The sequence below is a fragment of the Niastella populi genome (assembly GCF_002078015.1).
In the GTDB taxonomy this organism is placed as follows: Bacteria; Bacteroidota; Bacteroidia; order Chitinophagales; family Chitinophagaceae; genus Niastella; species Niastella populi.
This window is the reverse complement of the sequence record NZ_LWBP01000024.1, coordinates 57,672-115,342: the sequence shown is the minus strand read 5'-3', so window position 1 is coordinate 115,342 and position 57,671 is coordinate 57,672. Positions and strand designations below refer to the sequence as shown.

The window sequence follows — 57,671 nt, the reverse complement described above, 5'->3', positions numbered from 1 at the left end:
AGACTGGAAAAAGTAAAAGAACTGCTTGTACAGAATAAACCGCTAAAAGCTATAGCAAAGGAAAGCGGTTTTAAAAGTGAAAGTGGTTTATCAAAAACTTTCAAAAAAGTGGTTGGTGTAACGCCTGGTGAGTGGAAGACAAGATATGAGCAGTTAGACAGGGTTATATGATAGGTCTGAATGTTAAGAAAGTAGCACCGATTGGAACAAAGATGGCACTGAATGGAAAACTAAATGGTGCTAACTTAGAGATAACATTAAAATAATAACGCCGCATAAGGTCATGCAGGTTTCAGTAGCAACGCTCATCCATTGTTAGCTGTTGTTGCTATTGATCGATATAGTATTTGCCTGATCCTGTCTCCGGTATACGTCGGGAAAACATTACCGGGGATGGGTCATGGCAAACAACATTACCATTCGTCAACATTAAACCTATCTTAATATGAAAAAGAAGCCTTTTTTGTAACGATACTATCCTTACATAACATTTCCCCGGCACAGGAAGGATCCGGCAATAAAAATCACAATAATTACAGGAAGTTCACTGCGATGGTTAAGAGCCATTGGGGGATGCTATCGCTGTACCCCGATCTAATTTCCAATCAACAAATCGGATTAGTATGATTAATGAGGCAATAGAACGATTTCAACAAATTGATAAGCTTATTCAGAAGCAAAAAACTGGTACTACTGCAGAGCTTGCTGAAAAAAAAGTGTTTACGTAAGAACTAAAATAAATCAAATTCAATAGATAGAAACAGGGAAACTCCCCTAAAATATTCATGAACGTAATATTCAATAGGGACCAGCATTGAACAAAACAATGAAATGGTTTATTCATTCGAATTAACTAAACAATAATAAACTTTAATCTGAGGTATGTTTTGTCAAAAAACTATTCAACATATAAGACAACTTGATCGCCTTCTCAGAAATAAGGTAACGGGGAAAGCATCTGATTTAGCAAAAGAATTGGGTGTTGGCCGAACCACAGTTTTCGAATACCTGAAGCTAATGAAAGAACTGGGCGCACCAATTAAATACTGTAAACTTCGCCAAACCTTTTATTATGAAGAAGAAGGAAGGTTCATAATACAGTTTTCAACTACTATAGAAGAAAATAGCGAATTCCAGCATCTGCATATTTTCCAAACTCCCAACAAATGGAAATACTAAAACGAGAGCACATGGAGCAAATAAAAAACGAGAAATTGATTACTGAAGTAGATACGATGAATGTTTCTACAGATGACGGCATAAAGGGTAAAGCCGAGAAAAAAGCGGGCAAACGAATAGGGTACAATTATATTATTATAAAAAGTTTAAAGAAAAGTCAAAAGAATGATGTGGTTAAATGCCTGTATATTAAAAGCCTCACCGATTTTGGCTTTTGCGTGATCAAAGAAGGAACGTATGGGGATACGAAAGACAAATATGGGCGTGATATTACCGACAGGCTCATTTGGCAACAACAATTGCATGGAGCACTGCACGATAAAGTACGTCTGCCCCGTCTATTGGGACATTTTGAAGAGAATGGCAACTATTACCTGGTAATTGAGCGTATTAAAGGGCAGCCATTGTACAAGGCCATAAGAGAAAAAAATGGCGAGCTGCGAGAAGGGCTTATCAATGGCACTAAAGCCGGGTTGACGTTCATGAATTATTTAGTGCAGATAGTTAACCTTGTGGACACACTGCATTTGAATGGGGTGGTGCATCGGGATGCAACAGCCAATAATTTTATCATTACACCAAATGGAAAGGTAGCAGTGATAGATATGGAACTGAGCTATAACCTGAAGCAAAAATCACCAGCCCCGCCGTTTCAACTGGGAACTTACGGGTATATGTCGCCAGAACAACTAAAAACAGCTATTCCTACTATCAAGGAAGATGTATTCGCCGTAGGTGCCGTCGTAATGCAAGTATGGACAGGCATCTCGCCAAGTAAGATAACCGATGTTCCTATAGAAGATTTATGTAAGAAAGTGCATTTCTTTGTTCCTGATGAAATCATTGCCGATACCATTGTAAGATGCCTGCACCCCGAAGCAAAGCAACGTCCGTCCTTAAAAGAGGTACATGACCTCCTGACACAATATACAAGAGATCTTCATGTAAAAAAGCAACGACCGCCCTCAAGGATTGTAATATACTCGAAAAATCAGATCAAAGAAACTGTTCAGAGCGCGCTTGATACGCTGTCATCTTCATTGTTAGCAGATGAAGAAAAAGGCTGGTTCTCAGAAGATACTCACTCAGAACTGAATCGGGATAAAAGTAAAATAAACAAAGCCTGGTATGCCAGTTTTAGCCGTGGCGCCACTGGTGTAATGTACCTGATGAACCAAGCGCAAAACAGAGGTTTCGACGTAAAGGCAGCTGATCCGCATATACAGAAAGCGCTATCTTTAATAGAAACAAAATATATAAACCGTATCGAACAGGTTTCACCAAGTCTTCACTTTGGTGCACCTGGTATTGCCGCTACACTCTTTCATGCCTTTCGAGATGGACTAATTCAGCCACAAACCCATTATTTCGATTGGATTAACCTTTTACTGCATAGAGAAAATAAAGCTTTTGGCTTCACTCATGGTATAACGGGCCAGGGAATTGCCCATTTGTTATGCCAGGATTTTTTACAAGAGAGTGCCCTACAACAACGACTACAGGAATATGTTAGCTGTTTGTTGCAACATCAGCAAAAAGATGGCTCCTGGACGAATATGAAACTAAAGAAAACGAACAAAGAAAAAAAGCATTTGGGATTTGCGACCGGCGTAGCCGGCATTGTATACTTTTTACTGGAATATGCGCAACATTATCAGGATGCCCACGTCTTTGAGGCAGCCAGGCACGGTTTACAATGGCTGGTAAAACGATCAGCAAAAAAAGGAAATCTGATACTGTGGCGTACAGATAAAAACAAGGAATTAATGCACTGGTGGGGTGAAGGTAAGGCGGGAATCGCCCTTGCTTTTATGAAGGCCTATTCATATTTGAATGACGAAACATTTAAGCATTATGCAACATCCACATTACTAAATAATCCACCTCAGGTCATTGACAACAACCTCAGCCAGCTTGCAGGCCTCAGTGGGCTGGGAGAAATTTACCTCGAAGGGCATAGAACTTTTGGGGATGCTGAATGGATGAAACGTGCTGATTGGATCGCTCAGGTGATAATGCATTTAAAAAAAGAAGACCCGCAACATGGCCCCTACTGGCTGGTACAGCACGAGAGGCAGCCCACACCTGATTTTATGACAGGAAACAGCGGGGTAGTGCATTTTTTACTGCGGTACTGTTACCCAGATATGGTTCGACTTCCATTGTTGCCTTAAGCCATTCCACGAAACAAAAAAATCGATTCAACGCTATTATTTGAAAACTATTAAAGATGAACTATGAGTTCGTTTAGACTGCAGTAACGCGTACTAATTTAGTATTGTAAATGTCTTGGCCGAGACAATCATTAACCATTTTAAATTTTTATTTTATGCAAAAGACTTCATTAAGAAAACTGTCCATTTTAGGTCTGGTACTTATGGCAGCTTCTGCCGTAACCGCCGCTATCCTTCCTGCTAACAACAAGGAAGTAAAAGACTATACACCTGGCAGCTTAACTAATTCAAGCGGCGGCGGTCTTACCTGCGAAGTAGATTCAGCAGGTGGAATTGATGCATCTTGCAATATCACTACCGAAAGCGGCACCACCGCTAATTTTGACTCCAGCGATGAAGGAGGCAATTCTACTGCCGGTGCCAACGATGTAGATAGCTAATCCGCGACAACTAAGCAGTCTTTTCATCTGAAAAGGCTGTTTAGTTGTTAATTATATCCGGACATTTAAGAAGCTCATACGTAATAAATTGTTTGAATCGCGTCAAATGGCTTAATATATAAATCATGAACAATTGCCGTCGATTGCGTATAAAATCCGTTTGTTTGTTATTTATTGTTATAACCAGTTGTGTGGCGCAAATAAATGACAATGAATCTTCTTATCACTATTTTCCTCCGTTATATGACCAGGTTAAAATAATCGAAACATCTGATACAATTCACTTTGGCCTGGAAACTGATATGTATAACCAGATTGAGTCTTCAAGCCTGTTTATCCAGGGATCCAGCAGATATGTTTCCTTCTATGACGAAACTTCTTTGTCGTTAGGCATTTTTAATTTTGACAGTCAACGTTTATCGAAACGAATTTACCTTCAAGATATCTTTCCAGGTAAAAGTTTTTATAAGTTGTCTGCTTATATGATAAACTTTGACTCGATATTAATAAGTAATAAAAGCAAAATATATCTAATTGACAGCTCTGGAAAAATAAAAAAAGTAATTAAAACAGGCTTATCAAACCTTTTCCAGTTCGACAATACGACCCCGCCAGTTATTGCCAATAATAAATTATACGCTTCAGTACGTATGTCAGTTAGAGAAACATCTTTAAAGAAAATAAAAAACTGGCGCATATTGTATGAATATGACCTGGTGGATAATTCCGGCACCCTCAAGTATATGCTACCTCGCTATTACGGAAAAGCTTATTATGGCCGTCGATTGATGCAGCAGTATTATTGCCTGAACAGGAAGGGTCACTTCGTAATCAGTTTTGCTGCCGACTCCCTGGCTTATGAAACAAATCTTTTGGATTATAACAACTCTTATTTCGCAAAAAGTAAATATCAGGACGGCGCCATTCCACCAATAAAAAAAGATGACTTACTGAACGATCAAGGTTATAAGCAATCAGTTCTTAGAGATGCCTACGGACCTATCTATTATGACAGCTACAAGAACCGATACCTTAGGATATTTAAGCGAAAACTGACTGTTAAGGATTTTGAATTAAAGAAAACAATACGAGAGCAAAGCATCATTGTTATGAACCATAAATTTCAAATAGTTGGAGAGAATCTGATAAGTGGCGGAATTGACGCAAATTCTCTAATGATCGATGAGAAAGGGAATATTTTTGCAAGAGTAAAAACAGGTGATGAATATGCCATTCACCTGGTTCGCCTGGACGAAAGACAGATTGATCAATCCAATCAATTAGTTAAACAATGAGAAAAATCCTATCAATTGTTATTTCAGGCTTTTGCCTTCTGGCAGGATCGTGTGACAACATGCAGGAAAGGCCGAAAAACATCCATCCGATACTTGACTCCCAGGAACAGGATTCTGTTTTTAATAAATTGATGCAGGTAACTCATAACTTAGTACCTGCTTACTTGAGAAATGATTCTTTATCATTTTTAATATTGCCTCTCCATGCGAGTTGCCCAAGTTGCCGAAAAAAAACGATTGACAGCATAGTTGAGAACAGCAACAGATTACTGCCTCAACAGCTTATTGTAATTGCTGCCAGGGGGGGAATCAAGACCATTACCAGATATTTTAAAGAGCAGCATTCAGTGATCCCGTCTGCCAGAACCCTGTTCCTGGATAGTACAGACCGGTCGGGTGAGCTAGGTCTTTATGATGACAAGCCAACAATATACTATACGTTTAACGGTAAGGCTTACACCAGGGTCGCTGTGATACCGGCAACGATCAAAGAGGATTTATCTTCATTCTTTTCAACTTCTAAAGTTATAAATAAAACCACCAGCTCTATTAACGATAAATTGATCAGCAATGAGGAGCCTGACAACCAAAATCTCCGTCAACTTTCCCGATGACTATAAAAAGGGGCGATACTTTTCGTTCAAACTAAAAAACAGTATTTTAATCGAACGGTGTGAGTACAATCAACCCACACAGATGCTAGTAGTAAGTGATATCGAAGACGCTTTTCCTGCCTTCTGTAAAATTCTGATCAGAAAAAAGGTGATAAGCCGGCATTTTCGCTGGATATACAATGATGGACATTTAGTTATCCTGGGTAATAACAGAAGGGAAGGTCTACCCAAGCCGGAATTCTTGTGGTTCATATATTCCCTGGAAGAGCAGGCACGGCAAAATGGCGGACATGTTCATTTTGTCTTGGGCAAACAGGAGCTTTATTGTATGGGGCAAAGCTGGAATGATCACCCTAAGTATGCCATTAAACCTGACCATTCAAGGAGTCCTTCAACCGCCATTTTTAATGGGAATATTGAACTATTAAACTGGCTTCGCTCAAAAAATGTTGCTGAAAAAATCGGAAGTTTCCTTTTTGTACACAAAAGTGTTTTACCTTTCATTCAACACTCACCTTGTTCCCTGATTGAGATCAATCAAAGCATTCGGTCAACTCTTAAAAACAATGTTGGTTCCGCCGCTAGCATTATTCCTATGGAATTAAGGACTGATATCATGATCACCTTCGGTATAAACGTTCTCCTGGGACATTTTAATGTGACTCACATCATTACAGGCAACAACATAATCTGCTCAGCCGGGCTTATAGATACTTCTTTAAAACATGCCTCCGGAGAGCGACGGGGCTACCTTATTGGCAAAAAAGGCATTGACATGATTTCCAGCGAGGGCAAAGAAAAATTGTTATTGAGTGATATCGCGTTGACTCCACAATCTGGTATTTCTTCTGGTACATAATAATACCCGCTCTCCTTTTTGATTTGTACGAAAGAACTCATCGCCTTCAATCAGCAGTCCTTCGGAATGCCCCTCGGCATGACGTGTATCTGTATTAAATACCCGGCCCTGGTAGTGCACAGAAATAGTATCTGCTACGATCGTATGTCCGGTAATTATGCTCAATGCACCATACTTTCTTAAGGTAAGATCAACGAGTTGCATAGAGGGCTTATAAAGCGTGTCTGTTGGATAATATTTGACGCTTTCCTTTTGGTAGTACAGGCGGTACCAGAAGGGAGAAACCTTTGAATCAAATAGCCGACGTAAAGCGACGTCTTTTGATTTTCTTGCTAAACTTTCCTTATCATAATGAGACCGGGCAAGGTGATTAATATCTTTCAGGCTTAAGTTCAATTCCAGTATTTCCTTACTAATTCCTCCATGCAAAAACAGATGGTCTCCAATCTTTTCAATAATATTCTTAGTTCTCAACCATCTTCCCAGTTCTGTATCTTTTCCATATAGACTAATATACGGAAGGTTCATCAAGGCCGCATTGTTATTGTACTTATCTTGCACATACTTTGCTTTACCGTTAAGGTTCATGATTTCATGATTGCCTAAAATAAAATGGACATATCCGCCGGCCTTTTTTGCTTTTTCTTCCAGCGAGTAAATGAGCCAAAGGCATTCTGTTACCTGTTGTCCCCTGTCAAACATGTCCCCTGCAAATACCAGATGCCCATCACCAAATATCCAGTTGTAATTCTCATCTATGATCTTATTAGCTTGCAATAATTTCCTAAAAGCATCAAAATTTCCTTCTATATCAGAAAGCGTGAACATTTTTGATGGATTAGGAAATACGGACGGTTCAAATTTATTAAGTGGATGAAGCGAGAAAGCCAGTTTTTGGGCATATTCGTTAGTTTGCATATATAGTAAGCTGCCCCTGCCATTTTGAGTTGTACTAGAAAGTTGTGTACCATTTATAACGTTAACCTTGTATCCTTTATCAGCAAAGAATACATATGGCCCGTCATGGAGTAAAGTCAGTTGTTTTTCAATTAATTTACTTAAACTTTCAAAACCTTCGGGATGTCTTGGATCAGGCAAAGGATTCTCAACAATATGCCCTGTTCCGTCCAATACAAACAGCGCCGGATAGGCGGAAATATTATAGGTTTCAATGACCGAGTGATCGCCGCCCAGCCCCCCAGTGTACAGATTAATTGCCCCATCCGTGCTATACAACTGCTTTTTAATACTGCTCAACCATTGATCCTTTTCTTTATCAATGGAAATACTCACAAAAACGATATTCGAATCGCTATTAAATTTCCTCTTTAATTTCTCGAGAGCCGGCGTTATCTGAAGGCACCCTTTACAACCTGTAAACCAAAAATCAATAACGGCAATTTTGCCCTTCAATTTTTTCTTCGTAAAAATTTCGCCATTGATGTCGACTAACGAAAATTCTGGAGCTAAACTTCCTCCCTTCAAGGTCCTTGCCTTCACCTCATATGCCTTGACAAACCGTTTAAATTCAGGATTACCTTGTTCCACATAATACCTTTTAATTAGCTTTTCAGTTTGCGGCGTAAACCCGATTTCGTACATGGTTTCGTCGGTAATAAGAGACAATAGGAACTGATCAAGCGCCAGACCCTTATACGTCCGCTTGCCCTGATCATAATACAAAAATTTGCGTAGCTCACGGGACTTAAGGCTGTCCAAACTGTAGTTATAATTATATTTCCTGGCGACTTCTGCTCTAATAAAAGCATACCATCCAGGAGCATAATCGGGTAAATTCAGTACCCATCGCCAGTTTTCAGAATAAAAGCAGGTATCAAATATTTTTGAAACGGTTTTAACATCAATCAATCCTTTTTGATACAACTTTATCAATCCAGTAAACTTGTCCAGTCGCTGTTCGTGTATGCTGGAAATAACGCTCACTTTAACTTTCTTAAACGCAAAATCACTGAGTTGATGTTTGTAAGTTTCAATGAGCGAAAGAACCGAATATAACTGACTATTTAAGTAAGCATTCGTTTGAAGGAAGTCCTCGACTGATTCTGTACGATAAAAATTAATGTTTTCAGGTTTAGGGACTTGTTGCTTCCGGATTTCGATTTCATAGAGTAATCGATATTTGTCTGCGCCAGCACCGGTAAAAGAAAGTCCATGATCGCCCTCAATAATTATTAAACTGTCGCCGGGTTCGGCTATCCAGGTCTTATGATGTTTGAAAAATCTGCTGGTATTGACCAAGACAGGCGTTTTGCTGTTTATCCTCCAACTATATCCGCTCGTCCCCTTCGGACTTTTGAGACTTGTATACTCTTTAGAAACAGACCGAGCATCGATTGACAAGTAATAAATCTCCGCCGAATCATCCGTTGTGCTTTTTTTCCGAACCTCGATGTATATATCTTTTGTATTAGAAATAGCATCGGAACAACTATCAATCAGAGTATTCAACTGTGAAAAGGCCTGTTGAGAAAAAAGAATAAAAAATACAGCGAATAATGTTTGACGACTTTTCATATCCTACTTGTTACTTGAAAAACTTTAATATGTAATTCCAGTCCCCCCGACTAACTACAGGCACCACACTAACCACAGCGCCTCATGATTCCATAAATTTTTTATTTTTTGAATGTTAATAGCCATCATTTTGCTGTAGGCCATTTATATTCACGTCTTGAATCGGTATGGGTGCAATCGCTTTTTTGCTCGGATAAGGTAGAGTTTTAGAACCGGGATCACTCTCGTCTAACCGGGTGATTGGTCGTTTCCATCTTAGAAGGTCATATAGCCTTTGCCCTTCAAAAGCCAATTCTTTTCTTCGTTCTGTATAAATAGAATCAAGTAATGCCGGACCGGTTGCAGTTGAAGAAGAAGTAGAAGGAACAGCCCTTTTTCGTATCGCATCTAAATAGAATCTGGCACTGTCTTCGTAGATACCTCCAAGTTTTGCATAGGCTTCTGACGCATTTAAACATATTTCGGATGAGCGAAGTAGTGTTTGATAGTAAGAAGTAGCTGGAGCTGCAAAGCCCGGTACGACATTCGTAGGATACTTGGTGATTTTGAATCCACCACCACTTCCTGCTCCTATCCAAATCTTTCTAACGTCCGTCGTATTTAAGGACAATAAATCTGCTATATCCTTACTAGCCAAATACCGGGAGGTAGAATAGAACTGGCCTGCAAAACCGAGACTAACAGATTGACCGGCCGAAGTACTGGCCGGTGTAAGCTGAAACAGGGCTTCGGTTTCTTGATTCGTGAACAGTTTTAAAGGATACCCATTAGCGCCGTTCATGATAGGGCGTTTTGCCAATACTTCAATCGCCAAGTTCTTGGCAGTTTCATGGTCTCCTTTGAAGAGATATACTCGGGAAAGTAGCCCCTTTGCCGCCAGCCAATTCAATGATGTCGGATTTATCGATTCGGTAGCCGTAAATAGTGATTCAGCCGTATGCAAATCCGATATAACGTTTTCATATACTTTCGCTACTGTTTCTCTACGAGCAGGTTGGCGCCAATCTGAAATTGTTACGTAGGGAACACCAAGATGTGATCCGCTTTCGGAAAAATTGTAAGACTGGGCGAACATATTTACTAACATAAAGTGCGTTAATGCTCTCAAGGTAAACGCCTGGGCTTTCAAATCATTTGCCTGTTCTTCATTTTCTGATCTATATTGATCGATATTTTCGATCAAAAAACTACAGTCCCTGACAATTTTATAACCAGCCCGCCAGATATAATTTAGGTTAACAGTAGCGTTGGAAAAACTTCCAATCTCAGTATTTGCCTGCAATGACCACTTATAATGAGGAACGAGGATTGGATATGTTGTGGGTCGTATATTATCTGCGGCCAAGTCCCCGTAAATCATCAGCCACTGGGAATTGAACTCCCCAGCAAAAGTTAGGTATACGCCTCGTAAATATTGTTCGGCCGTTGGCAAATCGTTAATATAAGCCTGTCTTAACAAAACACTTTTATCCGGAACCTCCAGAAAATCTTTTTTACAGGAAACCCAAGTTGAAAAAAGAAAGAAAATGACTATATATTGAATAGTTCGCATCATTTATGATTTTGAGGAAAGAAAATTTATTCTAAAAATTCACATTTACACCTACGGAAAAAGATTTCTGATTTGGATAAGCAAACTCTGCATTTCCATCTGCATTGATATTAGCAGGATCGTTACCATCATACTTTGACCATAAAGCAATGTTATTTCCCTGAACGTAAATCCTAACAAAGTTTAATCCGATACCGTTTGTTAAACCTTTTGGAACCGTGTAGGCAATAGATAAATTTTGAAACCGAATATGATCTCCATCGACTAAAAAGCGAGTTGATTGTTGCAGACCACTAAAATTATTCAGCGTTCTTTTTGGTGCAGCAGCGTTATCTCCTGGTTTTTGCCACCGATCTAAAGCGGCAGTTGATTGATTAATAAAAGGTGAACTGCCGTCGTTAATCAAGGTCCTGTTTTCGTCCAGGTAAATTTGGTATCCATACTGATAATAAAACATGGCGGATAATTCAAAGTTCCTGTAAGAAAAGCTCGTGGAAACCGATCCAAAGCCATCAGGCTGTGGCTTACCAACCAGCACCCTGTCACGTAAAAAATTGTATGTCTTAGTTATTTTTCCTAATGAGTCTAACCATTGAGGCATGCCATCCGCCGGATCCACGCCTGCCCAACGTACCATATAGAAAGAATTAAAAGGTTCTCCTACCTTGTTAACAACCTTGCTTAAAGTTTGTAATGGTACCGATGCTTCGGTAAGTTTATTCATGTTGGTGCTCCAGTTCCCCCTAATATTCCAAACTATAGAGCTGGATTTTACGACATCCACGGAGACAGATAGCTCAACGCCTCTGTTCTCCATCTTACCAATATTGGATAGCACTTCGACGTAACCTGTGCTTTGCGCCAGTTCGGTCAGGTAAACCAGTTTATTCGTTTTTCTTTTATAAAAATCCAACGTAAATCCGATTCTCTCCTTCCAAAGCCTTCCCTCAACCCCCGCATCCCAGGTAAATGTGTTCTCCCATTGTATATCCGGATTGCCTGGCGTCCTGCCACTAGATATTGAAATACCCCCCATATAATTTCCGACATTCAACCGGTCAAAACGGGTGTAGGCATCAATGGCTGCTGCATTTCCAGCTTCTCCGATACTACCACGTAATTTCAAGAAATTTAAGAAGGGCAAATTCTTCATAAAGGACTCCTGAGTGACAATCCAGCCTGCCCCCATAGACCAGTAAGTGCCAAATTTCCTGTCTTCACCAAACCTGGACGACCCGTCTCTTCTTATACTTCCAGACAGGAAGTATTTACCATCAAAAGCATAGTTTGCCTGGCCGAAATATGACAATAATGTCTCTTTAAAAGACGAGCCACCCCTTCTTAACTCTTTAACGCCTGGACTGCTTATCTCATCGTAATAAGGGAACTGTAAACCATTAACGGCTACAGAAAGATTTTTACGCGATAATATTTGCGCTTCCTGACCAACCAAAAGATCGAGCGTATGTTTACGGTTGAAAAAGGACTTAAATCTGAGAATATTATTGTTGATCATGTTACTCGTCCTTCCATCGAGCTCTTCAATTATGCCCGCATTAGCACTTCCTGGTTGTACGCCTGAATTGCTTGAATGAAACAAACGAGGGTCTCCTTTTTCCTTTATTTCACTTTGCATATAATCAATACCCAAAGTCGAGGTAAAGCTGAATGCTTTTAGAAAATTGATCTCGCCATACACTTTTGACAGCCCCCGGAAAGACCTGTTTCGGTTTGTATTATATTCAGCAGAAGCTGCCGGATTAGCAATATCGGCCCCATCCTCTCTGTAGTTCATGTAATAATTTCCGTCGTTCAGCCTTACAGGAACCAGAGGTGACATTCGAGCCAACAAACCCATGTAGAGGCTGTTCCGGGCCGGGCCGGCATAGTTTTGAATCGAGTATGACAGTGCTGTGTTCGTACCGGCTTTAAACCATTTTGCAAGTTGATTCTCAAAATTGAACCTAAAAGACTTACGGTCAAAGCCAGACCCTTTAACAATTCCATCCTGCTTGGTATATTCCAGGTTCAGATAGTAATTGGTGTTCTCTGTTCCTCCGGATATGGAGAGTTCATTTGAAATGGTTGTAGCGTTATTCCTGTATATGGCATCATCCCAGTTGGCAGCCGGGTAAAAGCTCGTATCACCACTATTATAAACCTGGTAAGGATATATTTTGTATAACTCACTTCTTATAGAATCTTCATTGCTGTATCCCGAATTTCTATAAGTTTCAAATAACAACTCCAGGTATTGGTTCTGGTTTAATACATCGTATTTAGGTTTTATTCGCGATGCAAAATCTGTCTGATGGCGAAAGTTAATTGTAGTTTTCCCTTTTCCTTTTTTTGTGGTTACCAGAATAACTCCGTTACTGGCTCTTGCACCATATAACGCAACAGCAGATGCATCTTTCAAAACGGTAATAGTGGCAATATCTGATGGATTCAGTTGCGCCAATGGGTTACTGATAGGACGGATGTTCCCATCCGTGTATAGCTGTGTAACTTCCTGAGATACCGGCACTCCATCAATTACAATTAGCGGGTTTCTGGCTATTGAAGCCCCCTCGGTACTTGCCGCCGTCGCAATTCCCCTTAACACGAAATTTGATACACCTGCACCTGGCTGACCATTTCCTGGTGTCACCAACAATCCTGGCACTAATCCCTGTAAACTTCTGTCAAAAGAACGGTTAGGCAATGTTTGTATTTGTTCTGCCTTCACCACACTCACCGCGCCCGTATTCATCCTTTTTGAAGTCGTATTATACGCCACCACCATCGCCTCATCCAAATCATTACCACCAATCTTCAACTTCACATCCAAATTACTTCTCCCCCTCAACGCCACCTCCTGCACCTGGTAACTGATGTAAGTCACCACCAACACCGCATCTTCATCCACATCATTTAAATAAAACACACCCTTGTCATTTGTTGACGTGGCGACATCCGTTCCTTTAACGGTTATGGTTGCGCCTGCAACAGGCTCGCCCTGCTCGCCGGTTACCCGGCCACTTATATTTATCCTTTTACCTTTTTGTTGTTCGGCGGAGACCTTGATATCTGCTGTCTCTTTCTTTTGCCTGTTGATAATAAATATCGTCTTTGCCTTAATGGTATAGTCATATGGCTGATCTTTCATACAGATAGCCAGTACATTTTCTACAGTGGCATTTTTTACATTGATGGTAACCTTTTTGGCTCCCTCCAACTGCTCATCGAAATAAATAAAGCCAAATCCTGCCTGTTCCTTGATAACAGTGAAGATCTTTTCGAGTGGAACGTTTTTACCGGAATAAGTGATGGTTTGTGAATAACCATTTGCATTTACCTGCAGAAAAGCTACTGTCAATAATAGCACAGTTAGTTTCATAATCCGCATAATTTTAGTTGCAGTCCTGTTAAGCGGTCGTGGGTTGGTCTTGCTCCCTTTAGCGTCGGGGCAGACTTTGCCCTGTGCAAAAACTTGCATAGTTTTGCTTAGTTTTAGGTTAATTAAAAATTAAAACAACAACTCCAATTTTTGTTAACCTGTTTAGCAGGCCGGTAGTGCTCCAACACTCCGGCTTTTTCATTTGCGTACACCAGGGCTTCGGCAAATGAATGCATTATTACCAGGTTAACTACTGGCGGACTTGGCTAATGGAATGGACTTTTTTCAATCGTGGCAGCAACTAATGTTTGTCAGGATGGTTTAACCTTATTCGAAGAGTTATCCGTACTCTTCAACGGATAAGGCTTAGTTGCCCTTAGGCAGTTGTAGCATCAATTTCTTAAAATCACCTACTAGCGTACGGATAAAACTATTATAGAAACAAATGAATCGACTTATAGCTTTATACTAACCGGATGAACTAATTGTTATGGATTCTCAAAAAGGATGTTGGAAAGCTGATCTTTTACCTGGCTGAAACTTTAACGCTGCGGCCCTCTATCTTAAACCGAAAGTCTGCCATCTGCTCCAGCATGGAAAGTAATTCCGATAGCGGTATTGTTCTGTCCACCTCTCCTGTAATGGTCTTGGTGGGAATGTCACCTTCGTATTCTATCTGCACATCATACCACCTGGAAAGGTCCTGCATCAAACTCTTGAAGCTTGTACTTTCAAATGCAAATTTTCCCCTGATCCAGGCTATGGCCATTCCGGGGTTTTCTTTGTCAATTACGTTTAGCTCATTTTCTGCTGAGCTTATAATAGCCTGTTGACCGGGTTGTAAAATGGTTGCCCCTTTGCTACCAGATGGAGTAACCTTTACACTTCCCTCCAGCAGCGTTGTTCGCATTGTTAACTCTTCGCGATACGCATTTATATTAAAATGTGTGCCCAATACCTCTACTTCACTTCCATTTACACTCACAATAAAAGGTCGTTTTTTTTGTCCTTCTGTCGACTTCATCACCGAAGAAGCAATTTCAAAATAAGCTTCCCCCGTTAATTCAACTCTTCTTTCACTACCCGTAAAGGCAACAGGAAAACGAAGCGAAGAGGCGGCATTCAACCACACCTTGCTTCCATCGGGCAGTACCAACTGGTATTTGCCACCCCGGGGAGTAGTAACCATATTATATGCCAATGCTGCGTTGTCAGTTGTGGAGGAATTGTATTCTAACCGGCCATCCTGGTTTTTATTAATGGTGGTTTTCCCCTCCCGGGCAATCACCCCATTATCAGCGGTATTTAATTCTATCTGCGAACCGTTTGCCAATGTGAGTACGGCTTTGTCGCCGGCGGGCAGAATGTCCTTTGCAGCAGCAGGTGTTGTGGCTGAAGTAGTAGCCACCTGACGGGGTTGTTCTTTACCAAAGTAAAAGTATGCGCCGATGGTAATAAATAAAATAACAGACGCTGCCGCTACATACCGGGGCCATACAGTTTTTTTTGAAAACATGTCAATAACCCTGGCCCGGTTGTCAGTATGTCGTTTGCGGATCGCTTCTATTTGTTGAAGCAGATGGTAATAATCTTTCACCTCTGAACTGATTGCAGCTTTATTCGATACCTCAAGAAAAAGCGATCTGTTGGCTGCAGACTGGTTTACCCACGCATCGAGGCGAACGCGCTCTTCGGGAGATATTTCTTCCTTTAAATACCTATGCAAAAGCGAAGCGATCTCTTCTACTTTTTCAATCAAAATAATATCATCTGCTTTTTCAGACATGCACTATATACCTTGTTTTTAACAATGAATTGAAATATCTCTATACCCGGGCTATTGATCACCCTTCTTTACATAGAAACCCTAATCCGTATTCAACCTTACACTAAAACAGTAACTTTTTTTAAAAATGTGGAAAACAGAAAATCCATTACCTGTAATGCAACAAAGTCCCTGTTCAAAACAATGGACTTAACAATAACGTAACCGGAAATTATTTGAGGAATTAAAAAAACATCTCTTTAATAACGAGGATCAAACCTATTGCAGGAAGGAGCTTTTTTTCGTAGATGATATTGCGCAACTGATCGAGGGCCCGGGATTTGGCCGTGCTTACAGCTCCGGGGGTCATTTTCAATTTTTCAGCGATCTCGCTTACTTCCAAACCTTCAATATAAAATAACTTAAACACATCTTTTCTATTGGCAGGCAGATTTTCTATTTCATTATAGATCTCTTTCATCATCTCCGCTTTTACCATTTGCGCAAGAATATACTCTTCGGATTCTCCCTGTATTACTGACAACTCCTGATGGGTTGTTTTTTGTTTTTGCGCAGACTGAAGATACTTCAAGCACTTATTCCTGGCAGTTATATACAGAAAGGCCTTCACATTCGCCATGGTTTCAAAAAGCGCGTGCCTGCTTAACAAGGCCTCCATTGTCGTAACAGTAATATCTTCGGCTTCGGCCATATCCCCGGTAACCTTGTAGGCAAAATAACATATGTTGGAAAACCACATATCGTATACGCTGGTGAGCGCCTGGCGGTCTCCCCTGTTAAATTGCTTTATCAGCTTATCATCAGAATAACGGGCCGGTTTCATCAAACATTACTATATAATGAATATTAAATTACAACTCAACTGTAAGGTCTAACTATTTGAAGGATAATGTAATAACCGGGTAAGGTCTTTTACTTTGTTCCCAGGCTATCCGAATACAGCATCCCCTGCATGATAAGGTTGATGAAATTTGTGATGCTACTTGTGGGCAAAAACAGTTCTAAAGGCAAAATACACACACAATTTTATAAAATAATGAGTGATTTTACAATTTGCAACAAATTTATCCGGAATGAAGCACAGTAGGCTATTATCAAATTATTAAAACGAAAGCAATATCTGTATTTTTATTAGAGTTAAACCAATTCAACGGATTATTTATTAGACGAGTCGACCAAAAATTGTAATAAATCAATTGAAACATGAAAATTTTAAATATTGATGGGAGGACTTGTATAAAGTAAAAAGTCCTGCCCATATTATGAGCAGGACTACATTCATTCAAGCGTTCCCCCCTCAGTACTTCACCACTATCCGCACCACTTTATACTTCCCATCCGTTACATGCAAAAAATAATACCCATTCGGTTTGTTGCTTAAATCAAACTGCACATCCCTCATAGTGCTTTCCGCAGAAATCGTACCCAAACCGGCAATACTTCCCTTACTATCAAAAACCGTAAACACATAGTGCCGCCCTTTTACCGGCATAATACGTGCCGTGAACATTCCGCGGGTTGGATTGGGAAACACCCGCAACAAAAATTCATTTGTTACCGATTGAAGCCCCAGCACCAGCACCGTTTGCAATACCGGCTCACCAGGCTCGTAATTTTCATTTCCCGGCTGCGCCGCCTGCACGGTTACCAATCCCTCACCGGTTAACTTCAATGTATTGTTTATTATACTCCCCGGTCCTGATACAACCGTAAATTCAACCGGCAAACCCGAGGTGGATGTGGATGCCAGCGTTACCTGTTCATATTTTAACTTCGGCGCTATAGCCCCGAATATTATCGCCTGCTGCGCCTTATGCACGATCACCTGTTTTTCAAGCACAACAGGAAAGTACCTGTCGTCCCCCGCCTGTGTGAAACGAAGCGTAATTACACCCGCACCGGTAATGGTCACTACCGAATCGGCCAATATACCGGGACCGGAAACCAATTCCGCAACAACAGGTAACCCAGAACTGGCGCTTGCCACCAGCTCAAAAGGATCATCTCCATAGGTTTGTTCCGGTATTTCAGCGAGCGCGATCGTTTGCTGCCGCCTTTCGAACAGTTCCCACTCTGCGAACTGCGTACCGGTATGTCCGTTATTGGCTGTAATAGTGAGCCGGTAATAACTATAAGCTGTAGTATTGTTATTGATGAGGTAAGTTTTTTTTAAAAACCGCGTGGCAAATACTTCATCGTTGCGGGTATCCAGCGCCGTCCAGTTCGTACCGTCATTGGAACCGGATAACGTCCAGTTCTTCGGGTCACGGGTGGGAACATCATTGGCCGATGTAATGGTATAATACGTAACAATAGCCGCAGTCGTTGACTGATACTGCACCCATAAATTCGTGCGGCCGCTGCGGTAATATTTTGTCTGGCTATTGTTATCGATCAACCTTGGTACATCTTCATTGGGGTTCGACGTATTGGGATACTGGGCAGTAATGGCGCCGCCATTATCTGTAAGATCGAATGAAGTGCCCGGCACTGTGCCAAACGACACCCGCGGTTCGCCGGCTATACGGATGGCCCTTGCACGTAACGTGTCGCGTAGCTGATTCTGTAATTGCTGCGGCGTGGCAATGTCCTGCACAGCCTGTGTTCCCATTCTTTCTTCCAGCTGTTGCAAATACAAACTGCGCGGCAATACATGCGTACCCCAGCTTTCCCAGTAACCGGCGCCTACCTGCACCAACCCGATACAACCTATGCCCCAGTTGCGGGCAGTGGGCGGGCTCTCCACTTTAAAATCACTTTTTACCGAGCGGCAATTCCAGAACATGGTTTGCGCACCGGCCCAGCCATGGCCGGTTCCCGAAGCGCCACGGTTCTGCACGCGCATGCGCCCGCCATAAATATTATCAAACAACAATCCGGTGCTCCAGCGGTGGTGCGGCCCAATATCATCAAACGTATTCTCGGAAATGCAATCAAGAAATACGTTGGGTCCGGTTACCCGGGCGCCGCTTACATAATCGTGGCGCCCACCCCAGGTCATACATCGCTGAAATAAATTACCGGTGGCATAGCCATCCATATTAAAGGAATACTTTCTGCCGCCCGTTGTTATAGATTTGGGATCTATCATGGCGCAGTCTTCTACCGTATTGAACCGCGAATTGCCGAGGATGCTTACACAGGTATTACCGAAATATTTTGCAATTACATTTCTTACCCAGCTGTTCTCTACCCGCGCCATATAAATAGCCACCCAGCCGTGATCTTCGCTGTTATCGCTGATGAAATCCGATTCCAACCGCATATTTTCTATACCGCATTCGGTTATACGGCCGGCTACGTTCGACCTGTAAATGTCTGCACCGCCATATGCCTGTTCAATAGGATCAACGATGGGAATATTCAACGTAAGCGTATTCCCCTGCACCGCCACTACCTGCCGTTCGAACGTGGTGCGGTATTGTGTGGTTGTCCAGCCATACTGGCGCATATTGAGCGTATCGATCCAGGCCTCGTTGGGTGTTCGCTGAATAACGACGTTACTACCTGCAACAAAGCTATGCCCGGCAGGAACGGTAATGGTTTTTGTACCGGTAGGCACATAGGCATCGGCAATATGTACCCGGCTTCCGCTTATTTCGCCATAACCGCTGCCTGCGCCCTGCACGATGATAAAGTTATGCTGTGCGTTCCAGACAGCGATCAGCACCGTGCCTGTAAGGCCGTTGCCCTCGCCCCGTAAAATGACACCGCCCGTTCTGATGCTTATTGAACTGTCAACCACATATACACCAGCTTTTAACAGGATGGCGCCGCGCCGGCCATTGACATCTGCCGGCAATGCCGATACGCTGTCGATGGCATTTTGTATAAGCGCCCGGCAATTGCCCTGTACCGCTGTAATGGTTTTAACAACCGGTACATCGGGCAGCTTTACACCGCCACCGCGGTAACCACAGTTGGAAAAATCAGGTACCTGGTTTACCACATTTGTCTGGCGCGCATTGGCGTATTTGTTATACACCAGCTGGCCATTTTGGAGGGAGATCAGCGGCGTTTGTGCGGTTGTGGTAAGGGATAAAATAAGAAATGAGAGTAAGGTGGAAATAAATGGGACATGAAAGATCCTTCGCCAGCATGCATGTTGTGCACCCGGCATAGCAGCAATCGTTTTGATTAACATGGAACAGGTTTTAATTTGGTTGGTTAATGTATGTGGTTTCTTATATGCTTCCTCCTTGTTTTTTAATTCCTGAATAAGATGGCAATTTCTGATTTTGAGATTTAGAGATTTCAATTAGCTCAGCCTTCTGAAAAATCTCAAAATCTCAAAATCCCTAAATCCGAAATCTTTAGATCTACTTCCGCTTCTGCCTTAACAACGCTTCCAGGTAATAATAATCCGCATAATTGAGCGGCACATCCACTTCGCTGTTCGATGGTTTTGAACCGGTGCTGTGTAACAGCAGGAAACCCTTATTCTCCCCTATCGGCGAACGGTAAGTATTGGTAATACTTTGCAGCATGGTATTGGCAACCGGCAGGTATTCTTTTTTGTTTTTGCTGTATTTAGCCAGCTCCAGTAAACCGGAGGCTATTACCGCTCCTGCAGAAACATCGCGTGGTTCGTTGGGAATAGCCGGTGCATTGAAATCCCAGTATGGTATTTTATCTGCCGGTAAATTTGGATGATTAAGGATATACTTTGCCACATTCTCCGCCTGCTGCAGGTACGCTTTGTTTCTGGTTTCGCGATAACACATGGTATACCCATATAAAGCCCATGCCTGTCCGCGCGACCAGGCCGATTCATCGGCAAAACCCTGGTGTGTATTTTTCTTTACCACTTTACCGGTTGCGGTATCATAATCCACTACATGATACGAACTGTAATCGGGCCGGAAATGATTTTTCATGGTGGTGTTTGCGTGGCTTACCGCTATCTTATAAAATGAAGAATCACCGGTGAGCCTGGTTGCCGCAAACAACAACTCGAGGTTCATCATATTATCGATAATAACCGGGTAAGGCCACTGTTCTTTATGATGGTCCCAGCTGCGGATACAACCTACCTTGGGGTTAAATCGGGTCGACAATGTTCTGGCCGATTGAATGATCACCTCTTTATATGCAGCATCTTTTGTTATATTGTAACCGGTACCATAACTGCAATACACTTTGAAACCCATGTCATGCGTACCGCCGTTGAACTTCTCTTTTTCTATCAATGCGGTATAGGTTTCCGCCTTGGTTTTCCATTCTGGCTTTTTGGTGAAATCATACAACATCCACAATTCACCGGCGAAAAAACCGCTGGTCCAGTCTTTGGACGCAACCATTTTCAGTTGCCCGTTTTCGAGGGTACGCGGGGCCACCAGTTCGGGTTTGCTTTCTCTTGCTTCGGCTACATTGGTCAGCATTACTTTCGTTTGCTTTTCCGCATCGGCAAATACAGCGGCTGTTTTTACCGGCTGCGCTTCAGCCATAAAACCCGCAATCAATAAAGCAAATGCACAGTATAACTTTTTATTCATCCTATATTTAGTTTACAGTTCACAGTTCACAGTTCATAGTTCACAGTTCATAGTTGGCAGTTTACAGTTTATTTAGCCTGTAATTGCAATTCCAGCAATTTCATCAACTCCCCTTTTTCGATAGAAACGGGTTTAATGGTCAATTCATGCGTTCCGGCAGGTAAGGTTATCGTAGCAATTTCTTCGGAGTTGACTTTTGTATCTGACCCGATGCCGCTTATTTTTATCTCTTTTGAAAAAGCCCCGGTTTGCAACCGGAATGTTCCCCCGTTTCCTTCGCCTGCTAGGTATTTCATATTGACGGTAAATGTTACCGGTTGGGTTGTACGGAACGTCCAGCTTAACCACTGGTTATCCGATCTCCAATGCTGCACATAATACTTCCCTGCTTTCCCATCGCCATAACTAAAATGTTCACCGTGTAACTGCGCATCGAAAGCCAGCAGGCGGTGCTGTTGCATATCAGGCGCCAGCACCCGTACGCCATCCGTTTTCAATGCGCCATTTAATTCTAACGCTATTACCGTGTTCATGGTATCGGGCATTTGCGCCGGCAGATCGATCTCGAGGTCGTTTTCGTTCAGGCGGCGTGTCGTTAATGTCTTCTTTGTCGTCAACAGGTATACTTTACCGGCATCACTTTTCAGGCCGCCTACATACAATTTACCATTGGCAGGCCAGTTGAATACATGCAGATACAGCTTATTCCCTTTCAGGGTTGATACCCCCCAGCTTTGCAACGGAAGCGGACCGGCCACCGTACCATAAATACTTTCGCCGTTCTTTTGCATCCAGGCCCCTATGCCCTGTAAGATCGCCTGGTCCCTGCTATCGAATGCGCCATCACCTTTCGGCCCGATATTCATCAGTAAATTCCCGCCGCGTGAGGCTGCCTTCGCCAGCAAATGAACAAAGGCGCTTACCGGTTTATGACTGTTATCGAATTTATGATAGCCATACGATTCGTTTGTTGTGGGAATGGCCTCCCAATCACCGGTCACCGGGAAAAACTCGAGCGGACGATCGGCCGTATTTTTATAATCGCCAAAACTTATGTCCGAATTTCTTGCCAGCCGGCCGTTCACCACTACGTTTTTGTCGGTTTCGCGTATGGCTTTCAGAATGCGGATATTTTCAGCGAGGGGGAGTTTGGAAGGCGTATCGAACCATAAAATATCAGGATGGTATTTTACCAGCAGCTCTTTTATCTGCGGGATCGCTTTTTCATTAACATACTTTTGTGCTTTTGGCAACAACTCAGGATGCAGGTTGAACCAGTTGATGCCGCCATGTAATTGTTTATCGCCACCGGGATTGTTATACTCCCAATCGTTGCCCGGGGCATCGGGATGCTCCCAGTCGAAGGCATGCGAATAATAGAACCCAAACTTAATTCCATATTTACTACAGGCAGCCGAAAGCGCCGCCATAGGATCACGTTTATAAGGCGTTTGCTGAACGATATTGAAATCGCCGATCCTGGAATCATACATCGCAAAACCATCGTGATGTTTCGACGTAATGATCATATACTTCATACCGGCTTCTTTTGCCTGCCGCGCCCAGGCATCTGCATCAAACAGCACAGGATTGAACGCATGCGCCAATGTAAGGTAATCGGCCCGCGTAATTTTTTCCTTTCGCATCAGGTGCTCTGCATACCCATCTACTTTTTTTCCTTTCCACTCCCCACCGGGTAAAGAATAAATTCCCCAGTGAATGAACATGCCAAACCGCGCTTGCTGCCACCACTGAATACGTTCGTCATGATCTTTCATGGAGGCGGTCCACCAGCCGTTTACCGCTTCATCGATAGCTTTCTTATCACGTTCGCGGCCGCGGTTGAACATTTCCCTGTCTTCGTCGCCGTTTGTTTGAGCGGTGGCACTCAGGGTTATGAAGGAGCTTATTAGAATAAAAAGGATCTTTTGCGTCATATTTTTTTAGTTGTTCAGTTTATTCAGTTGTTCAGTTATTCAGTTAGGGACTCGTTATTAATGGCTGTAGCACACGGGCGCATCAGCGCCTTTATAAATATTCAACTTAAAAACTCAATAACGGAACAACCGATTAACTTTAAAGCCATATCAACGGATGCCGTACCGGCAAATTCCTGATCACTTCTTCCACCTTAGGCGCATGCTCTAATGTTTTCCAGGTTTTCAGCCATTCTTTTTTATCATAGGCATTGGCACCGAAGACAAGGAAGGGCTGCGCTACCGGCCAGTTCTCCCAATACATAACATCGGGTTGCTTTGGCCATTTGCTTTTATCGGCTATGAACGGGTACAGGTATGCTATTCCTTTTTGGATGTTCCGTCCATCGGGGGTTGCATAGCGCCACAGGTTATCTTCTTTGGTAGAAAGGATCTGGCAAATAGTTGTCATGGCATCGAGATTGAAGATCGAATAACCATAGGGTTTTGTTCTGCGCAGCTCCTGGGGGAAACTGCCATCGGCAGCCATCTGGTTCGGCAATAACACATTTTTGTACCTGTCGCTACAAAACTGCATCAACTTCTCATTCCCGGTGAATTTCGCAAAAGCGGCAGTTTGCATTACCCAGCAGGTACCATGATTATTCGCTGCATTCATTTCATCTTTCCCGTACTGGTGAGTCGTAAGCCATTGCAGGTATTGTTCGAACCAACCCCTGATAGCTTCCATTGCCTGGCGGTCCATGTTTTTGGCATTTTCCATTACCAGCAGTCCCTGTACTACTTCCATCAGCTGTATGGTATCGATAATACCAATACCGCGTCCGGTGAACCGGCCTTTGATCGCCTGCGCATATTGCAGGTTGGGATTCATCAACGTGGCCGTATCAACAAACCAGGCTTTGCAATGCTTCAGGGCCTGCGCTACATATTTTTCATCGCCGGTAACCATGTAAGCCGATGCCAGCGCACCAACGACCTGGCTTAACCGGATCATTGCATGGCGGTGCGCCACGAAATTCTCGGGGTTGGTCATGCCATCCCGTTGCACGTATGCACTATCGGCCGACTGTGGGTTGGGCCACCAGTAATCGCCTTCTGAAAAAAAATCATGTTTGCCACCGGCGCTTCGGGGAGAAGATTGTGTGGTTACCGTAACCGCTTGCTGCTGCATGGCCCAGCCTGCTTCCTGCAGGATCAGCCTGCGCAACGTTTTTAGCACTTCTGCTTTGTACCTGCCGGTCTGTGCTTCTTTTGTACCTGCCACATCAAATGAATGCAGGCCATTGGTGAGAATGGCTAAGAGCAGCCAGCAGATGAATATTTTTCTATATTGCATACATTCTATTTTATGTGGGTTGGCCCCTCCCCGGCCCTCCCCTTTATCAACTCTGTTAACTTATCAACTTTCCTACTTCGTCATGAATTCAAATACTACATTCCCCACCGTATTCGGCTTGCCTTTTACAGCCGGCGAAATGCTTCCTTTCCACTTCCCCGTTCTATCTTTCTCCACTTTAATTTCCCGCCAGCTGTATTCGCCTTTTTCGTAATTGTAGGTTTCACCATCATCGTCATACAACATGTACTTCCCGGGCTTTTCGCCATAATAACGAACGGTAAGGTCAACCTTCTCGCCGGCAACAGGTGCATGCAGCATGGGTTTCATCATGGGAATGATGCCGCCGTCCTTTACATACACGGGAATTTTTTCCAGGCCTGGGGTAACCGTTATTACCTGGCCGTCGCCGGCAAAGGCGCCGGTATAGAAATCGTACCAACGGCCTTTAGGCAGCACTACTTTGCGTGTTTGCTGACCGGCAAACAAAGGCGCCACCAGCAAATAATCACCGGCCATGTATTGATCTTTGATCTCTTTCGACACCGCTTCGGCATAAGGATTCTCCTCGAGGTTGGCATTGCCTTTTTCCTTTTTCGTTTCCTGCACAAATCCTTCTTCGAGGTTCATGGCCCTGAAAGGCGGAATGCCTTCAAAATGATAGCGGGCAAAAGCGCTATACCAGTAGGGCAACATTTGCATGCGTAACAATGCCAGCTGTTTTATAGGTTCGGCCACATCGTTGTACGACCAGGGTTTGGTTCCGCTGGCCCAGGCATTGATCATGGCCATTGGAGAAAATACGACAGTCTGAAAACGCCGCAGCCATTCCTCACCGGTTTTACTCGCCCGCACCTCCGGCGTCCATAACACACCGGCAAAACCACTGTTGATAAGCGCGGTTATAAAATCTTCATGGTTATAATAATCGTTGTAAATAACGTAGGGGAAAGAAGTGCCGCCTCCATTTGATGCCCGCACCAGTCCGAACGTTCTTTTATTCTGCAGATGGAAGATGGATTCGCTATACCGCTGCACCAGCAGGCCATAGGTCTGCCGCATTTGTTCTGCGGGTATACCTGAGGGGAAGCTGGCTACATCGGGCCACAGGTAATGATCGTAGCCATCCACTTCATCGATCTTGTACCCGCTTACGCCTTTGGCAACCTGGTCTTTCTGTAACTGATCAAAAAATAATTTACGCGCCGGCTCCAGCGTAAGATCGGGCACCAGTCCATTCCACACCGTATGCGAACCGCTGTACGGAATAATCGATTTATAGAATGGTGCATCAGGTGATACATAGGGATTCGTCCAGAGATTTACACGAATATGCTCTTTCAGCAGCTCCTGCACAAAACCACCCGCATCAGGATAGCGCAGGCTGTCCCACGAAAAGGTACAGGGATAACTTTTGCTTTGCCAGCCGGGTTCCAAACCAATATAATCGAGCGGGAACCCTTTTTCACGGAAATCCTTCACTTCCTTCTTAACTTCTTCCGCCGTGTACAATGATTTTACCCGTTGTGTAAAACCCAGCCCCCAACGCGGGGGCAAACAACCACCGCCATTGAACAGGTTGAACCGCCGTACCGCATCTAACGGTGTGGGGCCGCCGAATACGTATACTTCCACGCCGGCAGCCGGCACCAGTATTTCCACCGCATCGGAGTAAGGGCGTGCGCTCCATGTTTTATCGGTATTGCGGTCTTTGGCAACCGGCGGGTTCGTACTGGCAGTGCGAACGCCCGTGCCTGCATATACTGTCAGGTACCGGGCCGAATTGATAAAAACGCCATATCCTTTCGACGACACATAAAACGGTGTAGGAGCATGCGTTCTGCCATTGTCTTTACCGCCATAATGATCAACATGCAACTGCAGGATCTTTCCCCGCTGGTGAACGGTTTGAAAGTTCAGTCCGAACCCAAACAACTGCTCTTCTTTTTGCAGGGGGAAACGCAAATAGGTTTTTCCATCTACTACTTTTATCGAAATATCCGCCTGCGATAACGGGAACGCCGATGGCGCAATGGCCGACATGGCCGTCCGGTTGGGCGTTGCTCCCGATGCTTTCAGGAGGTCGTAATTTTCAGGCACACCTGCGGTCGCTTTCCAAACGCCGGGAGCGGTTTCGGTCCATACGGGATCCTGGGCAAGGGAGATGCCTGTTTGGGATATAAGAAAGATTACGAGTAATATTATTCTTGTTCGGTTCATATGAGATTTTGATCGTTAAAATACAGCCGCAAGCGAATACAAATACAGCTATAAGCTGTAAGCCTTAAGCTGTAAGCGAATACAAATACAGCTATAAGCTGTAAGCCTTAAGCTGTAAGCGAATACAAATACAGCTGCAAGCTGCAAGCCGCAAGCCGCAAGCGAATACAAATACAGCTATAAGCCTTAAGCTGTAAGCCTTAAGCTGTAAGCCCTGCATTTGTATTTACTTTTTCATTTCTAATTTCCCTGCTTTTCCTTTATCACCTCTATCAACTTGTCAACTTACAACGGCACAACCGTATACACCTTCCCCTTCTCCGTCACAAACTCCACACTATACCGCTCGCCCACATTCAACTCCGTCAGTTTCGCCTGTATATTCTTTTTGTAGGGCGGCAGGCCATAGGTAGTATTCAACTTGTTTGTATTTGCACCATTCGCTTTTTTGGCAGCCACTTCCACTACTTTTATTGGCTGCGGTGCGCTGACCCGGCAGGGGCCGCCCAGTACGGATGTGATCGTGGCCTTTGACAATTTTCCATCTTTCCAGTCAATAGCCACTGTAAAATTGCCGCGGGCTTTTATGCCGCTGATGCTGCCGTTCGTCCACGCACCGGGCAATGCCGGTAATAATGCCAGCGCTCCATTGTGACTTTGCAACAACATTTCCGTTATACCCGCGGTAGCGCCAAAATTGCCATCTATCTGAAAGGGTGGATGCGCGTCGAACAAATTACCATATGTGCCGCCGCCACTCATGGCATCTCTTGTTACCGTGGGATCGATATACGTGAATGCATCGCTTAAAATCTTATAGGCATGGTTCCCATCCTGTAATCGCGCCCACCAGTTTATTTTCCATGCCATCGACCAGCCCGTACTTACATCGCCCCTGAAGATGAGCGATTGTTTTGCCGCCGCCGCCAGTTCGGGGGTTGTAGCAGGGTCGATCTGGCTACCCGGGTACAACCCAAACAAATGCGACAGGTGCCGGTGTTTATCATTGGGATCGTCCCAGTCTTTATTCCATTCCTGTAACTGTCCGTACTTTCCAATATGATAAGGATATAATTGCGCTTTTGCTTTTATCAACCGGTTGCGAAACGCTTCATCGGTTTTGAGCAGGCTGCTTGTTTTAATGGCCGCCGTAAACAATTCCCGAATAATGCTCATGTCCATCGTAGAGGCCATGCCCACCTGGTATTCTTTACCGTTTATCTTCATGGTATTCTCAGGCGAAGTGGAAGGATTGGTGATCAGGTATCCGTTGAACGGATCAACCATCAGCCAGTGCAGCATAAACTGCGCAGCACCTTTCATCAAAGGCCAGTTTTTCTTTAAGAACTTTTCATCACCTGTAAATAAATAATGTTCCCACAAATGCGTACATAACCAGGCGCCCGCCATTGGCCAGCAGCTCCAGCGCGGCATTCCGCGCGGGTCCCATTCATACCCGCCGGGCGGTGAGGTTTTCGCCCACAGGTCGGAATTATGATGCACCACCCAGCCTTCGGAAATATTGTAATTTACCTTTGCCGTTTGCGCCCCGTTGACAGCCAGCTCTTTCATAAAACTGAACAATGGCTCATGGCATTCAGACAAATTGGTATTCTCCGCCAGCCAGTAATTCATTTCGGTATTGATATTGGTGGTATAGTTACTGCCCCATGGCGGTTGTACATGATCGTTCCAGATGCCTTGTAAATTGGCCGGGCGGGAGCCGGGGCGTGAACTGGCGATGAGCAGGTACCTTCCAAACTGGTAATATAAAGCCTGCAGTTGTTGATCTGTTTGCGCCGAAGCATACTTCTTCAATCGCTCATCGGTAGGCAATTTTGAATTATTATCATCATCTCCCAATTTGAATGCAACGCGTTTGAACAATGACCGGTAATCGCGGATATGCCCCTGCTTTAGTTGTTCGTATGTAAGCGCCAATGCCTTTTGGAGGTTGGCTTTCGCCTCTATGGCAGGGTCTTTTCCTTCAAACCCGGGCGATCTGTTAAAACCATTAAAACTGGTTGCTCCGGAAAGATAAATAGTTACCGAACCGGCGCCTGTTACCTGCAGCTCATTACCGTTATGCTGCACGCGGCCGCCTTCCGCTCTTATTCTTACATGTACTTCGAAGTTCAGGCCTTCGCCGGCAAAAGGTGAAGGCAAGGGTGAGCCACCTCTTGAAGGGTGACCCACCCCCACCTTATCAACAGTATCATATACCACCTGCTGCGGTTCAATTTCCCTGTTCGCAACAAATTTGGGCGCTTTGCCCTGCAGCACGAGCTGACCGGAAGCTGCAGGTGTTACTTTATATTTCAACTTACTCGTTAAACCAAGTGTTCCGTCTATGGCCCCTTTTTTATCGGCGGTGATCCGCATTACCAATACTTTGGCCGGGTAACTGATAAAGGTTTCGCGCTGATACGTTACCTCCCCGATCTTATACCGCACCGTTGCTACTGCATTGTTCAGGTCAAGATCGCGATAATACATTGCCGGAACTGAATCCTTCACGTTCAATCGCCACCACAGATCGGCCATTGGCAAATAACGCGCTGAATAAGGGCCCTGCATTTTCTTCCACAACGCCGCTGCTTTTTCATATTCGCCATCAAATACCGCCTGCCGCACCCGGGGCAATACCGTTGGCCCATTGGGATTGTTTCCCGCTTCGGGATAACCCGACCACAAGGTATTATCGTTTAACTGCAACCGTTCGGTAACCAATCCGCCAAAAACCATGGCGCCGGTTTTACCATTGCCCAATGGCAACGCTTCCTCCCAGGCAACGGCGGGTTTGTTGTACCAGAGTTTCAGATCATTCCCCTGTTGCGCATGCGCTGCGGCGCATACCAGTTGAATGCAGCATATCGTTATTCGTAGTTTCATATGGTTGCCTGCAGGTGTGCCATACCTTGAAAGTGTGGCACACCTTTTAACTTGTTTATAGTTCTTTAAATACCGTTTTCATTCCTTCGCTCTTTGCACTGATAACCGACCGGCCTTTATTGGTTTGAACTCTGATGATGGCGCGGCCATTATATGCCTGTACCAATCGCGATCCTGTTGAAGTGCCCTGGTTATCGATCAGTTTGCCATCGCCTGCCAACCCAAACCTGATCCAGCTGGCGGCATCCGGGCAGGGCACTCCTTTTTCATCGAGCAGGGTTACCTGCAGCGTGGCAATGCCATTCTGTTCACCGGTTTTCTCCAATACTATTTTGGCGGGTTGGCTCCACTTTTCGGTTTGATATTGGAATTGTATAGAATCGGTTATCACTGTTTTTCCGGTGCGCGCAATCACTTTCACCTGTTGCATTCCATTATTCAATGGAACATTCCAGCGTAAACCCGCCGCCGGAAAATCCTGGCTGTTGCGTTTTTTTACGCCATAACTTTTTCCATTTACAAACAGCTCGGCTTCGGCGCAATTGGAATATACTTTTATCATTTTCTCTTCGCCTTCGGCGCCCCAGCGTACCGGCCAGGTATGGCCGTAAATATGCGCCATGGGCTGTGTGGTCCAGTAAGATTGAAACACATAATATGCTTCCTTTTTGGTAAGGTCCCTTTCCACCACACCTTTCTGGTTCATATAAGGTACAGGATTATCGGGCCGCACCGGTGTTGAAAAATCCTTGAATGGCCATTGGGCAGTGCCTGTTAACCAGGGCATGGTTTCCTGTTCTTTCAAATGCCAGTCGACCAGGTTACAGAGGTATGATTCGCTCCAGTCGCCATCTTTTGAAACACGTGCCGCGCCGCCATATAAACTGGCATCGCCGGCCCGCTCATCGGCGCCATTGCCTGTTTTTACTACCTGTAATGCTTTATCGGGGTTCTCGGCATGGCGACGGGCGTGGCTATCGCCACCCCATTCAACATGCAGGAAATGATCTACTTTTTTGAACTCTTCTTCCGATACCTTTTTGTATTCGGTATAAACGCCGCGGTACCAGCCGGCCCAGATGGATGGAGAATATACATCTACAATGTCTTTACAGAAATCACACCGACGGATAGCCGTTTTGCGCGTGTTATCCAAACGGTGCGAGAGATCATGCAGTTCTTTCATAAAACTGCGGATCTTTTCTTTATCGAACTCAGGAAAATCACCGGGCCAGTCGTTCTCATTACCCATTCCCCAAATGATCACCGAGGGATGGTTGTAATGTTGTTCTATCATATTGGTGAGCATCCGTTTTGCCATTGCCTGGTAAACCGGGCCGCCCAGGCCGCCGCGGCACCAGGGAATTTCCTCCCATACGAGAATGCCTAAACTATCGCAAAGGTTAAGGATAATGCGCGACTGCTGGTAATGTCCCAGCCTGATGAAATTAACGCCCATCTCTTTCATCATGATCATTTCGCGGCGCATCAGGTCTTCGGTCATGGCAGCCGCCACGCCTGCATGGTCTTCATGCCGGTGCGTACCGCGTAACAACAATCGCCGGCCGTTCAACAGGAACGGACCGTGGTCAACAAATTCAAAATGACGGAAACCGATCTTTTCTGTTTGAACGTATTTGCCTTCAGCAGTGGTAACAGTTGCCTCTACGGTGTACAACGCGGGCGTTTGGGGCGACCATAACTGCGGCGTTTTGAGCGTAAAGCCGGTCAGCTTTACATCGCCCGGCCCCCTCCCCGGCCCTCCTCCGGAAGGGGGAGGGAGATCTTTTTGATGAACCACCTTGCCAGTAGGATCAAAGAGTTTTATAGTGATACCTGCCCCTTCCGGTGGAGGGGGAGAAAAGAACCGGGCTGACACCTGTACGGTTCCTATCTTACCGGTTTTATCAACCTCCGCTTTTGCAAACAATTTATCGATGGCTACCGGTGGCTGATACACTAAATTCAAATAGCGGTAAATGCCGCCATACAAATTAAAATCCGACAGATCAGACGGGATCATTTCAAGGTCCCTCGAATTATCGGTTCGTACGGCAATGGGAATTTTTCCTTTGAACCGGCTTTGCGCCACGGGTAATTTGCGAAAGGCTTCCACCGCATCTGTAATATCAACCACAAACTCATCGTAACCGCCTGTATGCGATCCCACTTTTGTCATATATACATACACATCGGTCTTTTGCCCGGCGCCTTCAAAAAAAAGCAGGGTACGGCCATTGCTATATGGATTCTCAATATCAAGTTGGGTACGGTACCAGGCCGGTCCCTGGTAATAATTTACATCGGGGTCAACGGCATCATCGGCATTTACACAATGCGGCAACTGTACGGTTTGCCATAATGACACGCTTTCGGGATTTCCTTTTCCAACGGGCCGCACCAGTTCCCAAATACCGCCTGCATCCTGTTTTATAAATTCCCAGTTACCTGTTAAGCGTGTCGTTTGCTGTGCCTGCGCCACTTCGCCGATGAGCAGCAATATGAAAAACCATCTTACCATTTGCATAATTCTATTTCTGTTTAAGGTACAATTGATCCTGGCCCCACCCCTAACCCTTCCAGGTGGGAGAACATTCGATTACAGCGAAAGATAAGTAAGAACATCACTGCTGTTTCGAGATTGTACGCAAACGTTTCCGGGTTGCATTCATTTTCGTTAAAACTTAAAATTCCGGCCCGGGAACCTGGGCTGTTCCGGGCCAGAATTTATTAAAACTGACCTGTCAGAGTTTGCCCCGATACTTCGGGGTGCACATGCCCTTTCAGCAGGTTCAATTTTCGATGGCGCACTTACAGGCCGGCACCACGATTTAATCAATTATGGTTTCACGCCATACTCCACTACCCTGTCAACCACATGTATTGGTCCGTTATCGCTTAAGATGCCCGATGTACGGCCAACAGTAACGCGAACACTATTTATGAAATCGTTTATCCGCACCTTTGAGTCGCGGTCGTTCGACAGTACGAAATACATCAGGCTTCCGGGATTGGCAGCATCTGCTCCTTCAGGCAACAGGGTCTTTGTTTCTACCAGTTCCGAACTTATGTTATCATAGCTATACTCGCCCTTCACTATTAAATACAACAACCAGTTCTTTACCTGTTGCGGGGTATACTGCGTCCAGCTTTTAGCTACGGCATTGTTCACTTTATAACGGCCCCAGTAACAATCGCTGGCGGTTGGCGCGGCGGTTCTGAAAACCGCATCGTTATGCAGGAAAATAAAGGTGTGGCCCGGCTGCTGGTACAGGCCGCTGTCGATACCCGAATAAACGATGGCTTCGTACATGCGTTTAAAAATGGTATCGGTAGCGCTTGATACACTTCGCTCTTTTAAATACTGCCATGCGGTTTTATTGATATGCGGATCGAGCGTACTGATCTCATGATCTGTATTCTTCTGCAGTTCAAGACCGGCGATCTTTTTACAACCGGTGCTACCCACTGCCAGTAAACCAATGAAAATGGCACTATATATTAATTGTTGTTTCATTTTTGTCGCTTTCATGTTATATATAGGTTTACTCTGAATAAGGCAGGTTCTGTTGAATCAATGTATTCCGTGTGAGGGCCTGGCGTGAAATTGGCCACAGTATTTTGCGCGGATCATCGAACCCGGTCTGGCTGATGTTGAGTAACTGCTGGCGGTAACGCACTTTCGGGTCCATTACTTCTATCACGCGGCCCGTTCTCACCAGGTCGAACCAGCGTTTGCCTTCGCCAAACAGTTCCAGCTGGCGCTCATCGAGAATCGCAGTTTCCACGTCGCGGTCGGTGGGATAATCGGTATCAACCAGCGGCGCTGCGCCCCTGAGCGTACGGATACGGTTTACAATGGCAAACACCGGCGTTTTATTTGCACTGGTTTTATTAAGTGCTTCGGCACGTAATAACAATACATCGGCCATGCGGTATAAGGTTAGCTTCGCGTCATTCTGGGCATTGGCCGGAGGCACCGGTTTACCTGAACTATTCACCGGGTAAAATTTGCCGATCTGTATAATTCTCGAAGGAGTGGCAGCGTTTACCAACGTTGTGTCGTAAGTTGCCCAACGGCGGATATCGTCCTTATTGCTTTCGAAACGCAGGAATACCGCGCTGTCGATATAATATTGCGAGGTGTTGCCGCCCGATCCTATTTTGGAGATCCCATTACCGCCATCGCGGGTATAATCCCAGTGAAGGCTAAAGATGGCTTCCTTAGTATTGGCCGGATCGAGGAATATTTTTTTGAAGTCGCTAAAATTGTTGGCTGAAACGTCGTATTTGTAGGAAAGGTTGATGAGATTCTGGGAGGCTTCCAGCGCTTTTGCATAGTCGTTTTTCCACATATACACATCAGTGAGCAGGGCAAGGATAGCGCCGGCATTCATTTCCCAAACATTCGTATTCGCTTTATTTACCAGGCTCCAGGCTTTTGTGAGATCGGGAATGATTACATTGTTCAACACCTCATCGGGCGCTGTTCGGGGCGCAAGCGGATCTTCATTCAGATCTTCATACGGTTCAAGCCGAACGGGCACCCCGCCCCATAACCTGATAGCATAAAAATACATATACGCCCTGATGCCGTAAGCCTGCGCCAGGTAATTGTTGCGTACCAACTGGGTAAAGGTCATTGTTAAAGGAATATCGGGGATATTCTTAATGGCCAGGTTGGCGCGGCCAATGGTATAGTACAGGTTGTTCCAGTTAGCCGCCCCGGTCAGCGAATTCAATCCATTGAGGGTAATGTTGATCTGGTTCTCACCGGTACCGCCATACGTAAAGTTATCCGAGCGGGCATCGCCCCAATCGGTATAATTGCCATTGAGCGTTTTTTGAATCCCGTCATAGATGGCCGCCACACCTGTTTTCACATCGTCGGCCGATTTCCAGAAACTTTCCGGCCCGAGATCCGAAATAGGCTCCTGGTTCAAAAATTTTTTACATCCTGCATTTATAAACAGTGCCAGGACCAAGATATAATTAATTAGTTTTTTCATTGCTTATACGTTTTAAAAGTTCAGATTAACACCGGCGCCAAATTCTCTTTTCCGGGGATAACGGCCATTGTCCTGCCCCATTTGCAATGCATTGTTGAAAGAGATCTCCGGATCGTACCAGAAGTAATTGGTCCAGGTAAGCAAATTGTTGCCATACACATACACGGTAGCGCCTTTCATTTTCAATTTTGAAGTAATGTTCTTTGCCAGGCTGTAGGTCAACCGCACGTTGCGTAACCTGATGAAGGAAGCATCTTCGAGATAAATGCTGCTTAATTCCCTGGCATTGCCCATACCGTTGTTCCTTGGCACCGGCCATCTGGTAACATCACCGGGCTGCGCCCATGCTTCACGGATATATTCAGGGTCAGGTGTTACGTTCGAGATCAGGTTATTGGTCAATTGCTGGCGGCCGCGGTCGTACAACAACCCGCCCCAGCTTACATAGATATTGAATGAAAGGCTGAAGTTCTTATAAGAGAACTGGTTGGCGAGGCCTGCGATCCATTTGGGCTGTGCATTACCCAATGGAATACGGTCGGCGTCATCGATCACACTGTCTTTAACGGTATTCTCCCATATCATATCGCCGCCCTTTAAAATATTTCCCTGGGTTCTCAACCTGTTTACCGGGCCGTTGTAAGCTTTTCCATCGAGCGTATAGCCATTGAAAACCCCGCCAGTGAACACCGGCGTAAGCTGTTCCCAGTTGTCGTTATAGGCATTCGATTCATCGTACTGGTAAACGCCGAGCGCCTTCCAGCCATAGAAATTGCCTAAACGCTGTCCTTCTTCGGTGATCCAGTTGGTAGAAACGATGGGTGTGCCGCCATACAGGCTTTTAATAGTAGCGTTATTGAACGACATGTTATAAATGACGTTCCATGAGAAATCTTTATTTTTTACCGGGTAGCCATTGATCACAAACTCCAGGCCTTTGTTTTGAATGGAACCGATATTCACATTCACTTCATCAAAACCGGTTTCATAAGGCAATGGCGCCTGGTACAGCAGTTTATCGGTGATCTTATTATAATAATCGGCAGTGAAGGTAAGGCGGCCTCGGAAGAACGACAGATCGATACCGATATTGGTTTGCTTTGTTTCTTCCCAGCTTAACGCCGGATTGCCGAAGGTAGCGGAAGGTGCCACACCTGAAATACCATTGTACCAGTTACTGCCGAAAGTATAAGTTCTTACCGCATCATACTCGCCAATTCTGTCATTACCCGTTACGCCATAGCTTGCACGGATCTTACCTTCATCGAGGTACTTATAAGCCCATTGCATAAATGGTTCTTCACTGAAGCGCCAGCCTACCGATGCGGATGGGAAGTAACCCCAGCGGTTCTGTTTCCCGAACTTCGATGAAGCATCTGCCCTGAAGTTACTGTTGAAGAGATATTTTCCTTTGAAGCTATAGCCGAGGCGGCCGAAGGCCGAAACAGAAGTATATCTTTCTTCCCTGGTATTGGGTATATTGTATACCTGCGGTGAATTGAGTGTAGTAACCTCTTCCGTAACGAAATTCGTTCCCGAAATTTCCGACCCGCGGTTGAAATTACGATCGGCGCTTACACCTATAACACCGGTTAATGAATGGCTGCCGCCCAGCGTTTTATTGTAGTTTAAATAAGCCTGCGTCATCCAGTAGGTATTCCAGTCCTGTTCATCGCTGCCATCATTGTCGTTGCTGCTGCTCAGGAGCCTGGGCGAAAATTCAAGATGATGCGTATACCGGGCTTTTACATTCGCATCTACCGTTAATTTCAATTCGGGTAAAAACTGGTAGCTTATATAATTATAGAAATTTCCATCGAGGATCTGGTATTCATTTTTTCGCAACAGTGCTTCGGCTACCGGGTTCCTGCGGCCGCCGATCACTCCGGCAAGGGTTCCATCGGGAAAGTACACGCGGAAGTTTGGCGGACGCTGTATTGCCTGGTTCAGGGTATTCCCTTCATGGATACGGTTTTCGGTTTGATACGAAAACTGGATACGGTTACCGTAGGTTAGCTTTTCTGTTGCTTTATAATCGATATTGAACCGGCCGCGCATGATCTTTGCCCAGCTGTTGATGATGATACCTTCATCGCTGAGGTAACCCAGGCTTCCGTAATAATTCAAATTACGGGAAGCGCCGCCTAAACTTACATCCACCTGCTGGCGGTTGGCCGTGCGGGTAAGCATATCCTGGTAATCGTTGTCGGCATTGAACGAAGGGTTCAACGAGTCGGTATTCAAATTACCCCCGCCACTGCGCTTACGCTCGAGCAAACGGCGTTCGGCGGCATTGGCCTGTGGTATTTTATGCGAGAGCTGGCTTAAGCTGGTGAGGTACCGCACATCGAGCGTTGGTTTTCCTTCTTTCCCTTTTTTGGTGGTAATGATCACCACCCCGTTGGCCGAGCGGGAACCATAAATGGCAGCCGAGGCGGCATCTTTCAATATTTCAATGCTTTCAATATCGTTGGGGTTGATACCATCGATATTTACGCCCTGAGCGCCATCTACTATGTACAACGGATCTGCGCCGCCCTGTAATGTTCCGATGCCGCGGATGCGCACCGAGTTACCGGCTCCGGGCCGGCCCGATTCCTGGGCAATTTGCAAACCCGGCGCCTGGCCCTGCATGGCATCCAGTACATCTATCGCCTGGCGCTCTTCAATTTGTTTGGCCGAGATAGACGAAATAGCGCCGGTAACATCTTTTTTGCGCTGGGTACCGTAACCCACCACCACTACTTCATCCAGCGCACTGTTGCCGGTCGACAATACAACACTCATTTCTGTTTGGGCGCCTACCGGCACTTCCTTGGTCGTAAACCCAACCGAAGAAAATACCAGCACGGCGTTTGGACCGGGCACCATAATTTTAAATTTACCGTCGGCATTGGTAGAAGTGCCGCCAGTACCACCTTTGATGCTGATGGTGATACCATTCAACCCAATGCCATTGGCATCCTTAACCGTTCCCTCTACGGTTTTGGTTTGCGCCATTACAGGCAATGCCTGAAAAGAAGCGGTAAATAGAATAATGAAAACAAATACCTGGCGCAATGAGGGAAAAGGGCGCCCTGAAGAAATGATAGTCTCTTCCATATAGCAGCTAGTTTTAACAGCTTATACCGTTTGCAGTCTACGGTATAACAGTCGTCTTTTTTAACAATAAAGTTTAGTACGCAATATGTGCAAGTACGTAACTATTTGGCATGGTATATTTTGCTCAATTGACAATATGGTAAGCTATTTTAACATGTATGGAAGGACGGATGGCCATGTTTCTCTGTAAGTTACGTAAGTCGACTCCGGGCATAGTTTTTTCAGGCATACTGGCAAACCACCCGTTATGGCAAAAACAAAAACGTCGAAAAAACCGCTCCGCGACGAGGAGCTCAATAATAAAGGGGAATCTGATCAACAAAATGCCACGCCTAAAGATGGTACGGCCAGTAAGAGAAAGAAAGATCAACTGGAAGAAGACGGCAACGCATATATTCAAATGCCCGATGTGCCGGAAGCACCCGAACAGGAAAAAATAACCAATGCCGATGTGCCGGAAGGCCCGGGCAATACCACTTTTGCTTCTGATGATGAGGAAGGTATTCGTGAGGGAAAGGACCTGCTGGCTGAAGACGACAATGTAGATATTGTAATGGGCACCGAAGCAGACGTTACGGAAGAAGACCTGGCATTATTAGGTGATCGGGATCAGGACATGGATATGAACGAAGATGAGCTGGTTAGAAAAGAAGGCCTCGATGATACCGATCTCGAGGGTGATCCCCTTAATGAAGCGGCTGTTGATGAAGACAGTACCGGCGACGATCTGGATATACCCCGCTCAGGTGATGAAGATGCCCGGAAAGAGATCGATGATGAAGAAAATGATTATTACAGTTTGGGCGGCGGCGATAAGGATGCATTGAATGAAGGAAGAAGGGACGATGAGGAGAAATAATGGTGGTAAATGGTGAATGGTCAATGGCCTCGCGAAACGTGAAACGGCAAACGTGAAAGGGCTCGCTAATTTCCGACTCACTTACGAACTTGCGCCGCCCGAAATTTATTGCTATTTGCCGAAGAAGTTTGCCGTTTCACATTTCGCTATCATCGTCTCCCGAGCCAAGCCGTTTAAAGTGAAAACAAAAAAAGGGTACTTTTTCACGTTTGCCGTTTCACGTTTGCCGACGTAAGCCGCGTTGAGGTTTGCCGTTTCACGTTTGCCGATTTTACCAATTGTTAAAAGGGTTCACCGATAAATTCGAATTGGTGTACTTCTTCTCACTGGTCACTTCTTTATCGATCCAATCGGGAAGAGAAAATTTCTCATCTTCCGCATCGAGCTCTATTTCCGCAACGATCAGTCCTTCGTTCCTGCCTAAAAACTCATCCACTTCCCAGGTGTGGCCATCATGGGGAATGAAATACCTTACCTTACTAAGTTCTGCATAACAAAAATCGTCGAGCAACTGCTGTGCATCCGCAGCCGGGATAGGATATTCAAATTCGGGCCGGGCAGCGCCAATGGTTTTACCTTTTATTGTTATAAACCCACCGGTATCGGTAAGCCGCACCCTGATGGTTTTCTGCGGGTCCGATACGATATACCCCTGCCGGAAAAGCGATCTTTCCGTTTTCACCACCTGCGCCCATTTGTCTTTTTTTACGAGAAACTTGCGTTCTATTTCTATTCCCATATTGTTGCAATAAACTCAAATCTACAAATCGCTCCTGTATAAACGGATTAATTTTCAAAAGCGCCATGCCAATATCGTTGAATAAATAGGCAACGTGCTGCCTGTGCATGACAGGCTGGTTTCCTTCCTTTGTATAAACAGTTTTTTTAACCCGAGAGGCCTTGGTATTATGATAAAATATTCACTCCTGTTTATCTGTAATTTCATTTTCGTGGTTGTATTGTCCCAATCGCAGGCGTCTATTGTATTGCAAACAAAAAACACTCACCTGGTATTGACGGTTGGCAATAATCACCGGCTATACCAGTCGTACCTCGGTGCGCGATTAACCTCCCCTGGCGATCTTGAAAAGTTATCGGGCGGTCGCGAAGTATATCTCACCGGCGGAATGGAAAACCAGTTTGAACCGGCCATCAGGATGGTTCATGCCGATGGCAATCCGTCGCTTGAACTGGAATATGCATCACACACCACTGAACAAAAAGAAAACGTTTCCTATATCAACATCATTTTAAAAGATCCCGTTTACCCGGTAAAAGTGCAACTGCAATACAGGGGGTATTTTAATGAAGATGTAATTACCTGCAACGCCACCATTCAGCATCATGAAAAAAAGCCGGTGCGGTTAACGCAATACGCTTCTTCCCTGCTGCACTTTAATGCCGGCACTTATTGGTTAACCCAGTTTCATGGCGACTGGGCGCGCGAGGCAAATATGGTTGACGAGCAATTGACAAACGGTATAAAAAACATTGAAAGCAAACTGGGCACCCGTACCAATTTTTACCAAACGCCCGCTTTTTTTCTTTCGCTTGACAAACCGGCTACTGAAACCAGTGGCGAACTGATCGCCGGCACCCTCGGTTGGACGGGCAATTTCCAGTTCACCTTTGAAATAGATCAGCGCAATCAACTGCGTCTTCGTTCGGGCATTAACCCGTTCGCTTCTGATTATACATTAAACCCTGGTGAGCTCTTTACCACGCCGGAATTCATATTTACCTATAGCAATCAGGGTAAAGGACAGGCCAGCCGTAACCTGCACCGCTGGGCGCGTAATTATGCCGTGCTGGATGGAAAAAGCCCGCGCCTCACGTTATTGAACAACTGGGAAGCCACCTATTTCAATTTCAACGAAACAAAACTGATAGAATTGTTCGATGGCGCCAAACAACTGGGGGTTGACCTGTTCCTGCTCGATGATGGCTGGTTCGGCAATACATTCCCAAGAGATAGTGATAAGGCAGGTTTGGGCGACTGGCAGGAAAATAAAAGCAAGTTGCCCAATGGTATCGGGCGCCTGGTAGCTGAAGCAACAAAACGCGGGATCAAATTCGGCATCTGGTTGGAACCGGAAATGGTAAACCCCAAAAGCGATCTTTACCAGCAACACCCCGACTGGATCTTACGCCTGCCCAACCGGGCAGTGCACCTCGCACGCAACCAACTGGTGCTGGACCTTACCAATCCTAAAGTGCAGGATTTTGTTTTTTCGATCGTTGATGGGCTGCTTACCAAAAATCTGGGTGTGGCATTTATAAAATGGGATTGCAACCGCAGCATGACGAATGCATATTCTGCTTACCTGAAAGAAAAACAATCGCACCTGTTCATCGAATACACCCGGTGTTTATATAAAGTGCTCGACAGAATACGTGCCAGGTACCCGCACCTGCCCATTATGTTATGCTCAGGCGGGGGCGGACGCACCGATTATGGTGCGTTGAAATATTTTACCGAATTCTGGCCTAGTGACAATACCGACGGGCTCGAGCGCATTTTCATTCAATGGGGGTATTCGTACTTCTTTCCCGCCAATACGATGGCTGCGCATATAACCAGCATGGGTAAAGGACAATCGCTAAAATTCAGGACCGATGTGGCCATGGCGGGGAAACTTGGCTATGATATACGGGTAAATGAATTCACCCCGCAGGAGCTGCAGTTCAGCCAGGAGGCAGTTACAACCTACAAACGCATCAACGACGTTATATGGCAGGGTGATCTGTACCGGATAATTTCACCCTATGAAGAAAATCGCGCAGTAACTATGTATGTAAACGATAAAAAAAGCAAGGCTATTCTTTTCAATTATATTTTAAACGTACGCCGGAAAGATATTTTTACGCGGGTTCAGCTCCAGGGCCTCGATGCGCAAAAGAAATACCGGTTTAAAGAGATCAACCTGTTCCCCGGAACAAAGGCCAACAACCCTGATAACGATAAAGTGTTCACCGGCGACTACCTGATGACAGTGGGACTGAACCTTACACCCGGAAAAGTTTTGTCGCTAACCAGTAATGTGTATGAGATAACGGAAGAATAATTTGCTAATGGGTGTTCAAAATTATGGAACCCCATTCCGTAATTTTGAATGGGCCGTTCAAAAAAATGGAAGCTGTTCCGTCTTACTGAAATCAATCGGTAAGTATGAACTGAGGATCGAAATCGGGCCGCCTGCAAGCGTTTACCTGCCCTTTTGCAGAAAGTAATGAATGGCGCAAATGGCATTGGCGCAATGCCCGCTCCAATGTGTATCGAAGTTCCATTTGAAATCCCACACCGCATTCTGCTTGGCATCGGAAGATTTCATGCCATATAACAGCAGCGAATTTTTAAGGTATTTATATATAGAACCCAGATCTTCATACAGATCGCCATAAACGATGCCCGTATCTTTTTTCTTTACCGTAGGGTCGAACACATACCAGTAATAACGGTAATCCCATAAACGATCGGCAATAAAATGAAGTGATTTCTGAAACTCCTGATCATCGAGCTTAACATCAAACTTCTTATCGCTTTTCTCTTCCGTCAGCATGATCAGGTTCCCCAGGTTGTACAGGGAAAGCAAATGATTTTGAGAAAGAAGGATAAAATGCCGGGGTGTTTCCGCTTCGTAAGATTCAATAAACGAACAATATTTTCGCGCAGCATCGATGAAGCTGGTGAATTCGTTCGTAGCAATAATTTTTGATACTAATATCTTATCAGATAGTGGCAAAGTGTTCTCAATAGCGGTTATTCAATAATGGTTGCTACTGAAGTATCCAAAAATGATGCCTGTTTATTGTCCTGGCAACACTATTAAAAAGCCCGCTATTGAGTTTCAGCACACTAGTAAATGCATTCTGCAAAATTGCGTACTAACACTTTTGCGCATCGTTATTACACTATGAGCAACAGTAAATATACCAACCCTTCAAAGAGCGCCTCAACTTATGGCGCACCCCGGCAAGTTGGGACAGGTCTTCAATTACTTCACCGACAACGAAAAAGGCCGGTCGGCGGGCGTTGTTCCCCTGCCGGTCTGCGGCCGGTCGCCCATATTGAATTCCAGTACACCGCCATTTACGATATCGCTATGACGAATAAAGTTTTTATCATATACCGAACCATTAAGCGAAGCGTTTTGGATGTATACATTTTTGTCGCTGTTGCCATTTGCTTTTATAACAAACTGCTTTCCATTCTCGAGCGTAATGGTCACTTTCTTAAATAATGGGCTGCCTATCACATATTCATCGGTACCCGGGCATACACTATAAAAACCCAGCGCACTCAATACATACCAGGAGGAGGTTTGTCCCTGGTCTTCATCACCCGGGTAGCCATTCTCCGTTGCATTGTACAGCTTCTTCATTATTTCACGCGCATGATACTGCGCCTTCCAGGGAGCCCCGGCATAATTATACAGGTATACCATGTGTTGTATAGGCTGGTTACCGTGCGCATATTGTCCCATGTTAGCCATGGCCATTTCGGTCATTTCATGAATGGCATAACCGTACGTACCTACCTTAAATGTATTGGGCATGGTAAAAACGCTGTCTAGTTTGGCAACAAATTTATCATCGCCGCCCACCAGCCCTATCAACCCTTCCACATCATGAAACACCGACCACAGCCAGTGCCAGGCGCAACCCTCGGTATAAGGGCCGCCCCACTCGGTAGCATCGAATTTTGGCAGCCACTCGCCTTTGCGGTTGCGGCCGCGCATAAAACCGGTACTGCTATCGAACACATTGCGGTAGTTGTACACCTGGCGGCCGAAAATATCTTTATAAAAAGGGGCATTCACTTCCTTTGCCAACTGGTAACCGCAAAAATCGTCGTAGGCATATTCGAGCGTTTTGGCTGTTGCCTCGCCATATTCTGGATAAGGAACATAACCTAACTGGAAATATTCTTTCCATCCATGCCGCCCGTTCGCGGGCCCCCAGGGGCCTTTGTTCGTTGCTTCGTGTAAATAAGCATATAATGCTTTTTGTGCATCGAAAGTGCGAATACCCTTCACCCACGCATCGGTCAACAGCGAGATGGCATGGTTGCCGATCATGCTGCCGCCTTCGCCGGGAAACGACCAGGCCGGCAGCCATCCGCATTGATCATACGCATCGAGCAAAGCCTGCATATAACGCCCATGCATGGTTGGGTGCAGAATGGTATTCAAAGGGAACTGTGCCCGGAAGGTATCCCAGAAACCGGTATCGGTATACAGGTAGCCGTAATGTATTTTACCGTCGTACGGACTGAAATAGTACGGTTTTCCGTCTTTGTCGTATTCGAAAAATTGCCGTGAGAACAAACTGGCCCTGAAAAAACAGGAATAAAAAGTTGCTTTGTCAGCTTCCGAATCGCCTTCCACCACGATCTTCGACAAATATTTGTTCCAGGCGGTGTTAGCGGCTTTCCTTGTATCGTCAAAGCTTTTAAACGACCCCAGTTCCGTTTGCAGATTCAGCTCCGCCTGTTCAGTACTTATATATGAAGAAGCCACTTTTACCTGTACGGTTTCGCCTGCTTTGAATTGAATGTAAGCGCCCTTCCCTTCTCCTTCGGCGGTTAGTGTATCGGGCTGCATGGTATTCTTACGGTTTTCCCAGGTGCCCCAGGCCTTAAAAGGTTTATCGAAAACCGCTACAAAATAATTCCTGAAATTATCTGTGCGGTAATGGCCGTTGTTCACATAGCCAATGATCTTCCGCTCTGCAGGAATGATCTTTACCATGCTCATTTTGGTATAGCCATCCAGGACCAGATAACTGTTCTGTTTTTTGGGGAATGAAAAGCGCAGGTGCGCGCCCCGCTCCACCGGTGTTATTTCGGTGGTAATGCCATTATCGAGCTGAACGCGGTAATAATCGGGGCCCGCCTTTTCATTATCATGTTTGAAAGATGTTGCGCGGGCATCTTCATTCACCACCAGGTTGCCGGTAACAGGCATAAAAGAAAATACAGCATAATCGTTCGTCCAGGAACTACACTGGTGCGCCTGTTGAAAACCACGGATGGTGTTTTTCTTATACTGATATTTCCAGCCATCGCCATTCTTACCCGTTTGGGCCGTCCATGTATGCATACCGAACGGCAGGGCTGTTGTGGGATAGGTATTGCCGCGGGTTAGTTCAAAACTGCTGTTGGTGCCCTGCAGGGTGTTTACATATTTCACCAGGTTGGGCTGGGAGCGTACTATAGTCAGGCAAAAGAGAAAAAATAACGTGAGCTTCCATTTCATGGGTAAATCAATTGACGATATACAATAAGCAATAACAGGGTGTGCCACACATATGCTAAGTTCACCAGTGTGGCACATCTCAACAGGCAATAAATACAATTAGCAATCAATAAGGTGTACCATACTTAAGCCAACATCGCCAAGAAGTGTGGCACACCTCAACAGGCTTTTATTCTGCGGGTGGTATCACCTGCATCAGGGCAGGAATACTGCTGGCATCATAGCAGGAAACAGGTGCACCTGCTGCAGGGGCAACCTTATAGTTCTTTCCCATTAAACCCGTGGTGCTGTTGCGGTTTCCATATGCCGTATTGATATTTTTCCGCAACCAGTCGATGTACTCCGGTTTGTTGCCATCTTCAATAAGCCTGATCATGTACTGGGCCAGGATGGCATTGTAAATGCCCTGCTCTTCGCCGGTTTCATAAGGCAGAATACCTTTTGCATCGCTCATATTATTTTTTGTATAATCAGCCGCCAGTACCGCATCGTTCAAATACGAAACTTCTTTGGTGTGATTATACAACATCACCGCAGCACCGATAAAAGTAGCCTGGTTATAGGTATGCAGCGTCCAGTTGGTTGGGTTGTTGTCGACCTTATGATCGGCCACGCGCCCGTTAGAAGCATCGAATAAATTAGGTTTTGCCCAGCCATATACTTCCTTCGCTTTGGCAACATAATCGGTTTCTTTTGTAATATTATACAGGGTCATAGCGGCTATGATGGTAGGAAAATTGATACAGGCGGTTTTTCCGCGCCGGTGCCAGTCCCACTCCATGCCGCCGTTCGATTCATGCGATCCCTGCCGGCCAATGGAGGCATCGCCATACCATACGAAATTGAATCCTTTTATCGAATGATCGAGATACTTCTGCTCTCCGGTTAATTCATACGCCCTGGCAAGCGAAATGATCCACCACATCATATCGTCCCAGATAAACCATTTAATATCGTCTTTCCAGTTGTAATTGTTATACTCCATGGCATTGCCATTGTAAATATCTTCAATCAACTGCCTGTATTTAGTATCCTTTGTACGCTTCCAGGCGTTCATGGCCATATCGAAATAAATGGCTTGCGTCCAGATAGCGCCGGTTCCGCTTTTATCCGAAGCGCGGTAATAGATCTTCCTGTTAGGATCGAAAAGATGTTTATTGAAATCATTGTATGCCGAGGTAGCGTCATTCGATGTAAACGACACCTGCTGTGGCGTTACAGGGTCGGGGGTAGATTGACCGTTGCCGCTTTTGCTGCATGACAATACCGACGCTCCCAATAATAGGACAATCGCTTTGATAGAATAAGACCTGTGCTTCATTTTCCTTGGTTAAAAGAGGTATGAATGAACAGAAAGCGGGCCATCCTGCGATATATGCAGTACAGGACGGCCCACCTGCTGCCGTATTTATTTTACTGAAATTTTTCTTACGCGGTTGTTGGCCATATCCAGCACATACATATTGCCATTCTTATCAACTGCTATGCCTGTGGGACCGCTGAACCGGGCACTGCTGCCGGTTCCTTCGGCAAATCCCCTATCGCCCACACCGGCAATGGTGCTCACCCATTTATCGGCATCGATCATGCGAACGCAGTTGCTGTTCCGGCCTTCGCCCAGCCCTGCAACATACAGGTTGTTCTTACTATCCATGGCTATACCCCAGGGATTGTTGAAACGGGCCATTGGTCCTGTACCGTCTACCCAGCCCGACTGGCGGTCTGTACCGGCGATATCAACTCCGTTATCAAAAGCGTCATTGGTGGCATCATAGGTGTATTTACGCACCATTTGGGCATCGTAATGGGTAGCATAAATGTTACCTGCTGCATCGATGGTAATGGTACAGGGAAGCGAATAGTTGATCACTTTCGTTACGTTCCCGTTTTTCAGTGTATAAATACCATCGCCATAAAAATCTGACCAGTACACATTGCCGGTGGTTTTATTGATCACTACCGACGTAAGCTCATTGCCGCCATTGCCGCTGCTGAAGGCATGTGTAGAAACGGTACCGTCGGGTGTGATCTTCCTGATGCGCCGGCCGTTCCTTTCAGCAACATACACATTGCCGTTGGCATCTACCGCTGTGCCGCAGGGATTATTGAATTTCGCATCTGCGGCATTGCCATCGGCAAAGCCGTTCTGGCCCATACCGGCAAGCGTGGTCACCGTTCCGTCGGGCGCTATTTTCCTGATGCGCTGATTACCGCCATCGGGCACGTATACGTTCAGGTTATCATCAACCGATAGCTGGCTGCGCACGCCGGCGAAGTTGAATGAAGCGGCGGCGCCTGTTCCATCGGCATAGCCTGAATTGCCCGAACCTGCCAATGTGGTTACCACATAAGAAAACAGGTAACTAAAATCAGTTGTGCTGGCGCCGGTATTCTTGCCGATGGTTACCTCTACCGGGCCGGTACCCGTTTTGGTGGTGAGGTAAGCCATGATCTGGTTCTCTTTTGCACCTGCTATTTTCAGGGGCACCCCGTTGATGGTAACTTTTATCTGTGATGTATCGGAAGAGAAATTACTGCCATTGATGAGCACTTCGGTACCCGTAGCGCCTTCTTCAGGCGTAAATGAAGTTATCGTTATGGGGGCGGATGAATTATGGGAATAACCGCCGTTCTCCTTTTTGCAGGCGCTTACACCCAGCGCCACCACCAGGGCAACGCATAATATATTAAGATTGATCTTTACTGACATAATTGAAAAAATTAGCCGTTCATAATTAAGTTACAAGCCACTGCTATCGCTTTTACCAGCCGGTATTCTGCACCAATTCCACATCGTTGTTGATCTCACTCTGCGGTATCGGAAACAGGTAGTGTTTTTTGTTGAATACCCTTGTTTCAAACGATGCCAGGTTGTAAAAACCCGGTTCGGTGGTGGCATTGATATCGAGCCCCCATACCGGACCGTTCTCTGTTTGTTCAGCAATTTTCCAGCGGCGCACATCGAAGAAACGGCTGTTCTCGAATGCGAGTTCTACCCGGCGTTCTTTGCGAATGGCTTCGCGCATTTCGGCCTGGCTGGCAGGTATCGGCAGCGCGTTGACGCCTGTACCGTATTGGGGAATGCCGGCCCTTTCACGAATGAGGTTGATATACTTAAGTGCCTCGTTCAGGTTGGCCGAATAGTCGGCTTCATTCAAACACTCGGCATACCCGAGGTACATCTCGGCCAGTCGCAGAATGATCAGTTTATGATCATTGCCATTGTTCCATGCGCCTGTGCTCATTGATTTACGTACCGCATAACCGGTTACAGAATAGTCGCCACCACTGCCATCGGCCTTTTTACCCGAATTGCCGCCCCTGAAAAGCGTGGTTTCAACGGGATAGGTGGGATTGAGCCAGTTACTGCGGTTATAGGTGATATTTACATAAAACCGGGGTTCACGATCAACCCATTGGTTAAATGTGCTTTTTGAAGGGAGCGAGTTATTGCTCGAAGGTGCTTTGAAATCGGTAAAGCCGGTGAGCTGGTAACCTGAAGCGGCATTTACGACCGGCGTGCCATCGCTGTTATATCCCAATACGGGGCTCATACCGTTTGCCATAAAAAAGGCATCTACCATGCGTTGCGTTGCCGCCAAACCGGTGCCGCCTTTTACATCACCGCTTGCAGCGCCGTCATGACGGGGTGTTAATTCATATTGCCTTGAATCGATGGAGCCTTTACGTGAAAAGATCACTTCAACGTTCCAGTCTTTCAACATCACATCGCGGCAACTCTTATACGGATTGCCATCCTCCGATTTATACAGGTTGTAGGTAGCCGGTACAAACATTGACATAAAGTCTTTATACGCATCGGCGGCCACCTTCCATTTATTTACATCAGCGGCCTGGCTAACCAGTTGTTTGCCATCCTTATTTTTCAGGTTGGCATAATCGGTATTTCCATTGAACAGCGGGCTGGCGGCATACATCAGCGCCAGCGCCTTATAAGCAAGGGCTACCCCCTTGGTAACATGACCGTACTGTGCATCGCCATCGGGCGTTACCGGCAGGTCATTCGCAGCAGCGGTCAGTTCCGTGGTTATGAACTCAACACAATCATCTACGGAGCTGCGGGGCAGTTGTAAGTTCATGTTGGGGTCTACGGGGTTCTCGCCCATCAGGATCACCGGTCCGTATATACGTACCAGCTGAAAGTAATAAATGGCGCGTAATGCCCTGGCTTCCGCTTTGTAACGGCTTTTCAACTCATCAGACAGATCGCTGATCTGGCCGGCATTGGCAATAAAGGTGCTGGCGCCCTGAATACCCTGGTAGTAGTTGGTCCAGTAAGTTCTCACAAAATCGGAAGTAGCGTCCCAGGCGCCGATGTTCAGGTTGTTCGAACGTACAAAACCCCACAGGAATTCTGCCTCGTCGCTGCCGCCCGTCCAAATGCCTCCATTATTATAATCGTCGCTTGAATTGTATTGGCCGCCACCCCGCTGACCGAATTCATCGGGAATGTGCGAATATACATTGCTGAGAAATTTATTGGCTGTTTGCCAGCTGTTGAAAATATCTTTTCCAGACAACTTATCATCGGGAACTTTATCGAGATATTTTTTGCAGGAAGACAGTGCCGCCACTGCAAAAAACAGGTATATGTGTTTGCGCATATCGTTATTCACTTTAATGATCGAAAACTAGAATTTCAGATTAACACCTAAAGAAATGGTCCTTACGTTGGGATAGCTGATACCATTATTCGAATTCAGTTCAGGATCCCATAATTTGAAATTGCTGAAAGTAAGCAGGTTAATGCCCTGCATGTAAATGGCCGAGTTCTTGATACCCAAACCACGCAGCATTGTTGCCGGCAGGTTGTAAGAGATCATGGCTGTTTTCAGGCGTATGAAGCTCATATCCTTTACCCACCATGAGCTGGCTCTTGTATTGTTGAAGTTGCGGTCTTCGCCATAAGCGAGGCGCGGATAAAATACATCCTGGCGGGGGTTGTCGAGCGTCCACCTGTCGAGCGTTACAGCGTAGGCATTGGAGGCATCGGAAGCGTTGAATGGCATAATAGCCCTTCCCTGCAACATCCTGTCGGCATTGTCGATCCCCTGGAACAATACACCTATCTGGAAATTTTTATAAGAAGCATTAAAGCCAAAACCATACACCAGGGATGGCACATCGCCACGGCCAATTTTTGCCACGTCATTGGCATCTATCACGCCGTCGCCATTCAGGTCTTTGTATTTGATATCGCCGGGTAGTACTTTCGATTTGTCGCCGGGCACCGCACTTTTGTTTATTTCGCCCTGGTCAACAAACAACCCTTCGGCAATATACCCGTACATGGCAAGTGCATTGTCGCCTCTGTGCTCGAGCCAGGGGTGGGCCTGCGGCGGCATATCGTTCTCAACTACCTTGTCTTTATTGAAGGTAATGTTGCCCCTGATGTTCAGTCGCACTTCGCCTACATTCGTATTGAACTCAAGTGTTCCGTCTACGCCCCTGTTATGAACGGCGCCGAGGTTGCCCCAGAGCTGCTTCTGCAACCCGTTGAAAATAACGGCCGACTGTCTTTGCATAAAAATGCCGGTACGCTCTTCACTGAACAGGTCGACGATAAATGACAGTTTATTATTGAAAAATTTCGCTTCGAAGCCAACATTCTGTTTCAGGGATGTAGACCAAGCCATATCAGGCACTGCATAATCGGTTACCACAATACCACCTGCGTTATTGGTGGTGGTTCTGCCGAAATCATAACCATCGGCGCCATCGCTCACTTCGGTAATGTAAGCAAAGCGGCGTGAGCCTGAGGTAATGAGGCCAAGCCCCGATTTACCATAAGAATATCTGAATTTCAGGAAGGATACTGTACTTAAAAACGGGTCAAAGAATTTCTCATTCGATACCACCCAACCGGCGCCAATAGCCGGGAAAAATCCAAACCGGTTGTCGGGGGCAAACAATTCCGAGCCATTATAACCGCCGTTGAACTCGAGGAAATAGCGGTCGTCGTATGAATAGGTGGCCCTGCCTGCAAGGCCCATCAACCGTGAAGGGATAGAGCTGGTGATATCGCCTGCAAAAGCATTTGTTTTGCTGCTGGCATAACCCAAAAGCATACCGCCTACCCGGTGGTTACCAAATTCCCTGTTATAATTGATAGCGCCTTCTACATAGGTCTGTTTGTTACCGCCGTTCGATTTATCGAAACCGAGATAGGGTTGTGTAGAGGTCCAGGTCCTTTGCAGGTTCAGGCTGCCATCGTCGTTATGTGGTTTGTTCTTGTCTACGGTATAGGTATCGTCTCTTTTTAGCCTTCTGATCGAAACCGAACTGTATGCATCGAAAGCAACCATGCCGGTAACCGACAAACCTTTTGTAACCGCATCGAGGTCCTGGGTAAGCCGCAGGTTCGAATACAACTGGTTCTGGTTCTCTGTACGATAACCGAAGCGTGTCAGTTGTGCATACGGGTTAATAGAAGCGCCATTGGAGGTTATACCAGGCACAATACCGCCCGGGTACATGATCGGGTACATGACAGGCGTTGCCGCCATAGCGCTGGCAAAAATGGTGGAAGGATCTTCATACGGCGCGTTCCTTGTTGAAAAATACCCCATTACGCCTATTTCGGCTTTAGTGGTATTTGTAAGCTTCATATTCAACTTGGTGGTTACGTTATACCGGTCGTAATGCAGTTTGCTATTGTACTGCGCCATGTCATCGGTCTTCAAAAAGCTGCTCTCGCCAAAATAGGCAAGGGACACATAATATTGTGCATTGTCGACCCCGCCGCTCACATTGAGGTTGGCCTTACGGGTATGGCCTGATTTATTGAAAACGGCGTCTATCCAGTCAACATTCGGGTATACCATGGGGTCGAGGCCCGATGCGGTTTTATCGATGTATTCCTGGGTAAACATGGGCGCCTGGTTGCGGGTGGTCAATGCTTCGTTGGCCAGTTTCATATAATCGATACCGCCCAGCATTTCAGGTTTCCTTGTAAATGTGTTCACCCCTTCGCTATAATCGAAGTAGATCTGGGGTTTACCCACCTTACCGGCTTTTGTTTTTATGAATATAACGCCATTGGCGCCACGTACACCATATACGGCGGTACCGGCAGCGTCTTTGAGAATGGTAAAGGACTCTATGTCTTCGGGGTCGATGGTATTGATATCGCGTTCTACCCCATCAACCAATATCAAAGGAGAAGAGGAGTTACCGAAGCTGGTGGCAATACCCCTGATCCAGATATCGGCGCTGCTTTTGCCGGGCTCACCCGAACGCTGCACGCCCACTACGCCCGATACGCGGCCCGCCAGCATGGTGCTTACATTGGCTACCGGCTGGTGCAGTTCTTCTACTTTTACGGTAGACTGTGCGCCCACCAGGCTGATCTTTTTTTGTTTTGAACCAAAACCCACCACCGCTATTTCGGCCAGGTCTTTACCTACGCCCGGTTTCATCTGCAGATCGATGGTTGATCTGTCGCCCACTGTAATTTCTTCTGTAGCATAGCCAACGTAACTTATCACCAGCACTGTTTGTGGTGATTCTGCCAGTATCTTATACCGGCCCTTTGCATCGGTTGAGGTCATGGTGAGCGTACCTTTAACGGTGACGTTCACCCCGGCCATGGGCAGCCGGTTCTCATCAGTGATCAACCCGCTTACCATTATTTCTTCTTTTGTGGTAACAGCAGCGGTCTGATGGATCAGCTCTTCCTGTTTTTTGGTGATCACCACCACCCGGTTCACCTCCGAATAATCAAGGGGTTTGTTCCGCAATAGCTTTTGCAAAACGCTTTCAAGATTTTCTTTTCGAACCTCGAAGGGCCCGATCTTGTACCGGCTCAGTATTTGCCTGTCGTAAGCAAAGGCAACTCGCGAGGCTTTCTGCAGTTCACTGATGGCGGCATCGAGGGAGCCGCCCCTGAACTGAACGGTTACATTGGTTTTTTTAAGGATCTGGCTTTCCCCTGTATACGCAAGCAGGTTCAGCGAAGAAAACGGAATTAGAAAAAGAAAAAGCCATAAAGGAATACGCCTTTTTCTCTTTTCAATGGCAAGCAGTTGTTTCATACAGCTTTTAATTTGGTTAATTGAAAATCAGGGCTCTCGTTATTTAAATAAAAAAGTATGGTCGTCTGTTTTTTGAACTTTCAGTTGATGAATGGCGGCCAGTACCTCTACGGCGTCGGCAGCAGCCATGGAAGCAGGCAGTTCTGTGGTATATTTTGTTTTTTCAATGCGGCTGTCGTTCGTTTGCACTTCGATGTCAAAATTCTTTTTCATCAGTACCGCCATTTCGGGGAACGACAGGTCGTTCAACACCACCCTGCCCTCGCGCCAGGCCAGCAGCAATGCATCGGTAGTGCCGGTAGTATAAGCGTGTGTTTCCGTATTATAATTGAGCTGCCTGGTTTTTGTAAGTACGTCCAGGGTAGCCGTATCTCTTGTTACACCAACTTTACCGGTTACAACGCCTACGCTGATCTTTTTCATGGCCGTATAAGCCGATACATCGAACGAGGTACCAAGTACGGAAATAGTGAGATCGTTGCTGTGGACCCTGAACGGTTTGCGCTCATCCCGTTTTACTTCAAAGAATACTTCGCCATCTACCAGGTCGATCCTGCGCTCTTTCGAAAAATCATCGTACACACGCAAGGTGGTACCGGCATTCAGGGTAAGGCGGGTACCGTCGTGAATGGTCACTTCCCTTCTTTCCCCGTTTTTTGTGGTCACGGTTTTATAAGTAAGCGCACCCTGCTTTGCCGGTTTTATAAAAAGAAAAGTGGCCACACAGATGCCTGCGATTACCGCGGCCCAGGAAGCTGCTTTCAGCCACACCGGTATTACCCGCGCTTTTCTTTCTATTACAAGTGCCGGCACTATGCTTTCCCAGATCTCCTGTTTTGTGGCTTCCCGATCCTGGTCAGAAAGGTTTACAGGCGTTATATTTTCGAGCGACCGGTACCAATTATCGATCGCCGATCTTTCTTCTGCACTGGTACTGCCAAGCAGGTATTTTTTGAAGATCCTTTTGATATTTTCTCCGTTCAAAGCCATCTGTTTAATTATGTATCCGAAAAAAGGTGTTCTGGTACTATAGCATTTAAAAAAAAATTTCCGGCCCTTATCTGCATGAGACAGGGATGCGGTGCTAATATTCTTTAGCACTGTTAAAATGAGGATAGATAGCGGTTAATGAGAAGCGTAGTGTAAAAGGATAAAAACAAAAACCCAGTCGCCGTAATCGTTTTGTTTAATGGATTCCCTGATCCTTTTCAGCGCCTCGGTCAGTTGGTTCTTAATGGTTTGTTCCGACAAACTGAGTTGGCGCGCAATATCAGTGATGGAGAAGTCATCTTCCCTGCTCATTCTGAAGATCTGTTGCATCCGCGGCGGCAGACGGCTGATCTCCTGTTCAAGCAGTTCACTTAACTCCTTCGTTTCAAGTGCATTTGCAAATTCCTGGCTGTTCAATGCATCGAACAGATCGCTATTGGGGACCTCGTTGGCGGAATAAGCGTAATGACTGATCACGCGGTATTTAATGGCAGTATGAAGATAACGGGCAATTTGACCGTCGTCATGCACAATCACATCGTTGCGGCGGCGCCACAAAGTGGTCATTACTTCCTGCACCATGTCTTTCGCTTCATCTTTATCCACACGTTTGCAGGCTTTTATGTACAGCTCTTCCCAATACTTGTCGTACAGGACCTTAAAAGCAGTGGTATCATTCCCTCTGATCGATTCAAGCAATTGTGCATCACTTAGCTGTTGATAATCCATATTGTGCAAGGCGAAACGCGGCCGGGCTAATGCTGGTTACCCTGCAAAAATAATATTATTGCAGATAAGGATATATGCTATAAAAATATAGCACCCCGGGCTGCCCTTAAAAATGTGCTGACCGAAATAATGGCAACAACATTGAAACCGGCATGGGCTGCCGGCGTAAAATAGCGAAGGCCTGTAAGGGTCGATCGGCGATCGACCCTTACAGGCCTTTTACAATCAATTGGAACAGCTAAAGCAGGACCTTTTGTGTGGCGCCTTCTTTTATTAAATAGTTTTTCTCTTTGCCATCTTTTTTTATGCTAATATTCAGCCTGCCGGCGCCGGCCCTGCTCACCACTATATCGAACACATTCCCAAATGAATGCAAATTGCGCAATGCCATCCGGTTCCAGCCATTGGGTAACCGCGGCGTACAATCGAAACCGTTGAAGCCTGTGGGGCGAATGCCAAACAACCCTTCCGTATAGATCCTGCAATACAAACCACTCTCGGCCGACAAATGCCGCTGGTTTCCTTCAGGGTATGCTTCCACGGCATAAGGCACATGTTCACCCAACAACCTTCTTTGCGAATAATAACGCAGGAAGGTCATCGCCTTTTCCGTTTCACCGGCAGCCAGCACGCCACGCAATGCATATAATGTGGAGCGGTCCCAGAAAGTAGTGTTGCCGGCCAGGGAAGCGAGGCCGTCTGCCGTCCATAAACGCGGAGAGAACAAAGCCGCGATGGTGCCTGCTTTCCTGTCGAAGATATCTACGATCAATGGAGAGCAGATCCAGGCCCTTAACGTGTCATTACCTTCATAGTACCTATAGGTATTGAACCCTTCCACGGTGGCGCCAAAGAATTTATCGATGTTCATTCGCATTGCCTGCGCCTGCTTTGCATATTTTTCTGTTTGTGTTTTGGGAACCGATAATAATTTACCCAACATAACCGCAGACCTGAGCGCATCGTAATACAGGATGCTGGTATTCAGGTTGGCTTTACCGGCGGGGAAGCGTCCTTCCAGTTCATCGCTATTACTGGCCACTACGCCATGTTCGTTCAGTTTTCTATTCTCATACTCGAGGCACCATTCAATAAGCGGCCACAATACTTTTGCCGAATCTATATTACCATACGTCAATGCATAACGGCCGGCCCCATAGGCTATCATAGCCATATCGCCCCTGTCTTTGGCGCCATGCCAGGTAGCATCGCCTTCGGCGATTATGGAACTGGGAATGGGTTTATATTCATCGTTCATATACCGGGCAAACCACCGGTAAGCATTCATGGCCGACTGGTTTCCCACCTCATCGCCCAGCATGGCAAAGAAAGGGTTAATGTATTCAGCCTGGTCATTCGCCCAGATAGCAGCGTAATATCGCAATCCGCCCGGCCCGTGTAAATAACCGCCCTTTGTTTTATAAATACTTTCCGTTGCCCGCATTTTCGCAAAGGCAAATGCCGTATTCAGAACGGGGTCTGGCGTTTCCAGCTGCATGAGGGATACAATGTTCGACAACCTTCCCTGCCTGGCGTCGAGTTCGTGGTTAACGTCGATAGTGGCCAGCGGGTTGTTCTTATTGAGCGCCTGATAAAGTATGGCGAATTGCACGGAATCGCCCGGCGCCACGGTTCTCAGGCCTTCATTCAGGGTAGAGACAACAAAGCGGTGTTGCACAGGCGTAGTTCGCGCCATTGCCGGTTTTGTTTCCCTGTACAGGTATTCCATTTCAATTTTTACCGGTTGTTTTCCTGCATTGGTGAAGACCCATTTTTCAATGGCCACGGGTTTATCTGTTGAAGGGAAAAGGGTACGTTGTAACAGTAAAGTCCGGTCTTTCCCTATTTCGCTTCTGATCTGTAAAATTCCTTTTTGCCTTATGCCGGTCACTTTTTCAGGCAGGCCGGTTACGGCAGCAGCATTGTATACGCCGGCCTTTAACAATTTGTCGTTGACCAGGAACCTGGGTAGTTCGTCATCTGTAACGTTGTACATCATACTGGCAATGGTGCGCACGGGTAACAGGCGGAAGGTGGGAAATACCATGGTGCGGTTTACAGCCGACTGCCCGTTCTCATTCACCCCGTACTGTACCCACAACGCCACTTTTTCACCGCTCATTTCCAAATGCTCGTTATGCGGCAGGCGGTTATCAATTGTCCATTCAATACTGCCATCGGGCATTATCTTCCAGCGGTCGTGCTGTGCCGGCAGGTCGGTTTGTTGTGCGGATAAAGCCGTAAAGCATATGATCGATGCTATTAAACAAAAAGTATTTTTCATGAAGCGATCGCGTTTTAGGTGGGCCATCAGTAAGAGGCTTCTCTTTAGTAATAAGGTGAGCCGCCCTTCGGAGGGCGACCCATCTTGTCAACTTGTCAACCAGTAAACTCGTCAACTAATCAACTAACCCCTATCTCAACCAGGCCGTAGCACACCACAAAATAGGCGCCTGGCCGTGGAGGTCGCCGATATTGCGTTTACGATCGAGATAGTATTGCCGGTCGTTCTTTTTATTGGTGCCTTCACACACTTCGTGTACATCGGCATGCTCATCGATGTATGAGACCAATGCCAGCCAGCCTTTACGGGCGGCGGGGCCGTAGGTGGCAGCATCGAGCCAGCCGTTCTTTACACCGGTGATCATGGCAAAGGTGAACATACCGGTGCAGGATGTTTCGGGCCACGATGCCTCATCATCGATCAGTTGCCGCCACATGCCGCTTTCAGCCTGGTAGGTAAGTAAGGAGGCCATCATGCTTTTGTACCCTTTCATAATGCGTTCGCGGTTGGGGTTGTCTTTAGGCAGCGAGCGAAGCAATTCAGCCATACCAACCGCCATCCAGCCATCGCCGCGGCCCCAGAAATAGGGCACATCGGGCGCATGGTAAAACAACCCGTTGGGTCTTTGCAATGAATCGAGGTACAACACCATTTCCTTCGCAGCGCGTTCAATGTATTTTTTATCACCGGT

The 57,671-nt window shown here is 45.7% G+C and carries 35 protein-coding genes (2 of these 35 cut by a window edge); 9 read left to right on the top strand and 26 right to left on the bottom strand.

Going from position 1 to position 57,671, the window contains the following annotated elements:
• The 7 genes from A4R26_RS05355 to A4R26_RS34605 all read left to right on the top strand — a co-directional run.
• Positions 1-171: the 3' end of a helix-turn-helix domain-containing protein gene (locus tag A4R26_RS05355; RefSeq protein ID WP_081161736.1), read on the top strand. Its footprint begins 195 nt before the window's first position; only the last 171 of its 366 coding nucleotides appear in the window; the start codon falls outside the window, past its left edge; its stop codon occupies positions 169-171.
• A gap of 711 nt (positions 172-882) precedes the next feature.
• Entirely contained in the window at positions 883-1,179 is a 297-nt protein-coding gene (locus A4R26_RS05350; RefSeq protein WP_081161733.1) for a helix-turn-helix domain-containing protein, read from the top strand.
• Positions 1,180-1,190: 11 nt separating this feature from the next.
• The gene (locus A4R26_RS05345) at positions 1,191-3,353 is read left to right on the top strand and encodes a protein kinase/lanthionine synthetase C family protein (protein WP_165760154.1); all 2,163 of its coding nucleotides are present in this window, start codon (positions 1,191-1,193) and stop codon (positions 3,351-3,353) included.
• Between the two features lie 155 nt (positions 3,354-3,508).
• Entirely contained in the window at positions 3,509-3,793 is a 285-nt protein-coding gene (locus tag A4R26_RS05340; RefSeq protein ID WP_081161726.1) for a hypothetical protein, read from the top strand.
• Positions 3,794-3,957: 164 nt separating this feature from the next.
• Positions 3,958-5,088, top strand: a complete 1,131-nt coding sequence (locus A4R26_RS05335) for a DUF4221 family protein (RefSeq protein ID WP_165760153.1) — start codon at positions 3,958-3,960, stop codon at positions 5,086-5,088.
• Positions 5,085-5,702, top strand: a complete 618-nt coding sequence (locus A4R26_RS05330) for a hypothetical protein (RefSeq protein ID WP_081161720.1) — start codon at positions 5,085-5,087, stop codon at positions 5,700-5,702. The genes A4R26_RS05335 and A4R26_RS05330 overlap by 4 nt, the downstream gene beginning before the upstream one ends.
• An 82-nt stretch (positions 5,703-5,784) precedes the next feature.
• The gene (locus A4R26_RS34605) at positions 5,785-6,561 is read left to right on the top strand and encodes a metallophosphoesterase family protein (protein WP_133054551.1); all 777 of its coding nucleotides are present in this window, start codon (positions 5,785-5,787) and stop codon (positions 6,559-6,561) included.
• Here A4R26_RS34605 and A4R26_RS05325 read toward each other — a convergent pair.
• The 15 genes from A4R26_RS05325 to A4R26_RS05255 all read right to left on the bottom strand — a co-directional run bounded on the left by A4R26_RS05325 (position 6,508) and on the right by A4R26_RS05255 (position 37,807).
• Positions 6,508-9,096: a thioredoxin-like domain-containing protein gene (locus A4R26_RS05325; RefSeq protein ID WP_081161716.1), complete on the bottom strand. Its 2,589-nt coding sequence runs from the start codon at positions 9,094-9,096 to the stop codon at positions 6,508-6,510. The genes A4R26_RS34605 and A4R26_RS05325 overlap by 54 nt on opposite strands.
• A 115-nt stretch (positions 9,097-9,211) precedes the next feature.
• On the bottom strand, positions 9,212-10,651 hold the full coding sequence (locus tag A4R26_RS05320) for a RagB/SusD family nutrient uptake outer membrane protein (RefSeq protein ID WP_081161713.1): 1,440 nt from the start codon (positions 10,649-10,651) through the stop codon (positions 9,212-9,214).
• Between the two features lie 28 nt (positions 10,652-10,679).
• Positions 10,680-14,126 carry a SusC/RagA family TonB-linked outer membrane protein gene (locus tag A4R26_RS05315; protein WP_081161710.1) on the bottom strand — a complete coding sequence of 1,149 codons (3,447 nt, stop codon included), beginning with the start codon at positions 14,124-14,126 and terminating at the stop codon, positions 10,680-10,682.
• Between the two features lie 427 nt (positions 14,127-14,553).
• On the bottom strand, positions 14,554-15,813 hold the full coding sequence (locus A4R26_RS05310) for a FecR family protein (RefSeq protein WP_081161707.1): 1,260 nt from the start codon (positions 15,811-15,813) through the stop codon (positions 14,554-14,556).
• A gap of 223 nt (positions 15,814-16,036) precedes the next feature.
• A complete protein-coding gene (locus A4R26_RS05305; protein ID WP_081161704.1) occupies positions 16,037-16,636 on the bottom strand; it encodes an RNA polymerase sigma factor in 600 nt (199 codons plus the stop codon).
• Between the two features lie 474 nt (positions 16,637-17,110).
• On the bottom strand, positions 17,111-19,957 hold the full coding sequence (locus A4R26_RS05300) for a T9SS type A sorting domain-containing protein (protein WP_081161701.1): 2,847 nt from the start codon (positions 19,955-19,957) through the stop codon (positions 17,111-17,113).
• 175 nt (positions 19,958-20,132) lie between these two features.
• Entirely contained in the window at positions 20,133-21,308 is a 1,176-nt protein-coding gene (locus A4R26_RS05295; protein WP_081161698.1) for a glycoside hydrolase family 88 protein, read from the bottom strand.
• A 68-nt stretch (positions 21,309-21,376) separates the two neighbouring features.
• Complete coding sequence (locus A4R26_RS05290) at positions 21,377-23,245, bottom strand: alpha-L-fucosidase (RefSeq protein ID WP_081161695.1); 1,869 nt, start codon at positions 23,243-23,245, stop codon at positions 21,377-21,379.
• A gap of 139 nt (positions 23,246-23,384) precedes the next feature.
• The gene (locus tag A4R26_RS05285) at positions 23,385-24,584 is read right to left on the bottom strand and encodes an alginate lyase family protein (protein WP_081161693.1); all 1,200 of its coding nucleotides are present in this window, start codon (positions 24,582-24,584) and stop codon (positions 23,385-23,387) included.
• A gap of 72 nt (positions 24,585-24,656) precedes the next feature.
• A complete protein-coding gene (locus tag A4R26_RS05280) occupies positions 24,657-26,804 on the bottom strand; it encodes a glycoside hydrolase family 31 protein (RefSeq protein WP_081161690.1) in 2,148 nt (715 codons plus the stop codon).
• Between the two features lie 285 nt (positions 26,805-27,089).
• Positions 27,090-29,696 (bottom strand): glycosyl hydrolase family 95 catalytic domain-containing protein, encoded by a 2,607-nt coding sequence (locus tag A4R26_RS05275; RefSeq protein WP_081161687.1) that lies wholly within the window; start codon positions 29,694-29,696, stop codon positions 27,090-27,092.
• Between the two features lie 55 nt (positions 29,697-29,751).
• Complete coding sequence (locus A4R26_RS05270) at positions 29,752-32,223, bottom strand: glycoside hydrolase family 2 TIM barrel-domain containing protein (RefSeq protein WP_081161685.1); 2,472 nt, start codon at positions 32,221-32,223, stop codon at positions 29,752-29,754.
• 312 nt (positions 32,224-32,535) lie between these two features.
• Complete coding sequence (locus A4R26_RS05265) at positions 32,536-33,228, bottom strand: fasciclin domain-containing protein (RefSeq protein WP_081161683.1); 693 nt, start codon at positions 33,226-33,228, stop codon at positions 32,536-32,538.
• Positions 33,229-33,241: 13 nt separating this feature from the next.
• On the bottom strand, positions 33,242-34,705 hold the full coding sequence (locus A4R26_RS05260) for a RagB/SusD family nutrient uptake outer membrane protein (RefSeq protein ID WP_081161680.1): 1,464 nt from the start codon (positions 34,703-34,705) through the stop codon (positions 33,242-33,244).
• 12 nt (positions 34,706-34,717) lie between these two features.
• Positions 34,718-37,807: a SusC/RagA family TonB-linked outer membrane protein gene (locus A4R26_RS05255; RefSeq protein ID WP_081161677.1), complete on the bottom strand. Its 3,090-nt coding sequence runs from the start codon at positions 37,805-37,807 to the stop codon at positions 34,718-34,720.
• A gap of 247 nt (positions 37,808-38,054) precedes the next feature.
• On the opposite strand from A4R26_RS05255, the gene A4R26_RS05250 reads away from it, so the two are divergent.
• Positions 38,055-38,666: a hypothetical protein gene (locus A4R26_RS05250; RefSeq protein ID WP_081161674.1), complete on the top strand. Its 612-nt coding sequence runs from the start codon at positions 38,055-38,057 to the stop codon at positions 38,664-38,666.
• Between the two features lie 271 nt (positions 38,667-38,937).
• On the opposite strand, the gene A4R26_RS05240 is transcribed toward A4R26_RS05250, so the two are convergent.
• The gene (locus tag A4R26_RS05240) at positions 38,938-39,405 is read right to left on the bottom strand and encodes a CYTH domain-containing protein (RefSeq protein WP_081161668.1); all 468 of its coding nucleotides are present in this window, start codon (positions 39,403-39,405) and stop codon (positions 38,938-38,940) included.
• Between the two features lie 211 nt (positions 39,406-39,616).
• On the opposite strand from A4R26_RS05240, the gene A4R26_RS05235 reads away from it, so the two are divergent.
• On the top strand, positions 39,617-41,731 hold the full coding sequence (locus tag A4R26_RS05235; RefSeq protein WP_242674828.1) for an alpha-galactosidase: 2,115 nt from the start codon (positions 39,617-39,619) through the stop codon (positions 41,729-41,731).
• Between the two features lie 141 nt (positions 41,732-41,872).
• Here the strand turns inward: A4R26_RS05235 and A4R26_RS05230 are convergent, their stop codons facing one another.
• The 10 genes from A4R26_RS05230 to A4R26_RS05185 all read right to left on the bottom strand — a co-directional run.
• A complete protein-coding gene (locus A4R26_RS05230) occupies positions 41,873-42,409 on the bottom strand; it encodes a DUF5063 domain-containing protein (protein ID WP_165760152.1) in 537 nt (178 codons plus the stop codon).
• 252 nt (positions 42,410-42,661) lie between these two features.
• The gene (locus tag A4R26_RS05225; protein ID WP_081161661.1) at positions 42,662-44,923 is read right to left on the bottom strand and encodes a GH92 family glycosyl hydrolase; all 2,262 of its coding nucleotides are present in this window, start codon (positions 44,921-44,923) and stop codon (positions 42,662-42,664) included.
• 169 nt (positions 44,924-45,092) lie between these two features.
• Positions 45,093-46,244, bottom strand: coding sequence for a glycoside hydrolase family 76 protein (locus tag A4R26_RS05220; RefSeq protein ID WP_081161658.1), 1,152 nt, complete (start codon positions 46,242-46,244; stop codon positions 45,093-45,095).
• Between the two features lie 87 nt (positions 46,245-46,331).
• On the bottom strand, positions 46,332-47,633 hold the full coding sequence (locus A4R26_RS05215; protein WP_081161656.1) for an NHL domain-containing protein: 1,302 nt from the start codon (positions 47,631-47,633) through the stop codon (positions 46,332-46,334).
• 52 nt (positions 47,634-47,685) lie between these two features.
• The gene (locus A4R26_RS05210) at positions 47,686-49,548 is read right to left on the bottom strand and encodes a RagB/SusD family nutrient uptake outer membrane protein (RefSeq protein ID WP_081161652.1); all 1,863 of its coding nucleotides are present in this window, start codon (positions 49,546-49,548) and stop codon (positions 47,686-47,688) included.
• A 27-nt stretch (positions 49,549-49,575) separates the two neighbouring features.
• Complete coding sequence (locus A4R26_RS05205; protein WP_081161649.1) at positions 49,576-52,977, bottom strand: TonB-dependent receptor; 3,402 nt, start codon at positions 52,975-52,977, stop codon at positions 49,576-49,578.
• 39 nt (positions 52,978-53,016) lie between these two features.
• Positions 53,017-53,967 (bottom strand): FecR family protein, encoded by a 951-nt coding sequence (locus tag A4R26_RS05200; RefSeq protein WP_081161646.1) that lies wholly within the window; start codon positions 53,965-53,967, stop codon positions 53,017-53,019.
• 135 nt (positions 53,968-54,102) lie between these two features.
• Positions 54,103-54,696: an RNA polymerase sigma factor gene (locus A4R26_RS05195; RefSeq protein ID WP_081161644.1), complete on the bottom strand. Its 594-nt coding sequence runs from the start codon at positions 54,694-54,696 to the stop codon at positions 54,103-54,105.
• Between the two features lie 238 nt (positions 54,697-54,934).
• Positions 54,935-56,980, bottom strand: coding sequence for a glucosidase family protein (locus A4R26_RS05190; protein WP_081161641.1), 2,046 nt, complete (start codon positions 56,978-56,980; stop codon positions 54,935-54,937).
• A gap of 130 nt (positions 56,981-57,110) precedes the next feature.
• A protein-coding gene (locus A4R26_RS05185; protein ID WP_081161639.1) for a glycoside hydrolase family 88/105 protein crosses the window boundary here: on the bottom strand, positions 57,111-57,671 show its 3' portion. It continues 579 nt past the right edge of the window; only the last 561 of its 1,140 coding nucleotides appear in the window; the start codon falls outside the window, past its right edge — the gene reads right to left on this strand; the stop codon is at positions 57,111-57,113.

What these genes read in the sequence shown, in the direction of transcription:
- A4R26_RS05210 (WP_081161652.1), bottom strand. Translation starts at nt 49,548, where the DNA reads ATGCGCAAACACATATACCTGTTTTTTGCAGTGGCGGCACTGTCTTCC.
- A4R26_RS05190 (WP_081161641.1), bottom strand. Translation starts at nt 56,980, where the DNA reads ATGAAAAATACTTTTTGTTTAATAGCATCGATCATATGCTTTACGGCT.
- A4R26_RS05220 (WP_081161658.1), bottom strand. Translation starts at nt 46,244, where the DNA reads ATGAAGCACAGGTCTTATTCTATCAAAGCGATTGTCCTATTATTGGGA.
- A4R26_RS05300 (WP_081161701.1), bottom strand. Translation starts at nt 19,957, where the DNA reads ATGTTAATCAAAACGATTGCTGCTATGCCGGGTGCACAACATGCATGC.
- A4R26_RS05215 (WP_081161656.1), bottom strand. Translation starts at nt 47,633, where the DNA reads ATGTCAGTAAAGATCAATCTTAATATATTATGCGTTGCCCTGGTGGTG.
- A4R26_RS05280 (WP_081161690.1), bottom strand. Translation starts at nt 26,804, where the DNA reads ATGAACCGAACAAGAATAATATTACTCGTAATCTTTCTTATATCCCAA.
- A4R26_RS05320 (WP_081161713.1), bottom strand. Translation starts at nt 10,651, where the DNA reads ATGATGCGAACTATTCAATATATAGTCATTTTCTTTCTTTTTTCAACT.
- A4R26_RS05225 (WP_081161661.1), bottom strand. Translation starts at nt 44,923, where the DNA reads ATGAAATGGAAGCTCACGTTATTTTTTCTCTTTTGCCTGACTATAGTA.
- A4R26_RS05275 (WP_081161687.1), bottom strand. Translation starts at nt 29,696, where the DNA reads ATGAAACTACGAATAACGATATGCTGCATTCAACTGGTATGCGCCGCA.
- A4R26_RS05195 (WP_081161644.1), bottom strand. Translation starts at nt 54,696, where the DNA reads ATGGATTATCAACAGCTAAGTGATGCACAATTGCTTGAATCGATCAGA.
- A4R26_RS05200 (WP_081161646.1), bottom strand. Translation starts at nt 53,967, where the DNA reads ATGGCTTTGAACGGAGAAAATATCAAAAGGATCTTCAAAAAATACCTG.
- A4R26_RS05340 (WP_081161726.1), top strand. Translation starts at nt 3,509, where the DNA reads ATGCAAAAGACTTCATTAAGAAAACTGTCCATTTTAGGTCTGGTACTT.
- A4R26_RS05240 (WP_081161668.1), bottom strand. Translation starts at nt 39,405, where the DNA reads ATGGGAATAGAAATAGAACGCAAGTTTCTCGTAAAAAAAGACAAATGG.
- A4R26_RS05295 (WP_081161698.1), bottom strand. Translation starts at nt 21,308, where the DNA reads ATGAATAAAAAGTTATACTGTGCATTTGCTTTATTGATTGCGGGTTTT.
- A4R26_RS05260 (WP_081161680.1), bottom strand. Translation starts at nt 34,705, where the DNA reads ATGAAAAAACTAATTAATTATATCTTGGTCCTGGCACTGTTTATAAAT.
- A4R26_RS05305 (WP_081161704.1), bottom strand. Translation starts at nt 16,636, where the DNA reads ATGAAACCGGCCCGTTATTCTGATGATAAGCTGATAAAGCAATTTAAC.
- A4R26_RS34605 (WP_133054551.1), top strand. Translation starts at nt 5,785, where the DNA reads ATGCTAGTAGTAAGTGATATCGAAGACGCTTTTCCTGCCTTCTGTAAA.
- A4R26_RS05285 (WP_081161693.1), bottom strand. Translation starts at nt 24,584, where the DNA reads ATGCAATATAGAAAAATATTCATCTGCTGGCTGCTCTTAGCCATTCTC.
- A4R26_RS05350 (WP_081161733.1), top strand. Translation starts at nt 883, where the DNA reads ATGTTTTGTCAAAAAACTATTCAACATATAAGACAACTTGATCGCCTT.
- A4R26_RS05290 (WP_081161695.1), bottom strand. Translation starts at nt 23,245, where the DNA reads ATGACGCAAAAGATCCTTTTTATTCTAATAAGCTCCTTCATAACCCTG.
- A4R26_RS05325 (WP_081161716.1), bottom strand. Translation starts at nt 9,096, where the DNA reads ATGAAAAGTCGTCAAACATTATTCGCTGTATTTTTTATTCTTTTTTCT.
- A4R26_RS05205 (WP_081161649.1), bottom strand. Translation starts at nt 52,977, where the DNA reads ATGAAACAACTGCTTGCCATTGAAAAGAGAAAAAGGCGTATTCCTTTA.
- A4R26_RS05250 (WP_081161674.1), top strand. Translation starts at nt 38,055, where the DNA reads ATGGCAAAAACAAAAACGTCGAAAAAACCGCTCCGCGACGAGGAGCTC.
- A4R26_RS05265 (WP_081161683.1), bottom strand. Translation starts at nt 33,228, where the DNA reads ATGAAAGCGACAAAAATGAAACAACAATTAATATATAGTGCCATTTTC.
- A4R26_RS05310 (WP_081161707.1), bottom strand. Translation starts at nt 15,813, where the DNA reads ATGTCTGAAAAAGCAGATGATATTATTTTGATTGAAAAAGTAGAAGAG.
- A4R26_RS05345 (WP_165760154.1), top strand. Translation starts at nt 1,191, where the DNA reads ATGGAGCAAATAAAAAACGAGAAATTGATTACTGAAGTAGATACGATG.
- A4R26_RS05255 (WP_081161677.1), bottom strand. Translation starts at nt 37,807, where the DNA reads ATGGAAGAGACTATCATTTCTTCAGGGCGCCCTTTTCCCTCATTGCGC.
- A4R26_RS05330 (WP_081161720.1), top strand. Translation starts at nt 5,085, where the DNA reads ATGAGAAAAATCCTATCAATTGTTATTTCAGGCTTTTGCCTTCTGGCA.
- A4R26_RS05315 (WP_081161710.1), bottom strand. Translation starts at nt 14,126, where the DNA reads ATGCAAGTTTTTGCACAGGGCAAAGTCTGCCCCGACGCTAAAGGGAGC.
- A4R26_RS05270 (WP_081161685.1), bottom strand. Translation starts at nt 32,223, where the DNA reads ATGCAAATGGTAAGATGGTTTTTCATATTGCTGCTCATCGGCGAAGTG.